Annotated in this window: 54 protein-coding genes, 1 tRNA gene, 2 rRNA genes and 3 riboswitches (1 of these 60 only partly in view); of the genes, 27 read left to right on the top strand and 30 right to left on the bottom strand. The window is 68.2% G+C overall.

Annotated elements, in window-relative coordinates; translation table 11 throughout:
* The 6 genes from mobA to AC5RW2_RS00260 form a co-directional block, all read right to left on the bottom strand.
* A protein-coding gene (gene mobA, locus AC5RW2_RS00285; protein WP_494073378.1) for a molybdenum cofactor guanylyltransferase crosses the window boundary here: on the bottom strand, positions 1–449 show its 5' portion. 292 nt of this gene lie to the left of the window's left edge; 449 of the gene's 741 nt are visible here — the first part of the coding sequence; it begins with the start codon at positions 447–449; its stop codon lies off the left edge, out of view.
* Positions 446–946 carry an HNH endonuclease gene (locus AC5RW2_RS00280; RefSeq protein WP_493979388.1) on the bottom strand — a complete coding sequence of 167 codons (501 nt, stop codon included), beginning with the start codon at positions 944–946 and terminating at the stop codon, positions 446–448. The genes mobA and AC5RW2_RS00280 overlap by 4 nt, the downstream gene beginning before the upstream one ends.
* A 338-nt stretch (positions 947–1,284) precedes the next feature.
* Complete coding sequence (locus AC5RW2_RS00275) at positions 1,285–2,079, bottom strand: NlpC/P60 family protein (RefSeq protein ID WP_494023406.1); 795 nt, start codon at positions 2,077–2,079, stop codon at positions 1,285–1,287.
* A gap of 4 nt (positions 2,080–2,083) precedes the next feature.
* Positions 2,084–2,252, bottom strand: a riboswitch (cyclic di-AMP (ydaO/yuaA leader).
* 484 nt (positions 2,253–2,736) lie between these two features.
* Positions 2,737–3,459 carry an NlpC/P60 family protein gene (locus AC5RW2_RS00270; protein ID WP_494073377.1) on the bottom strand — a complete coding sequence of 241 codons (723 nt, stop codon included), beginning with the start codon at positions 3,457–3,459 and terminating at the stop codon, positions 2,737–2,739.
* Between the two features lie 4 nt (positions 3,460–3,463).
* Positions 3,464–3,636: riboswitch (cyclic di-AMP (ydaO/yuaA leader) on the bottom strand.
* Positions 3,637–3,753: 117 nt separating this feature from the next.
* Entirely contained in the window at positions 3,754–4,521 is a 768-nt protein-coding gene (locus AC5RW2_RS00265) for a M23 family metallopeptidase (protein ID WP_494026291.1), read from the bottom strand.
* Between the two features lie 6 nt (positions 4,522–4,527).
* Positions 4,528–4,741, bottom strand: a riboswitch (cyclic di-AMP (ydaO/yuaA leader).
* A gap of 99 nt (positions 4,742–4,840) precedes the next feature.
* The gene (locus tag AC5RW2_RS00260) at positions 4,841–5,536 is read right to left on the bottom strand and encodes an iron-dependent transcriptional repressor DtxR (protein ID WP_494001767.1); all 696 of its coding nucleotides are present in this window, start codon (positions 5,534–5,536) and stop codon (positions 4,841–4,843) included.
* A 248-nt stretch (positions 5,537–5,784) separates the two neighbouring features.
* Between AC5RW2_RS00260 and serC the strand changes: the two genes are divergently transcribed.
* Complete coding sequence (gene serC / locus AC5RW2_RS00255) at positions 5,785–6,918, top strand: phosphoserine transaminase (protein WP_494073376.1); 1,134 nt, start codon at positions 5,785–5,787, stop codon at positions 6,916–6,918.
* A gap of 337 nt (positions 6,919–7,255) precedes the next feature.
* A complete protein-coding gene (locus AC5RW2_RS00250) occupies positions 7,256–9,163 on the top strand; it encodes an HNH endonuclease signature motif containing protein (protein ID WP_494073375.1) in 1,908 nt (635 codons plus the stop codon).
* A 104-nt stretch (positions 9,164–9,267) separates the two neighbouring features.
* Here the strand turns inward: AC5RW2_RS00250 and AC5RW2_RS00245 are convergent, their stop codons facing one another.
* From AC5RW2_RS00245 to AC5RW2_RS00235, 3 genes are read right to left on the bottom strand one after another with little or no spacing between them, the layout of a single operon-like run.
* On the bottom strand, positions 9,268–10,533 hold the full coding sequence (locus AC5RW2_RS00245; RefSeq protein WP_494073374.1) for an MFS transporter: 1,266 nt from the start codon (positions 10,531–10,533) through the stop codon (positions 9,268–9,270).
* Positions 10,534–10,581: 48 nt separating this feature from the next.
* Positions 10,582–11,370: a DUF3027 domain-containing protein gene (locus AC5RW2_RS00240; protein WP_494073373.1), complete on the bottom strand. Its 789-nt coding sequence runs from the start codon at positions 11,368–11,370 to the stop codon at positions 10,582–10,584.
* A gap of 10 nt (positions 11,371–11,380) precedes the next feature.
* Positions 11,381–11,764 (bottom strand): cold-shock protein, encoded by a 384-nt coding sequence (locus tag AC5RW2_RS00235; RefSeq protein ID WP_493979440.1) that lies wholly within the window; start codon positions 11,762–11,764, stop codon positions 11,381–11,383.
* 230 nt (positions 11,765–11,994) lie between these two features.
* Between AC5RW2_RS00235 and AC5RW2_RS00230 the strand changes: the two genes are divergently transcribed.
* The 3 genes from AC5RW2_RS00230 (at position 11,995) to AC5RW2_RS00220 (ending at position 16,595) form a co-directional block, all read left to right on the top strand.
* The gene (locus AC5RW2_RS00230; RefSeq protein ID WP_494073372.1) at positions 11,995–12,249 is read left to right on the top strand and encodes a hypothetical protein; all 255 of its coding nucleotides are present in this window, start codon (positions 11,995–11,997) and stop codon (positions 12,247–12,249) included.
* Between the two features lie 86 nt (positions 12,250–12,335).
* Positions 12,336–14,939 carry a helicase-associated domain-containing protein gene (locus AC5RW2_RS00225; protein ID WP_494073371.1) on the top strand — a complete coding sequence of 868 codons (2,604 nt, stop codon included), beginning with the start codon at positions 12,336–12,338 and terminating at the stop codon, positions 14,937–14,939.
* Entirely contained in the window at positions 14,940–16,595 is a 1,656-nt protein-coding gene (locus AC5RW2_RS00220) for a DNA repair helicase XPB (protein ID WP_494073370.1), read from the top strand. It begins immediately after the preceding gene.
* Between the two features lie 24 nt (positions 16,596–16,619).
* On the opposite strand, the gene AC5RW2_RS00215 is transcribed toward AC5RW2_RS00220, so the two are convergent.
* A complete protein-coding gene (locus AC5RW2_RS00215; protein WP_494001775.1) occupies positions 16,620–16,883 on the bottom strand; it encodes a hypothetical protein in 264 nt (87 codons plus the stop codon).
* 178 nt (positions 16,884–17,061) lie between these two features.
* Here AC5RW2_RS00215 and AC5RW2_RS00210 point away from each other — a divergent pair, with 178 nt between their 5' ends.
* The 3 genes from AC5RW2_RS00210 (at position 17,062) to AC5RW2_RS00200 (ending at position 19,643) form a co-directional block, all read left to right on the top strand.
* A complete protein-coding gene (locus tag AC5RW2_RS00210) occupies positions 17,062–17,772 on the top strand; it encodes a response regulator transcription factor (protein WP_494001776.1) in 711 nt (236 codons plus the stop codon).
* 3 nt (positions 17,773–17,775) lie between these two features.
* Entirely contained in the window at positions 17,776–19,233 is a 1,458-nt protein-coding gene (locus tag AC5RW2_RS00205; protein WP_494026299.1) for a sensor histidine kinase, read from the top strand.
* A gap of 119 nt (positions 19,234–19,352) precedes the next feature.
* The gene (locus AC5RW2_RS00200) at positions 19,353–19,643 is read left to right on the top strand and encodes a WXG100 family type VII secretion target (RefSeq protein ID WP_494001778.1); all 291 of its coding nucleotides are present in this window, start codon (positions 19,353–19,355) and stop codon (positions 19,641–19,643) included.
* Between the two features lie 73 nt (positions 19,644–19,716).
* On the opposite strand, the gene AC5RW2_RS00195 is transcribed toward AC5RW2_RS00200, so the two are convergent.
* Positions 19,717–20,712 (bottom strand): RNase H family protein, encoded by a 996-nt coding sequence (locus tag AC5RW2_RS00195; RefSeq protein ID WP_494073369.1) that lies wholly within the window; start codon positions 20,710–20,712, stop codon positions 19,717–19,719.
* 83 nt (positions 20,713–20,795) lie between these two features.
* On the opposite strand from AC5RW2_RS00195, the gene AC5RW2_RS00190 reads away from it, so the two are divergent.
* A complete protein-coding gene (locus AC5RW2_RS00190) occupies positions 20,796–21,716 on the top strand; it encodes a DUF4031 domain-containing protein (protein ID WP_494073368.1) in 921 nt (306 codons plus the stop codon).
* A gap of 86 nt (positions 21,717–21,802) precedes the next feature.
* On the opposite strand, the gene groL is transcribed toward AC5RW2_RS00190, so the two are convergent.
* Entirely contained in the window at positions 21,803–23,431 is a 1,629-nt protein-coding gene (groL, locus tag AC5RW2_RS00185) for a chaperonin GroEL (protein ID WP_494014691.1), read from the bottom strand.
* Between the two features lie 394 nt (positions 23,432–23,825).
* On the opposite strand from groL, the gene AC5RW2_RS00180 reads away from it, so the two are divergent.
* Complete coding sequence (locus AC5RW2_RS00180) at positions 23,826–24,374, top strand: TM2 domain-containing protein (protein ID WP_494073367.1); 549 nt, start codon at positions 23,826–23,828, stop codon at positions 24,372–24,374.
* A gap of 96 nt (positions 24,375–24,470) precedes the next feature.
* Here the strand turns inward: AC5RW2_RS00180 and AC5RW2_RS00175 are convergent, their stop codons facing one another.
* The 3 genes from AC5RW2_RS00175 to AC5RW2_RS00165 all read right to left on the bottom strand — a co-directional run bounded on the left by AC5RW2_RS00175 (position 24,471) and on the right by AC5RW2_RS00165 (position 25,967).
* Positions 24,471–24,677: a cold-shock protein gene (locus AC5RW2_RS00175; RefSeq protein WP_127515201.1), complete on the bottom strand. Its 207-nt coding sequence runs from the start codon at positions 24,675–24,677 to the stop codon at positions 24,471–24,473.
* Between the two features lie 273 nt (positions 24,678–24,950).
* The gene (locus tag AC5RW2_RS00170) at positions 24,951–25,598 is read right to left on the bottom strand and encodes a LytR C-terminal domain-containing protein (protein WP_494073366.1); all 648 of its coding nucleotides are present in this window, start codon (positions 25,596–25,598) and stop codon (positions 24,951–24,953) included.
* A 60-nt stretch (positions 25,599–25,658) separates the two neighbouring features.
* A complete protein-coding gene (locus AC5RW2_RS00165) occupies positions 25,659–25,967 on the bottom strand; it encodes a DUF3263 domain-containing protein (RefSeq protein ID WP_494073365.1) in 309 nt (102 codons plus the stop codon).
* Between the two features lie 165 nt (positions 25,968–26,132).
* Here AC5RW2_RS00165 and AC5RW2_RS00160 point away from each other — a divergent pair, with 165 nt between their 5' ends.
* Together AC5RW2_RS00160 and AC5RW2_RS00155 are read left to right on the top strand one after the other, a co-directional pair.
* Positions 26,133–26,888 carry a uracil-DNA glycosylase gene (locus tag AC5RW2_RS00160; protein WP_494073364.1) on the top strand — a complete coding sequence of 252 codons (756 nt, stop codon included), beginning with the start codon at positions 26,133–26,135 and terminating at the stop codon, positions 26,886–26,888.
* Positions 26,889–27,185: 297 nt separating this feature from the next.
* Positions 27,186–28,073: a siderophore-interacting protein gene (locus tag AC5RW2_RS00155; protein ID WP_494073363.1), complete on the top strand. Its 888-nt coding sequence runs from the start codon at positions 27,186–27,188 to the stop codon at positions 28,071–28,073.
* A gap of 86 nt (positions 28,074–28,159) precedes the next feature.
* On the opposite strand, the gene AC5RW2_RS00150 is transcribed toward AC5RW2_RS00155, so the two are convergent.
* Together AC5RW2_RS00150 and AC5RW2_RS00145 are read right to left on the bottom strand one after the other, a co-directional pair.
* Positions 28,160–29,791: a threonine/serine exporter family protein gene (locus AC5RW2_RS00150; RefSeq protein WP_494073362.1), complete on the bottom strand. Its 1,632-nt coding sequence runs from the start codon at positions 29,789–29,791 to the stop codon at positions 28,160–28,162.
* A 138-nt stretch (positions 29,792–29,929) separates the two neighbouring features.
* Positions 29,930–31,459, bottom strand: a complete 1,530-nt coding sequence (locus tag AC5RW2_RS00145; protein WP_494073361.1) for a sialidase family protein — start codon at positions 31,457–31,459, stop codon at positions 29,930–29,932.
* 151 nt (positions 31,460–31,610) lie between these two features.
* Here AC5RW2_RS00145 and AC5RW2_RS00140 point away from each other — a divergent pair, with 151 nt between their 5' ends.
* The 4 genes from AC5RW2_RS00140 to AC5RW2_RS00125 all read left to right on the top strand — a co-directional run bounded on the left by AC5RW2_RS00140 (position 31,611) and on the right by AC5RW2_RS00125 (position 35,799).
* Positions 31,611–33,011, top strand: coding sequence for an OFA family MFS transporter (locus AC5RW2_RS00140; protein WP_494023389.1), 1,401 nt, complete (start codon positions 31,611–31,613; stop codon positions 33,009–33,011).
* A 1-nt stretch (position 33,012) separates the two neighbouring features.
* Complete coding sequence (locus tag AC5RW2_RS00135; RefSeq protein ID WP_493968694.1) at positions 33,013–33,114, top strand: MFS transporter small subunit; 102 nt, start codon at positions 33,013–33,015, stop codon at positions 33,112–33,114.
* Between the two features lie 150 nt (positions 33,115–33,264).
* The gene (locus tag AC5RW2_RS00130) at positions 33,265–34,683 is read left to right on the top strand and encodes a lipase maturation factor family protein (protein WP_494073360.1); all 1,419 of its coding nucleotides are present in this window, start codon (positions 33,265–33,267) and stop codon (positions 34,681–34,683) included.
* 78 nt (positions 34,684–34,761) lie between these two features.
* Complete coding sequence (locus tag AC5RW2_RS00125) at positions 34,762–35,799, top strand: LLM class flavin-dependent oxidoreductase (RefSeq protein WP_494001790.1); 1,038 nt, start codon at positions 34,762–34,764, stop codon at positions 35,797–35,799.
* A 27-nt stretch (positions 35,800–35,826) separates the two neighbouring features.
* Here AC5RW2_RS00125 and AC5RW2_RS00120 read toward each other — a convergent pair whose 3' ends face one another.
* Positions 35,827–35,955 (bottom strand): hypothetical protein, encoded by a 129-nt coding sequence (locus AC5RW2_RS00120; protein WP_494023386.1) that lies wholly within the window; start codon positions 35,953–35,955, stop codon positions 35,827–35,829.
* Between the two features lie 35 nt (positions 35,956–35,990).
* On the opposite strand from AC5RW2_RS00120, the gene AC5RW2_RS00115 reads away from it, so the two are divergent.
* Entirely contained in the window at positions 35,991–37,268 is a 1,278-nt protein-coding gene (locus AC5RW2_RS00115; RefSeq protein WP_494073359.1) for a CAP domain-containing protein, read from the top strand.
* Between the two features lie 75 nt (positions 37,269–37,343).
* Here AC5RW2_RS00115 and AC5RW2_RS00110 read toward each other — a convergent pair whose 3' ends face one another.
* Both AC5RW2_RS00110 and AC5RW2_RS00105 read right to left on the bottom strand, forming a co-directional pair.
* Positions 37,344–37,508: a hypothetical protein gene (locus tag AC5RW2_RS00110; protein WP_494073358.1), complete on the bottom strand. Its 165-nt coding sequence runs from the start codon at positions 37,506–37,508 to the stop codon at positions 37,344–37,346.
* A gap of 56 nt (positions 37,509–37,564) precedes the next feature.
* Positions 37,565–38,083, bottom strand: a complete 519-nt coding sequence (locus AC5RW2_RS00105) for a hemerythrin domain-containing protein (protein ID WP_494023384.1) — start codon at positions 38,081–38,083, stop codon at positions 37,565–37,567.
* 310 nt (positions 38,084–38,393) lie between these two features.
* Here AC5RW2_RS00105 and AC5RW2_RS00100 point away from each other — a divergent pair, with 310 nt between their 5' ends.
* The gene (locus tag AC5RW2_RS00100) at positions 38,394–38,996 is read left to right on the top strand and encodes an NADPH-dependent FMN reductase (protein WP_494023383.1); all 603 of its coding nucleotides are present in this window, start codon (positions 38,394–38,396) and stop codon (positions 38,994–38,996) included.
* A 124-nt stretch (positions 38,997–39,120) separates the two neighbouring features.
* Here AC5RW2_RS00100 and AC5RW2_RS00095 read toward each other — a convergent pair whose 3' ends face one another.
* Positions 39,121–39,606, bottom strand: a complete 486-nt coding sequence (locus AC5RW2_RS00095; protein WP_494023382.1) for a general stress protein — start codon at positions 39,604–39,606, stop codon at positions 39,121–39,123.
* 96 nt (positions 39,607–39,702) lie between these two features.
* On the opposite strand from AC5RW2_RS00095, the gene AC5RW2_RS00090 reads away from it, so the two are divergent.
* From AC5RW2_RS00090 to AC5RW2_RS00080, 3 genes are all read left to right on the top strand, one after another.
* On the top strand, positions 39,703–39,930 hold the full coding sequence (locus AC5RW2_RS00090; protein WP_494023381.1) for a hypothetical protein: 228 nt from the start codon (positions 39,703–39,705) through the stop codon (positions 39,928–39,930).
* An 11-nt stretch (positions 39,931–39,941) separates the two neighbouring features.
* Positions 39,942–40,238: a MarR family winged helix-turn-helix transcriptional regulator gene (locus tag AC5RW2_RS00085; protein WP_494023380.1), complete on the top strand. Its 297-nt coding sequence runs from the start codon at positions 39,942–39,944 to the stop codon at positions 40,236–40,238.
* Positions 40,239–40,372: 134 nt separating this feature from the next.
* A complete protein-coding gene (locus tag AC5RW2_RS00080) occupies positions 40,373–41,977 on the top strand; it encodes a phospholipase D family protein (RefSeq protein ID WP_494073357.1) in 1,605 nt (534 codons plus the stop codon).
* 78 nt (positions 41,978–42,055) lie between these two features.
* Here AC5RW2_RS00080 and AC5RW2_RS00075 read toward each other — a convergent pair whose 3' ends face one another.
* The gene (locus tag AC5RW2_RS00075; protein ID WP_494073356.1) at positions 42,056–43,081 is read right to left on the bottom strand and encodes a GmrSD restriction endonuclease domain-containing protein; all 1,026 of its coding nucleotides are present in this window, start codon (positions 43,079–43,081) and stop codon (positions 42,056–42,058) included.
* A 913-nt stretch (positions 43,082–43,994) separates the two neighbouring features.
* Between AC5RW2_RS00075 and AC5RW2_RS00070 the strand changes: the two genes are divergently transcribed.
* Positions 43,995–44,183 (top strand): hypothetical protein, encoded by a 189-nt coding sequence (locus tag AC5RW2_RS00070; protein WP_494073355.1) that lies wholly within the window; start codon positions 43,995–43,997, stop codon positions 44,181–44,183.
* Between the two features lie 109 nt (positions 44,184–44,292).
* Here the strand turns inward: AC5RW2_RS00070 and AC5RW2_RS00065 are convergent, their stop codons facing one another.
* The gene (locus AC5RW2_RS00065; RefSeq protein ID WP_494073354.1) at positions 44,293–44,598 is read right to left on the bottom strand and encodes a hypothetical protein; all 306 of its coding nucleotides are present in this window, start codon (positions 44,596–44,598) and stop codon (positions 44,293–44,295) included.
* Positions 44,599–44,767: 169 nt separating this feature from the next.
* Between AC5RW2_RS00065 and AC5RW2_RS00060 the strand changes: the two genes are divergently transcribed.
* Complete coding sequence (locus AC5RW2_RS00060) at positions 44,768–44,974, top strand: DUF4177 domain-containing protein (protein WP_494014711.1); 207 nt, start codon at positions 44,768–44,770, stop codon at positions 44,972–44,974.
* A 185-nt stretch (positions 44,975–45,159) separates the two neighbouring features.
* On the opposite strand, the gene AC5RW2_RS00055 is transcribed toward AC5RW2_RS00060, so the two are convergent.
* A tRNA-Thr gene (locus AC5RW2_RS00055) sits at positions 45,160–45,236 on the bottom strand.
* A gap of 125 nt (positions 45,237–45,361) precedes the next feature.
* A complete protein-coding gene (locus AC5RW2_RS00050; RefSeq protein WP_494014712.1) occupies positions 45,362–46,234 on the bottom strand; it encodes a DsbA family protein in 873 nt (290 codons plus the stop codon).
* Between the two features lie 209 nt (positions 46,235–46,443).
* Here AC5RW2_RS00050 and otsA point away from each other — a divergent pair, with 209 nt between their 5' ends.
* From otsA to AC5RW2_RS00030, 4 genes are all read left to right on the top strand, one after another.
* Entirely contained in the window at positions 46,444–47,886 is a 1,443-nt protein-coding gene (gene otsA / locus AC5RW2_RS00045; protein ID WP_494073679.1) for an alpha,alpha-trehalose-phosphate synthase (UDP-forming), read from the top strand.
* Positions 47,879–48,781, top strand: coding sequence for a trehalose-phosphatase (otsB, locus tag AC5RW2_RS00040; RefSeq protein ID WP_494073353.1), 903 nt, complete (start codon positions 47,879–47,881; stop codon positions 48,779–48,781). The genes otsA and otsB overlap by 8 nt, the downstream gene beginning before the upstream one ends.
* A gap of 215 nt (positions 48,782–48,996) precedes the next feature.
* Positions 48,997–50,151 (top strand): ABC transporter ATP-binding protein, encoded by a 1,155-nt coding sequence (locus AC5RW2_RS00035; RefSeq protein ID WP_493979431.1) that lies wholly within the window; start codon positions 48,997–48,999, stop codon positions 50,149–50,151.
* 25 nt (positions 50,152–50,176) lie between these two features.
* Complete coding sequence (locus tag AC5RW2_RS00030) at positions 50,177–51,514, top strand: DUF4032 domain-containing protein (protein ID WP_494073352.1); 1,338 nt, start codon at positions 50,177–50,179, stop codon at positions 51,512–51,514.
* Positions 51,515–51,520: 6 nt separating this feature from the next.
* Here AC5RW2_RS00030 and AC5RW2_RS00025 read toward each other — a convergent pair whose 3' ends face one another.
* The 5 genes from AC5RW2_RS00025 to AC5RW2_RS00005 form a co-directional block, all read right to left on the bottom strand.
* Positions 51,521–52,141: a class I SAM-dependent methyltransferase gene (locus AC5RW2_RS00025; RefSeq protein ID WP_494050283.1), complete on the bottom strand. Its 621-nt coding sequence runs from the start codon at positions 52,139–52,141 to the stop codon at positions 51,521–51,523.
* Positions 52,142–52,197: 56 nt separating this feature from the next.
* Positions 52,198–53,634 (bottom strand): FAD-binding oxidoreductase, encoded by a 1,437-nt coding sequence (locus AC5RW2_RS00020; RefSeq protein WP_494073351.1) that lies wholly within the window; start codon positions 53,632–53,634, stop codon positions 52,198–52,200.
* Positions 53,631–54,116, bottom strand: a complete 486-nt coding sequence (locus tag AC5RW2_RS00015) for an SRPBCC domain-containing protein (protein WP_494073350.1) — start codon at positions 54,114–54,116, stop codon at positions 53,631–53,633. Before AC5RW2_RS00015 ends, AC5RW2_RS00020 begins: the two co-directional genes overlap by 4 nt.
* A 91-nt stretch (positions 54,117–54,207) precedes the next feature.
* Positions 54,208–54,324, bottom strand: a 5S ribosomal RNA gene (gene rrf, locus AC5RW2_RS00010).
* Between the two features lie 168 nt (positions 54,325–54,492).
* Positions 54,493–54,762, bottom strand: a 23S ribosomal RNA gene (locus AC5RW2_RS00005); the annotation flags it as partial.

The following is a 54,762-nucleotide window of genomic DNA, read 5'->3' as shown; positions in this document are numbered from 1 at the left end:
GGCAGCCCGGCCAGCATCGGCATGTCGCAGGCGAAGAGCAGCGTGAACGGCGCCCGCACGGAAGCACCGCCGTCGTCGTCCCGCGCCCGCGCGGAGCCCCCGCCGTCGTCGTCCCCTGACAGCGCTTGGACGGAGGCACCGCCGTCGTCGTCCCGTAACAGCGCCTGGATCCCCGCCGCGATGCCCGCTGCCGGGCCGGAGAACGGCGGGTCCTCCCGGGTGAGCGTCAGCCGCAGCGGCTGCGGGACCAGCGTGCGGCGGAAAGCTTCCACTTCCTCGGACAGGTCATCCGGGCCGACGACGGAGATCCGCCGGGCCCCGCAAACGGCCTCCAGCGTGCGGCGCAACAGGGTGGACCCCTCGAGCCGCAACAATGCCTTGGGGCTGCCGCCCAGACGCGAGGACCGGCCGCCGGCCAGCACGACGGCGTCGAAAAGTGGAGCGGTCACGCGGCGGTATGGGTGTCGAGGAACTGGCTCCAGGCCGGGGCGGGACGGTCCAGGTCGCGGATCCGCCAGCGGGCGCCGCTGGGCGGCCGGGGCGTGAAGCGCAGGCTCCAGCCCATTTGGGCCAGCGTGCGGTCGCCCTTGGCGTTGTTGCAGCGCAGGCAGCAGGCCACCAGATTCTCCCAACTGTCTTCTCCCCCGCGGGACCGGGGCTTGACGTGGTCCACCGTGGTTGCTGTCTTCCCGCAGTAGGCGCAGAGGTGGTTGTCGCGGCGCAGGACGCCGCGGCGGGTCACCGCGGTGTCCTTGTTGTACGGCATCTTAATGTAGCGGTTGAGCAGGATGACCGAGGGGCGGCCCAGTATGTCGTTGGGGCCGACGACGGGGTCCCCGTCTTCGGCAATCACGCTGGCTTTGCCGGTGAGCACAAGAAGCAGCGCCCGGCGGAAGGTGACAACCGCCAGGGGTTCGTAACCAGCATTCAGAACGAGTGTGCGCATGCACATTCCTCTAGGTCTGGCCAACCCGACCGGTGCTTCAGATCCCGGTCCGGGACTGGATTTTCTGCACTGACAGTCAAAGAGTATGACGGCGAGTGCGTTCCGCGCTAACTTTTTCGCCTCCCGTGGGCCGTCGGAATGACGCCGCGGGCGGTCCGGCGGCGTCGGGCGAGCGGTCCGGCGGCGCGGCGGCGGGCACCCGCGGGGCCCACCTTGGGCCGTGGCGAGGCCGGACCGCGCAGGCGTCTGGCCTCCCGACAACGCCGCCGGCCCCGGTGCGCGCGCTGGGCGTGCACCGGGGCCGGCGGGACGGTCGCTGTGGACCGGGAAGGCTGTTGCTAGTTGACGCGGATGGCTACGTAGCCGGATCCGACGTCCGCACTGGCCAGTGCGGTGGTGTAACCGGTCCAGCCGCCGTGGATGGCCTGGCCGTTGCCCACGTAGATGGCGATGTGCGCAACGCCTGCTCCGCCGTCGGAGTAGTAGAGCAGATCGCCCGGCTGCGGGGTGGACACCTGGGTGCCGTAGCTGAAGAACTGTGCGGGTGCGAGGTCGCCCACCGAGAAACCGGCGGCGCGCAGGGCCTTCTCCACCATGGCGGTGCAGTCCTGCGAGATGCCGATCTGGCCGTACGCGGAGGACACCAGCGTGGAGGCCACGCCGCTGGCGGACGCTTCGGCCTTCGCCGGCGCTGCCTTGGCTGCGGGAGCCGCGGCGGCTGCCTTGACCTCGACCGCGGGAGCGGCGGCGTGGACGGCGCCCTGTGCGGTGTCTGCGGCCTCCTCGACGACCGGGGCCACTTCCTCGGCCACGGCTTCGACGACAGGCTCGGGCTCCGGGGCCGGAGTGGACTTGATGGCGGGACGCGAGAAGGTCAGCTCGACGGCACTCGAAGCCTGGACGGTGTCCACCTGCACGCGGCTGGGTACGGACACCGTGGATGCGGTGCGTTCGATGGAGGTTGACTGCGCGGGGACCGCGGCGGTCAGGGCCAGTCCGGACGCGGCAGCGATTACGGCTGCCGAGCGACCCATGGATCCGGCATTGGACGAGACGGCTTTGGAAATCGTCTCCAGCGGGTTGGTGCGGACGGAAACGGCGCGGTGGCGCCCCGTAGCGGTGTCATTGAACACGTTAAAGGCCTCTCCCAATGCCTGCGAGGTGAGCTGTCGGATTCGGATGGGAGTGCATCCGGCCGCAGCCCTCCCCGGCAATGCCTGAGAGTGCTGTCGACTTAACCCCAAGGGTTCCTGTACGGAACCCGAAATTGGTTCCCCCGCCTCTGCCCGCGAAGTTTTTTGCGAACGGACTCCGGACGGTGGCAGAGCTCGGCAATCCACCCGGAGGTCCCAGCCGTTTGGCAACTGGCACGCGTTAGAGCGTATACGATCAATCACGCATTGTCACATTCTGATCACGGCGTGGTGATGTTTTGATTACGACAGCCCTCGGAGTCCTGCTGCCAGACGGTTCCGGGACGGGGCTGGTACGAAGGGTGCGCCTTCCGTCTCGGGGCTGCGCGCACGTTCCAAGCGCCGTTGTCGCGCGGGTCTTCCACGCGCGGCTCCGGGGCCCGGCTTCGCGCACGGGTCTTCCGCGCGCCGACCGGCCCCCTTCTTCGCGCCACTCCTGGGCAGGTCTGCCGCGCGCTGTTTCCGCGCCCCGTTTCCGTCCAGGTCCTCCGCGCGCCGTGTCCGCGCACCGATTCCACCCAGGCCCTCCGCGCGCCTTGTTAACGCTCGCAGCGCGCCCCGAAGGACGCGCCGCGAGAGGGCCGTGACAGGAAGTGCTTAGCCTGCCGGACGGATGAAGACCGGGCCGGAGCCGATGTAGGCGCTGCCCAGAACAGTACTGTAGCCCGCCCATCCGCCGTGGACCGCCTGGCCGTTGCCGACGTAGATGGCCACGTGGGCCACGCCGGCACCGCCGTTGGCGTAGTAGATGATGTCGCCGGGCTGCGGGGTGGCCACCTGCGTTCCGTAGGCAAAGAACTGCGCCGGGGCGAGGTCGCCCACCGCGAAGCCTGCCGCGCGCAGGGCGTTCTCGACCAGGGCCGTGCAGTCCTGGGCGACGCCGATCTGTCCGTAGGCGGCCGCGACGATGGCGCCGGCGGCTCCGCTGGCGGCAGCCTCGCCGGCCTTCTTGACAGTCTTGGTTTCGTTCGACCCGGCGTCGTTGCCGGTCGTGGGGTTGATTTCGTTGGAGACGGCCTGGACAACCGGCTCCGGCGCGGGGGTGGAGGTGATCCCCGCGCGTTCGAAGGTCAGCTTCACGGCTGCGGAGGCCTGCACGGCTTCCACCTGCACGCGGGCCGGGGCCTCGACCCCTCGGTCAGCGCTGACAGCCTGGGCCGGGATGGTACCGGTCAGAACCAAGCCGGTAGCGGCGGCGATCACGGCACCCTGACGTCCCATGGTTCCCGCATTCGCGGACACAGCCTTGGAAATCGTCTCAAGCGGGCTCGTGCGGACGGGGGTCGCACGATGGCGGCCCGCAGTAATGCTCTTGGACACGGTCTGTACCTCTCCCAAATGCCTGCGAAGTGAGCTGTCGGGTTCGGATGGGAGTTCATCCGGCCGGCAGGCTGCGGGCTGGTGGCCCGGGCCTGGTCGGCTTTACCCCAAGGACACCGTGCGATGTCCGGGAAGTGGTTCCCCCGCCTCTGCCATGCGATTCGGTGCGAACGAACTTCGGGCGACGGCAGAGTTCGGCATTCCGCCCGAAGGTGCCAGCCTGTTGACGACGGGCACGGGTGAAACCTTATAACAGTTTGCGGGATGTGTCACGTTCCGATTACGGCGTGTTCATCACAGCCAGCCGGTGGGGTCCACCAGCTTGTCGTTGACCATCACTTCGAAGTGGAGGTGGCAGCCGGTTGAGGCGCCGGTGGTGCCGCTTTGGCCCACCATCTCCCCGCGTTGCACGGTGGCACCGACGGACGTGTCAATGGTGCTCAGGTGGTTGTAGGTGGTCTTCAGGCCGTTGCCGTGGTCCACCACGATCCGGTTACCTCCGCCGCCGACTTGGAAGCCCGCCTCGACGACGGTTCCGCCGGCCGCTGCGTGGACGGGGGTGCCGCAGGCTGCTCCGTAGTCCTGGCCGGTGTGCAGCTCACCGGCGTAGCCGGTGATGGGGCTGACACGGTAGCCGAACGGCGACGTCATGGTCAGCTCGTCCATCGGCTGCGAGAGGGAGCCCTCGCTGCTGACGACCTTGGCATTGCTGCCCGAGGCGACCATGACCTGCTTCAGCTTGGTGTCCGGGTCGAATTTGCTGGTCAGGCCGGCACGCTCGAACGTCAGCCGGGCTTCGGTGGCGGCGGAGATGCTGCTGGCGGCCGGGGCATCCTGCGGGGCGTCGGCGGTGGCGCCGGCCGTCGTCGGCAGCATCACGGTCAGGGCCATCCCGGAGGCGGCTGCAACGATCGCTGTCTTATGCCCGACGTCGCGCGCGGCTGCTGCTACCGGAGACGGCGCCGGCTGGGCGCGGCGTCGGCCGGGCGTTGCGGCACGAGGGCGTGAGTGTTCGGCCGGGGCGGTTGAACGGCGCCGTCCCGAGGCTTTGTGTCCTGCCAAAATTCTGTTACCTCTCCCAAAGCGCCTGCGAAGTTAGCTGTCGGATTCGAGTCAAGAGAAAACTCGGCCACACCGCACAGAGCGCCGGTGGAACGATTCACCGAGGCTTTGCCCGCTGCGGCTTCACCCCAAGGCAGCGAACATACTGCCGCTTGGTGGGTCCTCCGCCCCTGTCTCACGGATACACGCCTCCGCCGACAGGGCTCGGCTTGCGGAGGGTGTGGGAATCGATGTCTCGATGCCCGGGTCAACTATACGTAAAACTCCCCGAAAGTAATAAATCCGTTATCCGGGGTGCGTGTTTTCAAGGGTCAACGTTTCATCGCATTGATACAAAGATGTGCGCGGCAACTTCCGGAGGCAGTTCCAAGGCCCCTTCGATCCCCGGCACGCGCACGGAGATGTACTCGCCGGCGGTCTCCAGCTGAAGGCTTGCGCCCGGCTTCAAACCGCCCTCTTCCAGCTGGAGCAACAGTTCCGGTTCCACCTGGATGGGCTCCGCCAGCCTGACGATGCTCACCTCTTTGTCGGACGTGTAGCTGCCCATGGCCTGCGCCAGATTGAGCACGCCGGTGGTGAACTCTTCGGCCGGCTGGCCCCCGAGCGCTTCCAGGCCGGGGATGGGGTTGCCGTACGGCGAAACCGTCGGCCTGCCCAACAGTTCGTAGAGCCGCTGCTCCACCCGCTCGCTCATAACGTGCTCCCAGCGGCAGGCCTCGTCATGCACGTAGGCCCAGTCCAGTCCGATGACGTCGGAGAGCAGCCGCTCGGCCAGTCGGTGCTTGCGCATCACTTCGGTGGCTTTACGCCGGCCCAGCTCGGTCAGTTCCAGATGCCTGTCGCCGGTGACGACCACGAGTCCGTCCCGCTCCATCCGCCCGATCGTCTGCGACACGGTTGGGCCCGAGTGGCGCAGCCGCTCGGCGATCCGGGCGCGCAGCGCGACGATGTTCTCTTCTTCGAGCTCGAGGATAGTGCGCAGGTACATCTCGGTAGTGTCGATGAGATCAGTCAATGGCTTCTTGCTCCTCGGCGCGGTGAAAAGGCTGCTCCAGCAGCATGCATGAGGGTGTTTTCCCCTCCCCAGCCTAGCCTGTTTTCCTTGCCGGACCGGCAGCTTCGCCGCGGGCTGACGCGCCGAGCGCCCAACGCAACAATGGCCACTGCAACTAACGGCGGCCCTCGGCGTTGAGGCAGAATGAAACGGGCGTTCAACGGCGAACCGCCATCGAGATCATTGCCACCACGCCAGGAAAGGTATTCATGAGCGATACCCAGTCCATCAGCATTCCCGCCGACCTGCTGCCGAAAGACGGGCGCTTTGGCGCCGGGCCGTCCAAGGTGCGCCCGGAACAGGTCGACGCCCTGGTCGCCGCCGGCAAGAACCTCCTGGGCACGTCGCACCGCCAGGCACCGGTGAAGAATCTGGTGGGCAGCGTCCGCGAAGGGCTCAAGGAGTTCTTCAAGGCGCCGGAGGGTTACGAGGTCATCCTGGGCGTTGGCGGCTCGACGGCGTTTTGGGACGTTGCAACCTTCGGACTGGTAGAGCAGAAGGCCCAGCACCTGTCCTTCGGGGAGTTCAGCTCCAAGTTCGCCGCGGCCACCAACAAAGCTCCGTTCCTGGCCGAGTCCAGCATCATCACCTCGGAACCCGGCTCCCGGCCGGAGCCGCGGGCTGAGGCCGGCGTGGATGTCTATGCGTGGGCGCAGAACGAAACCTCCACCGGCGTGGCGGCTCCGGTGCAGCGTGTGGAGGGTGCCGACGACGGCGCCTTGGTCCTCATCGACGCCACCTCCGCCGCGGGCGGGCTCGACGTCGACGTCGCCCAGAGCGACGTCTACTACTTCGCGCCCCAGAAAAACTTCGCGTCCGACGGCGGCCTGTGGCTGGGCGTCTTCTCCCCCGCAGCGCTGGAACGGGCCGCCCGGATCGGTGCCACCGATCGCTGGATTCCGGATTTCCTGAATCTTGAAACGGCCATCGACAATTCGCTGAAGAACCAGACCTACAACACGCCCGCGCTGGCAACCTTGGTTACGCTCAACGCCCAGATCGAGTGGCTGAACGGCAACGGCGGTTTGGACTTTGCTTCCGGCCGGACCGCCGATTCGGCAGGACGGGTGTACCAGTGGGCGGAGGCTTCTGCCGTGGCGACCCCGTACGTGGCGAACCCGCAGCATCGCTCCAACGTCATTGCGACGGTGGACTTCGACGAGTCTGTTGACGCCGCAGCGGTCGCCAAGGTGCTGCGCGCCAACGGAGTGGTGGACGTGGAGCCGTACCGCAAGCTCGGCCGCAACCAGCTGCGCATCGCCACCTTTGTCGCCGTGGAGCCGGAGGACGTCAGCGCGCTGCTGGCCTGCATCGACTACGTGGTGGACCGGTTCAAGGGCTGACTCCCCCGACCTCGCGTCGTTTCGCAAGGGTCCGGCTTCCGTTCGCGGCGGCCGGACCTTTTGCATTGGCAGCGTTGCCTAGGGCGTTGCGCCACCAGTGAGCGACAGCGCGTTAGCAGTGTGCGTCAGCGGCGCGCGTCAGCGACGTGCATCATTGGCGTGCGTCAGCGGCGTGCCTCAGCAGTGGGCGTCAGCAGTGTGCCTCATTGGCGTGCGTCAGCAGCTCGCCTGTGCACGATGGTGACGGCAGGCGTTGCGTCCCACCAGCCGTCCCGCCGTCCCGCGAGCTTGAATACTCGCCCCCTAAATTGTCGGAGGCGGCCGGTAGCGTGTGGATATGGAGGGCGAGGGCGACGAGCTTCGGTTCCCGGTTCCCGGACAGGAACTGGTGATGGACCTTGGCGTGCCTTCGCGTCCGGACAGTTCCCTGCTGGAAGCGCTGCTGCAGCACGTGGTGGCAGAGGCACTGCTCCGGCGTTATGGTATCGAACCTGATCGCGCCGGCTTCTTTCCCGCGGCCGCTGAATCTGGTGCGTCTGCCGCCGCCGAGGCGGCCGACACTGCAGAGACTCCTTCGCCGACCGAAGCCAACGGCGGCGGGCAGCCAGCCATGCCCGAGGATCCCGATGCATCCCAGGGATCTGGCACCGGACAGCCGACGGCCGGGACCACCGAGGAGGGGGTAGGCCTGCCCGTGGTGCCGGATGGCGCCGATGATCAGCCTGTGATGCCCGAGGGTGGGGTGGGGGCGCCTGCCGTGCTGGCCGGTTTGTTGGCGGTGGTGGAGCCGGCGGAACTGGATGACGTGCAGACCATGGATTATCTTTTGGCTGCGGGCCGGGTGGAGGCGTGGGTGCAGTCGTGCCGGGTGAAGGCGTTGGACCGCTTCGCCCGGCTGCGTCCGGGTGTGGGCGGGGACCGGGACCCGGAAGGCTTTTCCCGCTTTGCGCACCAGGAGATCTCGGCGCATCTGTGCACCGGTGACGCGGCGGCGCGGGCCATGCTGGCCGATGCCCGGCAGATCTGCACGCACCTGCCGGGCACTCTCGAGGCGATGGGCCGCGGCGACTTGGACTTGCCGCGGGCGAAGGCGCTGGCCCGCGGCTGCGCGGACCTGCCGGCGGATTGCCTGCAGGATTTTGAGGACGCGGTGCTGCCCGGCGCCGGGGACGTCACACTGGATACGGTGCGGTCCCGGGCCCGGCGGATGCGGGACCGCCTGCACCCGGAATCCTTGGCGCAGCGGCACCGGCGGGCAAACGAGTCCCGGGACGTGCAGCTGACCGACCAGGACGACGGGATGGCCGAGTTGTGGATCCGCACCGGCGCGGACAAGGCGCATCTGGTCTTCGACCGGATCCAGGCCACAGCCCGCTCCCTCCAAGGCCCTGACGAGGCCAGGACCCTGCCCCAGCTGCGCGCCGACGTGTTCTCTGACCTCATACTGGCCGACCGCACCTGCCCGGCCGGCACCCCGAACATGGATGCAGCGGAAGACACGGTGCCGGCGGCCCCGGCCGCGGCACCGGCAACCGCCGGCGGCGGCGGTGACGGCGGCAGCGGCAACTGTGGTGGTGCGGGGCCGGGGATGTTGGTCACGGTGCCCCTGGCTACGCTGCTGGGACTGGGCGAGGAGCCCGGGGACTTGGCCGGGCACGGCCCGATTCCGGCGGACATGGGACGGGAACTGGCGCAGCTGGCCAGGTCCTGGCTGCCGGTGCTCACCGACGACCACGGCCAGGCAATCGCGGCCGCCCGGAAACTGCGGACTCCGCCCGAATGGCTCAAACGCCTGGTCCGCGTCCGGGACCGGCACTGCCGCTTCCCCGGCTGCCGCCGCGCGGCCAGATACTGCGAGATCGACCATGTCAGAGGCTGGGACGACGGCGGGCCGACCGTGCCGGACAACCTGCAGTGCCTGTGCAGCGCCCACCACGCGGCGAAGACCGGCGGGCACATCCAAGCCCAGGCCGGGCCACACGGTCAGATCACATGGACCACGCGCACCGGCCACCGCAAGACCACTAACCCGGACGAGGGCTGGGACACCCTCCTGCCCCGCACAAAGGACACGGAAACGGCAGCCAACGGCGAAAACGAAGACAACACCGACGGCGCCCCACATACCGCCGGAGGCACCGCCCGCGACACCATCGACCGCGGTGACCAACCACCAAAACGCACGCTCGGCGGCATCGAACTGCCCGAGGACAACACCGACCCCAACGCACCACCCCCATTCTGAGCTTCCCGCGGCACGAGCAGAAAATGTCGGCGGCGCCTGCGGAGAATGCTGTAACGCCAGCAGAAAATGCCGGGTGCGTGGGGCGCCTGCGGTCTCGGAATCTCTTAGCCGCGACGGTCCGGCACACCGTAGGTAATGGTTAGTTTCCGGGCCGCAGAGCGGTCGAAGCGCAGGCGCATGTGGTGGGCACGCCAGGCCCATACGATCCCGATCGCGGCGGCGGCCACGCCGGACAGCGCGGCCACCCCCAGCCCCCAGCGCGGGCCGAAGCTGTTGGCCACCAAACCGACCAGAGGCGCACCGATCGGGGTCCCGCCCATCAGGATGGCCATGTACAAAGACATGACACGCCCGCGCATCATGGGGGCAGTCGTGGTCTGGACGTACGCATTGGCGCTGGTCATGATCGTGATGGCGGCAGCGCCGACCGGCACGAGCGCCAGCCCGAAGAGCCAAACCGTGGGGGCGAGCCCTGCCACAGTGCAGGCGATGCCGAAGGCCACCGACGCGCCAAAGATATAGCGCAACCGCGGCCGGTCACGCCGTGCGCTAAGCAGCGACCCGGTGACCGAACCCGCGGCCATGACCGAGGAGAGCAAGCCGAAATCTCCGGCATGTCCGCCGAATTCGGTGCGCGCCATCGAGGCGACAAAGACGGAAAAGTTCAGGCCGAAAGTACCGATGATAAAGATGGCGGCGAGCACCACCACCAGGTCGGGCCGCTGCTTCACATACCGGAAGCCTTCGAGGATCTGCCCGCGTCCCTTGGCGGCCTTCTCCCGCAGGTGAAGCTCCTGCCGTCGGATGGCGAGCAGCGCCGCGATCATTGCCGCGAAGGTGGCGGTGTTGATCAGGAATACCGGTCCGGGACCAATGGCGACGGTGAGCACACCGGCAATGGCCGGCCCGACCATTCTGGCCAGGTTAAAGGACGTGCTGTTCAGCGCCACCGCGTTGGGCAGGTAATCATCGCGCACCACGTCCGAGACGAACGTCTGCCGTGCCGGCGCGTCCACCGCCGTCACCATGCCGAGTGCCAGGGCAAAGGCGTAGACATGCCACAACTGGGCGACGTCGGCGATCACCATCAACCCCAACGCCAATCCCAGCACGGCCATCGAAATCTGGGTGGCCATCAGCAGCTTTTGCCGGTCAAAGCGGTCGGCTACCAGCCCGGCCCAGGGAGCCATGACCAGTTGTGGTCCCATCTGCAGGGCCATCACGATGCCCATGGCAGCGGCGTCCTGCTCGGTCAGGATGTCGTAGACCAGCCAGTCCTGCGCCGTGCGCTGCATCCACGTACCGATATTGGAGACCAAGGCTCCAATGAACCAGATCCGGTAGTTGAACAACCTCAGTGAACGAAACACGCTTTACCGCCCTTTCCGGCTGCACACCTGCCTCGTCGATGGGTCGCGTCAGGACGTAGTTTCGGCGCCGTCCTCGGTCGCGGTGACGTCGGATGTCTCGGTCGCGGTGACGTCGGATGTCTCGGTGCCGTTCCCGTGGGCTGAGTCCTCCGTGGCCGGGCGCAGATCCTCGGCTGCAGCCACGCCGTCCGCGGCTACATCGGAATCGTCTGCCTCGGTGCCGTCCGCCGCCTCCACATCATCGCCAGCAGCGGCCTCGGTGCCGTCCGCTGCCTCCGCCACGCCGTCCGCGGCTGCCTCGGCCCGGTCCGTAGCCGTCGCATCATCGGCGGCAGCAGGCTCGGAGCGTTCCGCCGCCTCTGCCCCATCGTTTGCAGCAGCAGCCTCGGAGCGCTCCGCCGCCTCTGCTTCGGCCGCAGCCGCGGCTTCTTCGGGCCGAACCCGATCGGCCCACGGCACCCACTCGGGTGCCAGCAGCGACTTCTCGGAGGGAAGCAGGCCCACTTCGCAAACAGTGGCTTCCTTGCCCCGCGGCACCCGGGCCAGCGTGGCGAACCACTGCCAGCCCGCGTAGCCCGCCAGTTGGGCCTCGAACCGATGGGTGACCAGGCGGTCGCCGTCGGCAAACGTGCCTACGTGTGCACCGATCTGCTCCGACGCGGCGATCTCCAGTACCCCGTCGCGCGCACGGTCCACCGCGGCGGCCAACACAGGGTCCAATTTGGGGGCGCGTCTGGCGGGACGACGCCGGGGCGCCGCCTCGGCCTGCGGCTCGTCGGCGACGGCCTGCCCCGCGTCAACCGTTTCAGCGCCGGCGTCGGTCATGTTTTCAGTCATCGAGGCCGCTCTACGCGTCCAGGTCGTCGGCCACGCGGCGGAGCACCGCTGCAACCTTAGACGCGTGGGAGCGCTCCGGGTAGCGGCCCCTGCGCAGGCCGTTGGAGATTTCGTCCAGCAGCTTGATCAGGTCTTCGGTAATCACGGCCATGTCCTCGGCCGGCTTCCGCGTCGCCCGGACCACCGAGGGAGCGGCGTCGAGGATGCGCGCCGAGAGCGCGGAGGGGCCGCGCCGACCATCGGCTATGCCGAATTCCATTCGCGTGCCTGGCTTGACGTCTTTAACGCCGGCCGGCAGCGCCGAGGCGTGCAGAAACACTTCCTGTCCGTCCTCGCTGGCCAGGAATCCAAACCCTTTATCCGTGTCAAACCACTTGACTTTGCCGATGGGCACTTTGCTTACCTCGTTCTGCTTCATGATGCAGCGGTACCGCACGCTGCTGCGTTCTTACCATGGGCCCCGCCGGTAGCACAGCGGTCGCGCATGCGACCGCGCCGAATCGGGGAAAGTCTGTCTCTAGGTTATCGCGTTCCGCTGACCGCCGAGCCCGTTGCCCGCCGCTTTCCGCTCGTGGCGTGAGCGCCCGGAATGAGGCCCCGGAATGGCGGCTGTAATCTGGTGTCATGCCCGCAACCGTCCCCGCCCACAATGCGTCCCGCCCCGCCGAGTCCGGTGCTTTGCACCGAGTGCTGGTCCTTGCCGCCGTCGTCGCGCTGTTGACCGGTCTGGGCAGCCTGGGCGTGATTTTGGCCGGTGCCATGGCCGGAACCGAGGTGTGGGCCGGCTTTCTGGGACTGGCCTGGTTCTGCTTTCCGATCGCCTTCGTGCTGATGGTGCTGCTGGTGGCCGGCAGCGTCCGCCGCCGCCGCCGCAGCTAGCGGGCAGCCAGCGCGCAGCCGCCGCTCCCGAGACAGTCCCGCCTCGGCACCGTCGCGCCGCAGAGGCCCGGGGTAACGTTAATCCGGTGTCCTCCATCCGCGCCTTGGCCGGCCAGTTGGCCGCCCGCAGCGACACCGAGCTGCGGCAACTGTTCGGCGCCCGTCCGGATCTCTGCCTGCCGGCCGTCCCGGACTTTTCCGCGCTGGCTGCGCGCGCGTGCACGCGGATCAGCCTGCAGCGGGTGCTGGAGCAGCTGTCCCGGCCGGAGCTGGAGGTGCTCGAAGCCGTAGTGCTCAGCACCGACGTGGATGCCGGACGCGCCGCCGACGCGCGCTCCCTGCGGCCGTTGCTTGTGCCGCCGGACGGCACGGCGACGCTTCACGAACTGGACTCGTGCCTGGCGCGGCTGCACGGGCTGGCCCTGCTGCTCGCCGAACCGCCCTCCGACGACGACGACGGCGGTGCCGCCCCTCCTTCCCCGGCCTACCTGCCGGTGGCGAGCCTGGCCGAAGCACTGGGTCCGTACCCGTCCGGTCTCGGCCGCAGCTACGCAGCCCTGGCCGCCGCCAGCCCCGCCGCCGCCGACCATTTGGTCCGTACGGCGCGGCTGCTGCGGGAGGCCGGCCATGCCCTCCCCGCCGACGTTGCCGAGCCGGACCCGGACGAAAGCGCCGGCGCCCCGTCCCCCGGTGTCCGGGCAGCCGCCGCCCTCGAGAGCTGGCTCGCCGACCCGCGGACCTGGCCGGCGCTGATGGCCCAGGCGCCGGAGCATACGGAGGAGCTGCTCGGGAAATTCCACCGCTCCCCGCTCGGGGCGCTGCCTCACCCGCTCGCCGATACCGGCCCGCGCGACGCCGCCTCGCCCATCGACTGGCTGGCCGCCCACGCGCTGCTGGTGCCCATCGACGCATCGCATGTGGAACTCCCCCGGCCGGTGGGTCTGGCGGTGCGCGGCGGCGCCGTGGCTGACCCCTGGCACACGCGGCCGCCGGAGGTTGCAGCCCGGCGGGTTCGGAATTCGCTGCGCGACAACGCCGCTTTCTCCGCCGCGGCCGAGACGCTGCGGCTGGTGGCCGAACTGTTGGAACAGATACGCCGGGGCCCGGTGGCCACGCTGCGGGCCGGCGGCGTGGGGGTCCGCGAAGTCCGGCGGCTGGCCGAGGCGTTGCGGATCGAACCGGACATGGCCAGCTGGTTGCTGGAGCTGTCCGCCGCCGCCGGCCTGGTCGTCCTGGACGTAGACACCTCCCGTTGGGTGGTCCCTGCGGGCGCCACATTCGGCTCCCTGGAGCGCCGGGACCAATGGCAGCTGCTGGTCGCGTCCTGGCTCCAGCTCGACCGGGCGCCGTCGTTGGTGGGCGGGCGGACGCCGTCGGACACCGCCATTAATGCGCTGGCAGCCGAAGCGTCGCGGCCCGACGCACCGGCAGTCCGGCGCCATGTGCTCGAGGCACTGGACGAACTCTGCGGCGCGGCCGATTCCGCCACAGGTCGGGCGAGACAGGGCGCGCCGGAACAGGGTGGAGCGACCAGCGGCAGCACACCGGCGCCCTCGCCGGAAGCGGTCACCGCCTACCTGGTTTGGCGGCGGCCCCGGCAGCAGCGCCGGTACAAGCGGCTGGTCGCGGGCATCCTGACCGAGGCCGCGCGGCTGGGTCTCACAGGCTCCGGCGCGCTGACCGATCTGGGGCGGGCCACGGCGCAGGACCGGCTGGCCGAGGCCGCCGCGCTGCTGGCGGAGCAGCTGCCGGCACCGCTGGACCAATTCATGCTGCAGGCGGACCTGACGGCCGTTGCTCCCGGGTATCTGGCCCCGAACATCGCCGCCGAGCTGTCCCTGCTGTCCGATGCCGAAGGCCAGGGCCCGGCTGCCATCTACCGGTTCTCGGCCGACAGCATCCGGCGCGCCCTTGACACCGGCCGGGACGCGGCCGGAATCCTCGGCTTCCTGGCCCGGCATTCGGCCACCGGCGTGCCGCAGCCGTTGGGGTACCTGGTGGAGGACACCGCTTCCCGGCACGGTTCGCTGCGGGTGGGATCGGCCGCGAGTTTCCTGCGCAGCGACGACGAAGATGCCCTGACGGACCTGCTCGCCGACCCGCGCACCGCCCGCCTGGGCCTGCGCCGGCTGGCCCCTACGGTGCTGGTGTCGCGGGCCGGTTCCCGCGACCTGCTCGCCTCCCTGCGCCAGCTCGGTTATGCGCCGGCTCCGGAGGCCGACGACGGCGTGACCCTGGGCGCCGGGGCAGGCACCGGCGGGGCGGGCACCGGCGCCGGGGCGGGCACCGGCGGCGGCCGCACTTCCGCCGACAGCACCCCGGCCGATGGTTCCGGCGCGGCGCAGGCCGGCCGGGCGCCGTCGTCGTTCCCAGTGAGGACGAACCCCTGGGAACTCAGCGCCGAAGACACCGCTGCGCAGTTGGCGATGCTGCGGAGCAGCGGCGTTCCCGCCCGCCCGGCCGCCGAGGCCGGGCCGCTGCTGGCACTGGAAACGCTGCGCACCGCGGTCCGGTTGAAACAGAAGGTGCGGATCGGCATCGTGGACCCGGACGGCAACCACCGGCGCCAGGTGATGTTCCCGCTGTCCGTCAGCGGCGGGCGCGTGCGCGTCTTCGACCCAGACCGTGACAGCGAGCGCACCGTCTCCATCCACCGCGTGATGGACATTGAACTAGTGGAGGGCAGCTGAATGGCCAACGGACCCCTGATCGTCCAGAGCGACAAGACCATCCTGCTGGAAGTGGACCACGAACAGGCCACCGAGGCCCGGCACGCCATCGCCGCGTTCGCCGAACTGGAGCGCGCACCCGAGCACATGCATTCCTACCGGATCACTCCGCTGGGGCTGTGGAACGCGCGCGCGGCCGGGCTGGACGCCGAACAGGTGCTGGACACGCTGCTGAACTACTCCCGCTTCCCGGTGCCGCACGCGTTGCTCGTGGACATCGAGGACACCATGTCCCGCTACGGGCGGCTGCGGCTGGAGAAGGACCCGCAGCATGGCCTCGTGCTGCGCACCACCGACTACCCCGTGCTCGAAGAGGTCATGCATGCCAAGAAGATCCAGCCGCTGTTGGGTCCGCGGATCGATGCCGAGACCACCGTGGTGCACTCCTCCCAGCGCGGCCAGCTCAAGCAACTGCTGCTCAAGCTGGGCTGGCCCGCGGAGGACCTGGCCGGCTACGTCGACGGCACGCCGCATCCGATCGCGCTGGCCGAATCCGCGGAACCCGGCGGCTGGCAGCTGCGGCCGTACCAGCGCCTGGCCGTGGAGAATTTCTGGGCCGGCGGTTCCGGCGTCGTCGTCCTGCCCTGCGGAGCCGGCAAGACGCTGGTCGGCGCGGCCGCGATGGCCACCAGCTCCACCACCACCCTGGTGCTGGTGACCAACACCGTCTCCGCGCGGCAGTGGAAGGACGAACTGGTCCGCCGGACCTCCCTGACCGCGGAGGAGGTGGGCGAATACTCCGGCTCGGTCAAGGAGGTCCGGCCCGTCACCATCGCCACCTACCAGGTGCTGACCATGCGCCGCGGCGGGCTGCACCCGCACCTGGAGCTCCTGGATGCCAACGACTGGGGTCTGATCATCTACGACGAGGTGCACCTGCTCCCGGCCCCGATGTTCCGGATGACCGCTGACCTGCAGGCGCGGCGGCGGCTGGGGCTGACCGCGACGCTGGTGCGCGAGGACGGCCGCGAGGGCGAGGTGTTCTCGCTGATCGGCCCGAAGCGCTACGACGCGCCGTGGAAGGACATCGAGGCACAGGGCTACATCGCCCCCGCCGACTGCGTCGAAGTCCGGGTGGACCTGCCGCGGGACGAGCGGGTGGCCTACGCCATGGCCGACGACGGCGACAAGTACCGGCTGTGCGCAACGTCGCCGACCAAGACCCCGGTGGTCGATGCCCTGCTGCGGGCGCACCGGGGCGAGCAGCTGCTGGTGATCGGACAGTACATCGACCAACTGGATGAGATTGCCGCGCACCTGGACGCGCCCCTGATCAAGGGCGAGACGTCGGTGAAGGAACGGCAGCGCCTGTTCGACGCGTTCCGCCGCGGCGAACTGCAGACGCTGGTCGTCTCCAAGGTCGCCAACTTCTCCATCGACCTGCCCGAAGCCACCGTGGCCATCCAGGTGTCCGGTTCGTTCGGCTCGCGGCAGGAAGAAGCCCAGCGCCTGGGCCGGCTCCTGCGCCCGAAGTCGGACGGCCGGGCTGCCCGGTTCTACACGGTGGTGTCGCGGGACACGCTGGACCAGGACTTCGCGGCCAAACGCCAGCGCTTCCTGGCCGAGCAGGGCTACGCCTACACCATCAAGGATGCCAACGACGTGCTGCAGCCGTAGGCCGCTTTGGGGCTGCCGCCGGCCTCAGCGCAGGCCGCCGTTTCGGTACAACTGGAGGAAGGCCTCTTCGCGGACTTCCTCCAGCCGCTGGTAATCAACCGCCCAGCGGCGCCGGTCCATGCGGCGACGGGCAAGGCTTCGGCGTGCGGTGCCCGCCGCCGCGCTCAGCGCCCTCGCCGTGTCGCGGAGCAACTGCCGGAGTTTCAAGGTTTGGGAACCGTCGAACTCCTCAACCGCCTCATAAAGATCCGTTGCTTCAGATTCGCGGGCCAATACTGCTGACTGCATGATTTCCCTTTCGGCTTGTGCCGGACTGTCGCCGACGAATCAAGAATCCGCCGCCGACAGGTGTGGCAGCATCGGGCAAACGACCCATTTGCCCCGGCCGGGCATGGGGCATCCGGGCCGCCCTACACGCGCAGCATTCACTCAGCAAACTCCCAGAAACCGGGAGCACACTGAAAGGGTGAAAAAGCCTGAGCCCGAAGCCAAACTGCTGGTCGTCGACGACGAGCCGAACATCCGGGAACTGCTGTCCACCTCGCTGCGGTTCGCAGGATTCGAGGTAGTGGCTGCGGCCAACGGCCGCGAGGCCCTGGACGCCGCCGAAGAGCATTTACCGGATCTGGCCGTGCTGGACGTAATGCTGCCGGACATGGACGGGTTCACCGTCACCCGCAAGCTGCGGGCCTCCGGCAGGCATTTCCCCGTGGTCTTCCTCACCGCCCGCGACGAAACCGAAGACAAGGTCACCGGCCTGACGGTCGGCGGCGACGACTACGTGACCAAGCCGTTCAGCCTGGACGAAGTGGTGGCCCGGATCCGCGCCGTGCTCCGCCGCACCCGGCCGCTGCTGGAAGACGACGCGATCATCCAGGTGGACGACCTGGAGCTCGACGACGACGCGCACGAGGTGCGCCGGGGCGGCGACGTCATCGACCTCTCCCCCACCGAGTTCAAGCTGCTGCGCTACCTGATGCTGAACCCCAACCGCGTGCTCTCCAAGGCGCAGATCCTGGACCATGTCTGGGAGTACGACTTCAACGGCGACGCCTCGATTGTCGAGTCCTACATCTCCTACCTGCGCCGGAAAATCGACACGAATCCGGATACTCCGCCGCTGATCCAGACCAAGCGCGGCGTGGGGTACCTGCTGCGCACGGCCGACCGCCGCTGATCCATGCTGGATCGATGGAAGTCAGCATCCCTGCGGTCGCAGCTGGTGCTGATCATGGGCGTGCTCATGGTCGCCACCCTGTCCCTGACCTCGGCGCTGATCCTGACCCAGCTTCACGACACGCTGGTGAGGCAGCTCGACGAGGACCTGCTCAAGAACCGCCAGTCCATCTCGTCCTTCCTGGTCCGTGAGGCGACGGCCCCCACCGGAATGTCCTACTCGTCGAGGTATTACGGCGCCTTGTTCACCCGCAGCGGCGAGCTCACGCTTGACACCAACCCAACGGGTGACCGCCCGGACCTGCGGGACATTACCCCCGACCGGGCCCAGGCACTCGAAGGCCGGGGGTTCCACGTTGCCGGCACCGAACGGGACAGCCAGGGCTGGCGGGTGTGGGTCACGCCCCTCCAGAACGATTCCGGCTCCGTCGCGGTGGCGGTGAGCTACAGCGAGGTGAACAGCACCTTCGACAAGGTTGCGGCTAGCACGCTTCTGATCGCCGTCTCGGCCACGGTGGCCGCCATCGGCATCGTGTGGCTGGCCGTCACCCGTTCCTTCCGGCCCTTGGCGCGGGTGGAGAAAACGGCAGCGGCCATTGCCGCCGGGGACCTCTCCCGCCGCGTCGACGTGCTGAACCCGGCGACCGAAGTGGGCCGGCTGTCCAGTTCCCTGAACGCCATGCTCGCGCACATCGAAACCGCCTTCGCGTCCCGGACCGCGTCCGAACAGCGAATGCGGCGTTTCGTCCAGGATGCCTCGCACGAGCTGCGCACCCCGCTGGTCACCATCCGCGGCTTCTCCGAGCTGTACCGGCACGGCGCGCTGCAGACGCCCGACGACGTCGGTGCGGCCATGGGCCGGATCGAGAGCGAAGCCAAGCGCATGGGCCAGCTCGTGGAAGACCTGCTGACCCTGGCACGGGTGGACGAACAGCGTCCGCTCGAAACCAGGCCGCTGGATCTCCTCATGCTCGGCAATGATGCGGCGTTGGATGCACGGGCCAGCGCCCCCAACCGCGCCATTACGGTCGTGGGGCTCGACGGCGGGGCGCCGCGGCCCGCCCCGATCGTGGGCGACGAGGCCCGGCTGCGCCAGGTGGTCGCCAACCTGGTCACGAACGCCCTGCGCTACACACCCGACGGCTCACCGCTGGAGATCGCCGTCGGCGTCCAGCCGGGAAGCGACGACCGCCTGGATTCCGTCCTGGAGATCCGCGACCACGGACCGGGCATCTCCGAAGACGAGGCCGCGCGGGTGTTCGAACGTTTCTACCGGGCGGACACCTCCCGCGATCGCGAAACCGGAGGCACCGGGCTCGGCCTGGCCATCGTCGCGGCCCTGGTGGCCCAGCACGACGGAAGCGTCAGGCTGGCTGAAACCCCGGGCGGCGGGGCAACCATGTCCATCCGGATCCCGTATCACCCGCCGGCGGACGAGGACGGCGCCTTCGACCTCGGGTGACCGCGGGCCCGTCCCTCGCTTGGGGGTTTTCCACATCCGTCGGTTCGGGTCTCGCGGCATCTTCCGCCGCTGCTTAGCCTGAACGTGTCGGACAGATTCATCCACGAGCGGAGGACACCATGGCCGTATTCCAGGTAGACAGCGAGGCTCTGGCCGCCAAGAGCCTCGCTGTCCAGGGCACCATCGGACGGCTGCAGGCGGAGGTGAACACCATGCAGTCCGGGCTGCGCGAGTTGGAGTCGCTGTGGACCGGTTCGGCGGCGACGAACTTCCAGCAGCTGATCACGGACTGGCGGGCCACCCAGCTGAAGGTGGAGGAATCCTTGGCCAGCATCAACGCGGCGTTGTCCCACGCCTCCCAGCAGTACTCGCAGGCCGAGGAGGCCAACGCCCGGATGTTCCTGGCCTGACCTTCGTCCGGGCGGGTGCCGGTGCGAGGCCGCAGGGTTTGGCCGCGGCGCCGCCGGGCGTGCGGCCGGGCGTTCAGTCCTGCTCGGGTGTGCCCTGGTGGAACCGCAGGCGCCACCGCCCGCCTTCGCGCAGCCAGAGCGAACTGCGCAGGGCCGAACTGTCGCGGCGGACGCTCCGGTAGGTCAGCAGGATGCTGTCTTCTCCCAGCCGTTCGACGGCGAAGACCTCCATGGACGCGTCGAGCTCCGGGCTTTCCTGAAGTTCGCTGATCATCGCGTCCCGCGTCCACATCCGGCCTGCTTCGCCAATCTCGGCGAAGTCGGGGTGCAGCAGCACGGCCAAGCGCCCGTAGTCTGCCCGGACGACGGGGTTGAGCAGCTCCTTCTCGAGCCGCACCACCAGCTCTTCCGCGGCGTCCCCGACAGCGGCCGGGTCGGCGAAGTCTTCCAACTCGGAAAAAAGATCGGGTTCCGGCACGACTGCGGCCGCCGGCCGGGCAGCCGGGGTGGTTCCCGGGCGGGCGGCGGCAGCCGGGGTGGTTCCCGGGCGGGCGGCGGCAGCCCGCGCAGATCCGATGACGGCACTGCCGGAGGTTCCCGGTCCACCGGGAAAGCCCGGGCCGGCCGGTGCGCCGGTGCCGTTCTGGAAGGCCAGGGCCACCGCTCGGGCGCGTTCGTCGGCGGCTTCGTTCAGCCTGTGTCCGGCGTGGCCCTTCACCCACTCGAACTCGTAGCTGCGGCCCTTGATCGCGGCGTCGATGTCTTTGAGCAGGTCGACGTTCAGCACCGGCTTGCCGTCGGCCTTCTTCCAGCCCCGCCGCTTCCAACCCGGCATCCACTTGGTCACGCAGTTGATCACGTACTGGCTGTCACACAACACGCGCAGGTGTTCCTGCGGCAGGTGCGCAGTGGCCCGGAACAGGTCCAGCACAGCCATCAGCTCGCCCTGGTTGTTGGTGCCGTGTGGCCAGCCCCCGGCAGCCCACGCGGTGTCGTCGATGTACCAGGCCCAGCCAGCGGGTCCGGGGTTGCCGAGCGCGGAGCCATCGGCGGCAGCAGTGATAGTCATGATCTCCATCTTTTCAGATCCGGCCACCGTTCCTGTCCGTGCGCGGGGCACGTGGCCTACATTCCTGGCCCTAGGCTGGGCACGTGGCAATACTCATCGATCCTCCGCTCTGGCCCGCGCATGGCACCCACTTTTCCCACCTGGTCTCCGACACGTCGCTGGCCGAGCTGCACCGCTTCGCCGCGGCAGCCGAGATCCGCGAGCGGGCCTTCGACCGGGACCACTACGATGTGCCGGCCAGCCGCTACGCCGAGCTGGTCAGGCTGGGTGCCGTCGAAGTCAGCGCCGGTGACCTGACCCGCCGGTTGCAGGCGAGCGGGTTGCGGGTACCGGCCCGTCAGCGCCCGGAGAGGCTGCGCAGGGTGCTGCTCCGCCGGTGGAACGAGCTGCTGCCCGGGCAGGAGAACCTCGGCCGCGACCTGCTGGACCGTTGGGGAGAACCGCACCGCCACTACCACGGCCCCGGCCACCTGCTGGCTGTCCTGGAGGCGCTGGAACAGCTCACTGCCCCGGCCGGGTCCGTTCCCCGGCCGCGGGCAGTATGGTTGGCGGCCTGGTTCCACGACGCCGTCTACAACGGCCGGCCCGGCGTCGACGAACAGGAATCGGCTGATCTCGCGGCTGCCTGCCTGCCGGCCGCGGGCTGCAGCGGCGAGGAGACGGCCGAAGTGGTCCGGCTGGTTCTGCTCACGGCCACCCATTCGCCCGGCCCGCAGGATCGGACCGGTGCCCTGCTGTGCGACGCCGACCTGTCCGTCCTCGGCGGAACGCCGGCGGAGTACCGCAGCTATGTCCGGGACGTCCGCAAAGACTATGCGCACGTGCCCGACGCCGACTTCGCCGCCGGGCGCACCGCCGTCGTCCGTGGTCTGTTGGCGCTGGATCCGCTCTACCGGACCCCGTCCGCCCGGGAGAAGTGGCTGGAGCGTGCCCGGCACAACCTCGCCGCCGAGCTGGAAGCCTGGCACGAGAGGCCCGACTGGCTCGCTGCGGAAAGGGGTTAAAGGCCGCGAGGCGCGGCTCCCGTGACGGGAACCGCGCCTCGCTGACACCGTGGCCTGCTGTCAGGCCGAGGTGGTGGCGGGGAAGCTTAGAAGCCGCCCATGCCGCCCATCTCGTCGCCGCCCGGCATGGCCGGAGCGGCCTTCTCCGGCTTGTCGGCGACAACGGCTTCGGTGGTCAGGAACAGGCCGGCGATGGAGGCCGCGTTCTGCAGGGCAGAGCGGGTCACCTTGACCGGATCGTTCACGCCCGCAGCCAGCAGGTCCTCGTAGACGCCGGTGGCGGCGTTCAGGCCGTGGCCGTCGGCCAGGCCGCGGACCTTGTCGGCCACGACGCCCGGCTCCAGGCCGGCGTTGAGGGCGATCTGCTTCAGCGGAGCGTCGATGGCAACCTTGACGATGTTGGCGCCGGTTGCTTCGTCGCCTTCGAGGTTGAGGTTGGCGAACGCCTTGGCGCCGGCCTGGATCAGGGCCACGCCGCCACCGGCGACGATGCCTTCCTCAACGGCAGCCTTCGCGTTGCGGACAGCGTCCTCGATGCGGTGCTTGCGCTCCTTGAGCTCGACCTCGGTTGCGGCACCGGCCTTGATGACTGCAACGCCGCCGGCCAGCTTGGCCAGGCGCTCCTGCAGCTTCTCGCGGTCGTAGTCGGAATCGGAGTTCTCGATCTCGGCACGGATCTGGTTGACGCGCCCGGCGATGGCGTCGGCTTCGCCGGCACCTTCGACGATGGTGGTCTCGTCCTTGGTGACAACCACCTTGCGGGCCTGGCCCAGCAGGTCCAGGGTGGCGTTCTCCAGCTTGAGGCCGACCTCTTCGGCGATGACCTGGCCGCCGGTCAGGATGGCGATGTCGGCCAGCATGGCCTTGCGGCGGTCACCGAAGCCAGGAGCCTTGACGGCCACGGACTTGAAGGTGCCGCGCATCTTGTTCACGATCAGGGTGGCCAGGGCCTCGGCCTCGACGTCCTCGGCGATGATCAGCAGCGGCTTGCCCGACTGCATGACCTTCTCCAGGATGCCAACCAGGTCCTTCACGTTGGAGATCTTGGAGTTGACGATCAGGATGTACGGATCCTCGAGGACCGTCTCCTGGCGCTCTGCGTCGGTGACGAAGTATGCGGACAGGTAGCCCTTGTCGAAGCGCATGCCTTCGGTGAGTTCGAGCTCCAGGCCGAAGGTGTTGGACTCCTCGACGGTGACAACGCCTTCCTTGCCGACCTTGTCCAGAGCCTCGGCGATCAGCTCGCCGATCTGCGGATCCCCGGCGGAGATGGACGCGGTGGCGGCGATCTGCTCCTTGGTCTCGATCTCCTTGGCGGAGGCGATGAGCTCGGCGGTGACGGCGTCAACAGCCTTCTCGATGCCGCGCTTCAGGCTCAGCGGGTCGGCGCCGGCAGCAACGTTGCGCAGGCCTTCCTTGACCAGGGCCTGGGCCAGGACGGTGGCGGTGGTGGTGCCGTCGCCGGCGACGTCGTCGGTCTTCTTGGCGACTTCCTTGACCAGCTCGGCGCCGATCTTCTCGTACGGGTCGTCCAGCTCGATCTCCTTGGCGATGGAAACACCATCGTTGGTGATCGTGGGGGCGCCCCACTTCTTCTCGAGCACGACGTTGCGGCCACGCGGGCCGAGGGTTACCTTAACGGCGTCAGCGAGGGTGTTGAGTCCGCGCTCGAGGCCGCGGCGGGCCTCTTCGTCAAATGCAATGATCTTTGCCATAGCGGCTTACGTCCCTTCTGGACAATAGACACTGGACGCAGCTTTTGACGGCTGCTGGCCACCTGCGGTGCCCGCGACGGACGGCTCACGACGACGGCGGATTCGGTACGCCGCGCCGCTCACCTCACCGAGGTGGCGGGTTTCACTCCCTACGGGCTTTCTTAGCAGTCAGCCCGCGAGAGTGCTAACTCAATAATTAGCACTCGCAGGTGTCGAGTGCAAGCTGTTGGGCCTGCCGGATGACGCGCTTCTCCGGCCGAGATCCCCCTGAGCACCCCCGGGCCAACAATCAGGGTGGACCCCCATGGAAACGACAGGGCCCTCCCGCGTAGATTGGCAGGCAAGACAGCACACGCGAACAATCGGCCCGGCATCGGGCAAAGGTCGGAGAACCATGTCTGAATCACCGGACGAGAAGAACATTAGCAACCCCACCGAGCCGCTGGCGCCGGGCACCAACCCGACGAGGCCGCTCGGCGGACAGTCACCGTACGGCGCAGCGGGACAGCAATACCCGCAGCCCGGCCAGCCGGGTTACGGGGCTCCGGGGCAACAGCAGCCGGCCCCGGGCCAGCAGCCCTTCGGCCAGCAACCGTACGGCGCCCCGGGACAGCCATACGCGCAGCCCGGCCAGCCGGGCCAGGGCCAGCCGGGCCAGCCGGGCCAGCCCTACGGGCAGCAGCAGTACTACGGGGCTCCCCCGGGCTACTACTATCCGGAACAGAAGTCCCGGCTGATCGGCGGGCTGCTCGGCATCCTGCTGGGCGGCCTGGGCGTCCACCGGTTCTATCTGGGCCACGTCGCCATCGGCGTGGTGCAGATTGTCGTCACGTTCCTGACGTTTGGTTTCGGCGCCGTCTGGGGGTTCGTCGAGGGCATCATGATCCTGGTCGGGGCAGAGCCGTTCAAGCGCGACGCCCGCGGGATCCCGCTCAAGGAATAACCCGACCGGCGCGACGGAACGGGCGCGAGAAACCGGCGCGACGAAACCGGCGGCGGAGGCACCCCAGCCTCCGCCGCCGTCGTCACTGCGGGTCCGCTACGGGGCGACCCGGACCTCTTCTGCCTGCGGACCCTTCTGGCCCTGGCCGATCTGGAACTCTACGCGCTGCCCCTCATCGAGGGAACGGTAACCATCCATTTGAATAGCGGACCAGTGGACAAAAACATCGGAATTTTCTTCGTCCACGGTGATGAAGCCGTAGCCCTTTTCCGCGTTGAACCATTTGACGGTTCCCAGCGCCATAGCGTTCTCCATACTCAGTAGTTCCAGCCTGCCGTGTACGGTTCAGCGGCAGGATGGTTTCACCTTAACCGCGCAGCGAGGAGAAGTGAGCTACCGCACACCTAAATGTTATTGAGGCGTAACCGAAATTCCGCTTGGAGGCCGCTCCGCATGGGTAATAGGGCTACGGCGCTGCGGGCAGTTGGCGGCCCGGCCGGCGCGCAATCCAGGCGCATGGCCTACTTGGGCCCGGCCTGGCGAATGCCACAGTGGCGGTCCGGCGAGGAGAATGCCTTACTGGTAGCCGGGCCCCAGTGCCACGGTGACGTACTGCGAGACGTTGCCGTTTTCCTGCATCGCACTGATGCCCAGCAATTGTCCGAGGGCCCGCGCGTTGGCTTCCTGGCCCGGGTTGTAGAAGATCACCGAGCCGGCGAGCGGGGCGCCACCCCAGTTGTCCACGACCGCGATCGACCAACCGTCCGCCTGCACCCGCTGCGACACGGTTCCGGCCAGCCCGGTCACGCCGGTGCCGTTGAGGATCATCACCGGGTCCTGCTTGTTGACCGCCGCGGCCTCTTCCGTGGGTTCCTCGGTCGCCTCCTCGGTCGGCTCCTCGGTGGGCTCTTCCGTTGCCTCCTCGGTCGGCTTCGCGGTGGCGGTGGCTTCCGGCTCGGCGGTTTCGGTTTCCTGCGTCGTTGGCGTGGCGGAAACGCTGGCCGCAGGGGTGGCTTGGCCGGCGGCCGGGGTCGAAGATGCCCCGCCTCCCAGCAGCGGGAGCACGAAGAACGAGAGGGCGCCAACCGCCAGCGCCAGTACCGCGGCCAGGACGATCAGGCCCAGGCCGTTGGACTTCGGCGTCGCCATCCGGGCGCGGTGCACACCGTGGCGGTCTGAAGTTTCAGGGACCTGGTCGAACTCATCCCGGGGGTACTTGCTCATCGCTTTCAGTGCATCCTTGTGGTGGCGAAACGGAAACCGGCCTACCAGGCCGTCCCGGATCTAGGCGTCGGTGCCCAGCCGGCGGGCAGTGCGCGCGCGCTGGCGGGACGTACGTAGTCTACGCAATCTCTTCACCAGCATCGGATCGTGCGCCAACGCGTTCTCGGTGTCGATCAACGCATTCAGGATCTGGTAGTAGTGCGTGGCGGACATGTCGAACAGTTCGCGGATGGCCTGCTCCTTGGCTCCGGCGTACTTCCACCACTGCCGCTCCAGGGCCAGCATGCGCTGGTCGCGTTCGCTCAGCGGGCTGGCGTCGTCAACCTCGGCCTCGAGTGAAAAGGCACTGGCCTCGGCCGAACCCGCCACAACACACCTGCGCTTCCTAGTACTTGCTGACAGCAATCAATACCTCCCCCATGATAAAGGCGAATCACAGGCATGTCATTCACCGCCCCGGGCCGGTCCCGGCCCGGCGGGCGGCGCGCGCGACCGGATTGCCTGCCGGCGGGTGGTTTCCGCAAAGATGGAACTGTGAACTACGACGACGGTGCCCTCTTTCCGCTGCCAGCCCACCCGCCCGCCGCGGACCTTGGCGCCCCGTACCCGTTTGCCTCCCCCCGGGAGCTCTCCGCCGTGATTCATCCCGAGTGGGCCGAGGTGCTCGCCCCCGCCGAACCCCTGCTCTGGGATCTGGCCTCCTACCTCGACGGCGAGCGCGCCGCCGGAAAGACCTTGCTGCCCGCGCCGGCCAACGTGTTGCGGGCGTTCCAGCGCCCGCTGTCCAAGGTCAAGGTCCTGATCGTCGGCCAGGACCCCTATCCCACGCCGGGACACTCGATCGGACTGGCCTTCGCCGTCGAACGGCACGTGCGCCCGCTGCCGCGCAGCCTGGCGAACATCTACCGGGAACTGCAGATGGATCTGGGCATCCGGCCGCCCCAGCACGGCGACCTGAGCGCCTGGAGCGACCAAGGCGTGCTGTTGCTTAACCGCGCACTGACCGTGGAGGCGGGCAAGGCCGGCTCCCACCGCAACAAGGGGTGGGAGCAGGTCACCGAACTCGCGGTCCGGGCGCTGGCCCAGCGCGGCGGCCCGCTGGTGGCACTGCTCTGGGGCCGCGAAGCCCAGCAGTTGGCTCCGGTACTGGAGCAGGTGCCGCGGATCGAGACGGTCCACCCCAGCCCCCTGTCGGCCTCCCGCGGATTCTTTGGGTCGCGGCCCTTCAGCCGGGTTAACGAACTGCTGGCCGCCCAGGGCGCCGAACCCGTGCACTGGGAGCTGCGCTGAGCCGGGCCTGGGCGACGTGGACGGCCGACTGGCAGACGCCGGAACGTTTTGTCCATGTTTTGCGCGCGGCTCCGGCGTCGCCGCAGGTCAAGGCCTTAACGGTTTCCAAGACATGGACAGTTTCGGCCAAACGTGGACAGCCGGGACCTTGCCTGGACCGCTGAGGCCAAGCGGTTCGCGGTGAGGTCCGCGTGTTCCTGGGCGCGCGTGACCTTTAACATCCGCAAATTGGGATTACCCGACCGGTGGATTAGGTTCTCCTCAGTAGCAGTTTCCCTTCGTCAGGAGTAGTGCAGGATGCAGACACAACCGGCAGCAGCCCCCGCCCGTGCGGGACGGAGCGCTCGGCCGCCGCGGGTGCAGACGAATCTCCAGGTGACGCGCACCGAGTGGATTTCACAGCACATGGTCCGGGTCTACGCCGGCGGCGAGGCGTTCGATTCGTTCGCCGAACGGTTTGCCGCCAAGGACGCCACCGACCAATACATCAAGATCATCTTCCTGGACCCCGCGCTCGATGTGGAACTGCCGGTCAACGTCGCGGAGCTGAAGGAAACCCTCCCGGCCGACAAGCTGCCCGTCACCCGCACCTACACCGTGCGCCGGCTGGACCGCGACACCCGCGAGGTAGTGGTCGACTTTGTGGTCCACGGCGACGAAGGCCTCGCCGGACCCTGGGCCGCGCGGGCCAAGCCGGGCGACTGGATGATGTTCAACGGACCCGGTGGCGCGTACCGGCCCGATCCCGACGCAGACTGGTACCTTTTGGCCGGCGACGACGCGGCGCTGCCGGCAGTTGCCGCCGCCATTGAGGCACTGGCTCCGGACGCGCGCGGCCATGCCTTCCTGGAAGTGGATTCCGAGGCGGACGTGCAGGAGCTGGGCGCTCCGGCCAACCTGGAAGTCCACTGGCTGTTCCGGCGCGGCCAAACGCCCGGGACCGCTACCCTGCTGCGCGACGCCATAGCCGGCCTGGACTGGCCCGACGGCCGCGTGGATGCATTCGTCCACGGCGAGCGCGACGAGGTGAAGTCCCTGCGCGATGTCCTGTTCAAGGACCACGGGTTGTCCCGCGATCAGGTCTCCATCTCGGGTTACTGGGCCTACGGCCGGGCCGAAGACGCCTTCCAGGCGGAGAAGCGCACGCCGGCGGGCCAGATCTTCCCGGAGAACTACCCGGCCTGAGCCCGCATCATCCGGGGCTCCCTGCGACGATCCGGCGCCCACCCCGGCGCCGGGCGACCCATCCCGCACCGGCGGATCCTGCGTCCTTAGCGGCGCCGGGCCCGCCGGTTTTCGTTCGAGCCCAGCCCCTTGGTGAACGGCCGGGCCAGGTTGTCGCCGAGCACGGTACCGCCGGCGATGGCCAGGATCACCGTCAGCGCACCGAACAGCCCCAGGATGCCGTTGAACGGCGCCTCCGAGTTGACGGTCAGCTCGAAGATCGACCGGAACACGGACAGCCCGGGCAGCAGGAACAGCACGGCCGGCACCGCCACCACCAGCTGCGGCGAGCCCATCCGCAGGCCCACGATGCGCCCGAGGAACCCGATCACCACCGCCCCGACGGCGGGGCCGATCCGGTCGCCGATCCCCGCCCACACCGCGAGATCGTAGATCAACAGCCCGACCAGCCCGACGGCGGCCGTGGGCAGCAGCATGTTCAGCTTGGTCTGCTCGGTCATGCTGAGGGCAATGGTTGACACGACGAGCAGCAGCGCCCGCACCACGTAGGGGTACTGGCCCTGGCCCTCCACAAAGACTTCGGGCAGGCTGACGCCGAGCATCGAGCCGCCCACCAGCCCCACGGCGACGCCGGCGGCAATCGCAGCGAAGGTAAAGAAGGCCGAGAGATAACGCCCCGACGCGGTGACCGGGAAGCCGTTGATCGCATCCTGGGTGGCGGAGACCAGCCGACCGGTCGGCAGGAGGAACAGGATGCCGCCGGCGATCACCAGCGACGGGCTCATCGGCACGTGCAGCGTCCAGAACAGCAGCGCCATGACGGTGGCCAGGCAGGCGCCGATGCCGGTGATGAAGAAGTCCGGCATCCGCCATTTGCTCAGCTTCCGCCCGACCAAACCCATCAGCACGGTGGAGATGCCGCCCACCAGGGCCGCGAAGACGCTGCCGCCGAGGAAGGCAATGATGAAGCCGGAGAACACGCCGCCGGCCGCGATGGCCATCCACCGGGCGAAGGGCTTGGGGCGCGAGGTAATCTCCTGCAGCCGTTCCTTCGCCTCGCTGCGCCCCACCCCGCCGTTGACGATGTCGGTGACCAGTTCGTGGACCAGGGACAGGCCGGCGTAGTTGTTGGTCCAGGACCGCACCACCCGCATCACGGTAATGGGAATCGTGTCCGGTTTGGCGTAGTTGATCACCACGGACTGGTTGGTGATGTCCACGTCGATGTCGCTGAGCCCGAAGGCCGCGGTCACGGCGATGATGCTGGTTTCCACCTCCAGCGCGCCGGCCCCATAGCGGAACATGGTTTCCGCCACGTCCAGGGCAAAGTCCAGCGTGATGCGGGCGGAGGCATCGACCCCGGCCGTCTGGATCATCGGGTTCGCGTAGGGGCTGCCGGCCAGCCTCTCGACGATGCTCATTGGCGCGGTGGGCGGCGCCTCGCCCTGCACGAGCTTGCGCAGCATCCGTCGGGCCGCCGCGTTGGAGCGCGAGGCTGCCGCGGAGGCGGGCAGCGGCGCGGTGCCGCTGGGGACGGGCTTGACCTGCTTGGCTACCGGCCGGTCCGTCGGTCGCGGCACCGGAGGGTGGGTGCCCTGGGGCCCAGCGGCCGAACCGGCGCGTCCGGTGCCGCCCGAGCCGCGGCCGGCGTCGTTGGCCGGGATGTTTTTAGGCTTGATGATCGGCAGCATTCCCGCCTGCGGAGTCATGGGTGACATGGATTCCTGGTCTGGGTCCTTGTCCTGCAATCCCTCTCCGTTCTGCGTCTCCGCCACCGCCGGGCGGCGCTCGTTGATCCCGGGTTAAATCCTTGCACACCTCGCCGGGAGGGCGCCGGGATGGTGCCGAGGCGCGCGTCACGTCTCGCGGATTTCACCGCTGACGACGTCGATGCTGAACTCCCGCGTGCGGCTCGCCACCGGGGCACCGCCGGAAGGTTCGTCCGCCGGGACCGCGGTGCAGGAGAAGGAAACGGTCAGGCCTCCGGCCGCGACGTCGGCGCGCGTCACCGTGCGGACAGGATGGAGGTAGCTGGCTTCTCCGCCGGGGCCCAGGTCCTGGGGCGGGAAGTCCGCGGCGTTGTCGAACCCGCCGGCCAGCCGCACCCTCAGGTGCTGCGGTCCCAGCATCTTTGCCCGCCCGGCAAAGACCAGCACATCCCCGGCGCGGTGGCCGGGCTCCGGTCCGCCCCCGGCCGGGCTGCGGACCTCCTCCAGCACCATGTCGAAGCGCAGCGGGTAGTCCTTGGGCACCGGCAGCGGCCCGGTCACGGGGCCCGGCCCCGCCGCGTCGTCGTCGTCCCGGGCCGTGACGGCCCCGCGCGGCCAGGCCGCCAGCAGCCGCCCCGGATCTGCGGTGGCATAGACGATCTCGCGTCCGCCCTGCCGCTGGTACAGCACCCCGATGCGGCCGTCCGGCAGCCGCACCGCGGCCGGCCGGCTGGCACCGCTCCCGTAAACGGTGAGCTTGTGCGGCCACGAGTGCCCGTTGTCCCGAGAGAGGCTGAGTACCACGTTGCGGGGCAGCAGCGGGTCCTGGCAGTTAGCGGCCAGCAGCCAGCGGTCGCTGGCCGGTGCGGCCAGCCCGCCCACGGCCGGCAGCCCGTCGAAGCGGACCAGGGAGCCGCTGCTCCCGGGATCGGACAATTCGTCGACCGGCTGCAGCGGCCCGTAGCTATGCCCGCCGTCGTCAGAGACCGCGGCCAACCGCCGGGGAGCAGCCCAGGTATGCAGCAGTACCCGGCCGTCGGTCAGGCAGACGGCGGCACCCCCGCCGTCCTCCGCGGCCGGGCCGGAGTCCTGCGCCGGCAGCGGCTTTCCCAAGGTCCAGGTGTCCCCGTGGTCGTCGCTGTAGCAGGAGGCGGCCCCCGTGCCCGCGCCTTCGGCCATCACCGCGAACTGCACCAGCAACCGCCCGGCGTAGCGGCCGGCGTGCACGCCGGTGCCCGGCCCGGCAGCGGCGAGCCGCGTGATCGCGTCCGAGGCAGGCCGCGGGGCGACCGACCGGTGCTGCCAGGTGGCGCCGTCGTCGTCGGAAGACAGCAGTTCGAAGCGCCGTGCCGTGGCCGCCGGGTCCGGCCCCGCTTCGCCGCCTCCGGCCGCCGCGACGAAGGCCAGGAAAATCCGCCCGGTTGCGGCGTCGGAAAACAGTCCCGGCCGGCCCGCCGCGTGTCCGGACGTGTCCGCCCACGCCACCTGCTGCGGTTCCCAGGTCGCGCCGCCGTCGAAACTGCGGCGCAGCAGCAGGTCGCCGGTCGCAGGCGACCGGCCCTGCCTTCCCATCCCTGCATAGGCGACGACGGCGCTGCCCGCCGGGGTCACGGCGAGCGCCGGAGCCCGGTACTGCCGGTAGCCCTCCACGCCCCGAACGGCGAGGACCTGTTCCATTCCTCCACCGTACCGGCCGCGGCGCCCCGAGGGCAGTGCCGGACGACACGCCGGATCAATCCGGTTGCCTGGCCCAACCATCGGCGACTATGTGAACTGAAGCACACGTTGCAGTTCTGCTCGCACCCCTCTCCTGAAAGGACGCCCGACGATGAGTTGGTTGGACCGATCGCATACGATCGCCCCTCCGGGCTTTAACCGCTGGCTGATTCCGCCGGCTGCGCTGGCCGTGCATTTGTGTATCGGCCAGGCCTACGCGACCAGTGTGTACAAGAACGCCCTGGTCGCCCACTTCGACGTCAGCCTGACCGAGATCGGCATCATCTTCTCCATCGCCATGGTGATGCTCGGGCTCTCCGCCGCCGTCATGGGCACCTGGGTGGACCGCAACGGTCCGCGCATGGCGATGTTCACCTCCGCGGTGTTCTGGAGCTCCGGCTTCCTGGTCGGCTCGATGGGCATCTTCACCGAACAACTCTGGCTGGTCTACCTGGGCTATGGCGTGATCGGCGGCATCGGCCTGGGCATCGGCTACATCTCCCCCGTATCCACCCTGATCAAGTGGTTCCCGGACCGCCCCGGACTGGCCACCGGCATGGCGATCATGGGCTTTGGCGGCGGCGCGCTGATCGCCAGCCCGGTCTCCACCGCACTGCTGCAGTTCTACGACCCCAGTTTCGACGGGACCCCGGGCTGGGTGGCCAGCGGCGACGCCGTCGGCAAGCTGTTCCTGACCCTGGCCGTGGTGTACCTGGCCTACATGCTGTTCGGTGCCTTCACGATCAAGGTTCCGGCGGACGGCTGGAAGCCCGAAGGCTTCGACGCCTCGAAGGTCAAGGCCAAGGCCCTGGTCACCACGGCGAACGTCTCGGCGAAGAATGCCATCAAGACCCGCCAGTTCTGGCTGGTCTGGGTCGCCCTGTTCTGCAATGTCACGGCAGGCATCGGCATCCTGGAGCAGGCCTCCCCGATGATCCAGGACTTCTTCCGCCAGCCCGACGGCGTTTCGCTGGTGTCCGCGGGCGTTGCGGCCGGATTCGTGGGGCTGCTCTCGATTGCGAACATGGGCGGCCGGTTTGTCTGGTCCACCACCTCCGACTACCTGGGCCGCAAGAACAACTACATGCTGTACCTGGGCGTGGGCGCCGCCCTGTACGTGGTGCTCGCCCTGTTCGGCTACACCTCCACCGGGCTGTACGTGCTGCTGGCGGCCGTCATCATCAGCTTCTACGGCGGCGGCTTCGCCACCGTGCCGGCCTACCTGCGCGACCTGTTCGGCACCTTCCAGGTGGGCGCCATCCACGGCCGCCTGCTCACGGCCTGGTCCGCCGCCGGCATCGCCGGGCCGTTGATCGTCAACGCCTTCCTGGATGCCCAGGGCAAGCCGGGCGAGCTGACGGCGCAGGCCTACCAGCCGGCCCTGCTCACCATGGTGGGCCTGCTGGTCATCGGCTTCATTGCCAACCTGATGGTCAAGCCGGTGGACAGCAAGTACCACGAGGCACCGGCCAGGGATGCCGGCGAAGCCGCGATGGCCGGAAAGGAGGCCTGAGATGAAGAAAGCCCAAGTAGCCCTCGGCTGGGTGCTGGTCGGCGTGCCGCTGCTCTACGGCGTCAGCCAGACGCTGCTGAAGGTCTCCGCGCTCTTCGGCTGACCCAACTGCGCACCTACCCCACTACACACTCACCCCGCATCACCGCTTCGCCGGCCCACCTGGTGAAGCTCAACCCCCGGCAGGCCCGGCTCCTTCGAGCCGGGCCTGTTGCTTGACAGCGGACCGGCCGGTCGTAGCGTTGGACATGCCATGGAATGGTTCAGTGCCGAGGGGTTCGAGTTGGCGCGGCAGGTGCTGCAGCGGGGCATCGCCGCGGTGTTCCTGATCGCCTTCGCCTCGGCTCTGGCCCAGTTCCCGGCCCTGCTGGGCGAACACGGGCTGCTGCCCGTGCCCCGGTTGCTGGAGCGAAGAACCCCGCGCGGCTTCACCCTCTTCCGCTGGGGATACACGGACCGCCGGCTGCGGGCGGCGGCCTGGGCCGGCGTCGTCATCGCAGCCCTGGTGGTGGCCGGGCTGCCGCAGCTGGGGCCGCCGTGGCTGCCGATGATCGCGTTCCTGGCCCTGTGGTTCCTGTACATGTCCATCGTGAACGTGGGCCAGACGTTCTACGGCTTCGGCTGGGAGACGCTGCTGCTCGAGGCCGGCTTCCTTGCCGCCTTCCTGGGCTCGGACCGGGTGGCGCCGCCGGCCCCGGTGCTGTGGCTGTTCATCTGGCTGGTGTTCCGGCTGGAGTTCGGCGCCGGCATGATCAAGATGCGCGGCGACCCGGTCTGGCGCGACCTGACCGCCCTGTACTACCACCACGAGACCCAGCCGATGCCCAATCCGGCCAGCTGGTTTTTCCACCACCTGCCCAAGCCGCTGCACAAGGTGGAGGTGGCCGGCAACCACTTTGCCCAGCTGGTGGTGCCGTTCTTCCTGTTCTTTCCGCAGCCGGTGGGCAGCATGGCGGCCGCGGTCGTGATCGTCACGCAGCTGTGGCTGGTGGTGTCGGGCAACTTCGCGTGGCTGAACACCCTGACCATCCTGCTCGCCTTCGCGGCGGTGTCCGACGACGCGGTGCAGGCCATCCTGCCGGTGGGTGACTTCACGCCGGAGTACCGGCAGGAACCGGTGTGGTTCACCGTTGTGGTGCTCGCGGTGTGCGCCCTGCTGGTGTACCTGAGCTATTGGCCGTTGAAAAACCTGTTCAGCCGGCACCAGCTGATGAACGCCAGTTTCAACAGCTGGCACCTAGCCAATGCCTACGGCGCCTTCGGCTCCATCACGCGGGAACGTTACGAAGTGGCCGTGGAAGGGTCCGCCGACGGCGTCCACTGGCGCGAGTACGGGTTCAGGGGCAAGCCCGGAGACCCGCAGCGGATGCCGCGGCAGTACGCGCCCTACCACTTGAGGCTCGACTGGCTGATGTGGTTCCTGGCGCTGGGCTCCCGCGGCGAAAACTGGTTCATCCCGCTGCTGGTGCGGCTGCTGGAAGCCGACAAGGCCACGCTGAAGCTGCTCAGGCACGATCCATTCGACGGTGTACGGCCGCTCTACGTGCGCGCGACGCTCTACCACTACCGGTTTTCCACGTGGGCAGAAAAACGAAGCACCGGCCAATGGTGGATCCGCCGGGAGTCCGGCCAGCTGGTCCCCCCGCTCTCCCGCCCGGGCGCCGCGGAATAACCCGGGCCGGCCCGCGGTTGCCGCCAGTAGACACCATGCATATGCATATATGCCTGACCCATGAAAGGCGGCCACCGCGTGGCACAGACAATCGAGCTCGGGCTGGACACCTTCGGAGACGTCACCACCGGAGCCGACGGCAAGCTCCTGCCGCACGATGAGGTCATTCGGAACGTGATCGCCGAAGCCAAGCTGGCCGACGAGGTCGGCCTGGACTTCATCGGCATCGGCGAACACCACCGCGAGGACTTCGCGGTGTCCGCCCCCGATGTGGTGCTGGCCGCGATCGCCGGCCAGACCAGCCGCATCCGCCTGGGCTCGGCCGTGACCGTGCTCAGCTCCGACGACCCGGTCCGGGTGTTCCAGCGCTTCTCCACCCTGGACGCCGCCTCGAACGGCCGCGCCGAAGTCATCCTGGGCCGCGGCTCGTTCACGGAGTCCTTCCCACTGTTCGGCCTGGACCTGGCCGACTACGACGTCCTCTTCGACGAGAAGCTCCACCTCTTCACCGAACTGCTCAAGGAAGAGCCCGTCACCTGGGCCGGCCGCACCCGGCCGCGGCTGGACAACAAGCGGGTTTACCCGCCCACGGCCTCCGGCAGCCTGAAAACCTGGATCGCCGTCGGCGGCACCCCGCAGTCGGTGGTCCGCGCGGCCCACTACGGCCTGCCGCTGATGCTGGCCATCATCGGCGGGGCACCGATGAACTTCGCCCCCTTCACCGAGCTCTACCAGCGTGCGCTGGACCAGTTCGAAAAGCCGGCGCTGCCCGTCGGAGCGCACTCCCCCGGCTACATCGCGGACACGGACGAGCAGGCCCGCGAGGAGATGTGGCTGCCGTATGCGGACATGCAGGAGCGGATCGGCCGCGAGCGCGGCTGGAGCCGGATGACCCGCGGCCAGTTCGAGGCCGAGGCGGGCCCGGACGGCGCCCTGTTCGTCGGCTCCCCGGAGACCGTGGCCACCAAGATCGTGAAGGTCGCCAAGGGCCTGGGCCTGTCCCGCTGGGACATGAAGTACAGCCTGGGCACCCTCCCGCACGGGAAGCTGATGAACTCCATCGAGCTCTACGGCACCAAGGTGGCGCCGCTGGTGCGGGAGCAGCTGGCGGAGTAGTCGCCGAACGGGCGGGGCTGGCGCGCGTCAGCGTTCGACGGCGGCGGGAGGCTTCGCGGGGAAGCCTCCCGCCGTCGTCGTGCTCGCCTTGGTGGTGATTTTTCGGGCGGGCGTCATTTCTTTGCGCGCGGGGACGTCCGCCAGGGGTCTCACCATCGTGGTTTTATCGTTCAACCCGTACCCTGAATGATGTGCGCGTTCTTGTGAAACCTTTTATTGCCCTCATCCTGCTGCTCGCCCTCGCTTTCGCGGGGGTGGCCCCGGCCTCGGCGGTCACCAGGAACGCGCAGGATCCGTTCGTCGCCGAGGTGCTGCGGCTGACCAACCTTTACCGCGCGCAGAACGGCCTCTCGCCCGTGGTCTGGAACCAGAACGTAGGCAATGTTGCCCAGCAGTGGTCCGAGGAGCTGAACACGCGGATCAACAAGAACACGCTGGACATGAACAAGATCCATCGCCCGGGCTACGGCAGCAACGAAATCCCGCGCGGTTTCGACTGGTACACCGAGAACATCGCCATCAACAACTCCGCCCGCGAGGTGGTGGACTGGTGGATGAACTCCCCCGCGCACCGCGCCGGCCTGCTCAGCCCCAACGCCACGGACATCGGCGTGGGGTATATGAAGACCACGCACAAGGACTGGTACGGGATGTACGTGGCGGTGGCGAACATGGCCGGCTACGCAACCACCCGGGCAACGCTGCCCCCGCATCCGGGCATGGTGCGCGCCAGCTTCCAGCACGGCGACGTCGCGGCCATCGACTCCGCGGGGAACCTCTACGCCTACGACTCGGCCAAGGGCCACGACCTTTACAAGCGCCGGCTTGTAGCGAGCGGGTTCAAGGGAGTGTCACAGGTTCAGGTGGCCGACTGGAACGCCGACGGCGTGCTCGATGTGGTGGTGCGCTGGAAGTCCGGCAAACTGACGGCTCACTTCGGCAAGCCGGACGGCGGACTGGAAAGTGCCGCCACCATCGGATCCAGCGGGTGGGGAAACTACGACGTCACCGTTACCGCGTGGAAACAGGCCGACCCCTACCCTGCGCTGCTGGCCCGCAACACCGACACCGGCCGGCTCTACTACTATCCGAACCCGGCCGGACTCAATCACGGCAGCCGCACGCTGCTGGGCACCGGCTGGAAGTCCCTGCCGATCTTCACGGCCGACATCGACGGCGACGCCAAGATGGACGTCGTGGCCAAGACACCCCAGGGCCAGCTCAAGCTGTACCGGTCCAACGGCGCCGGCAAGTTCATTTCCGAGACCAGACGGATCATCGGCTCCTCGGGCTGGAACGCGATGACGCATCTGTCCCTGATCCGGGACCATCTGGGCGACGGAAAGCAAGGCGTACTGGCCCGCGACTCCCGCGGCAATCTGTACCACTACCCGGTGCTGATCAACAAGCTTGGCTCGCGGGCCGTCATCGGCGTCGGCGGCTGGCAAACCCTGATCATCGGCAGCTGACGCCGAGCGCCCGAGGACTGAGGACCGGCTGCGCCCAGCCGTGCTCCTGACCGGCGGGCGCCGGGGCGGCCCGGGCTACTCTTCCCCGCCCAGGAGCTGCTCCCCTTCCGGCCCGGCACCGTCGTTGTCAGCCGGCAGGTTTTCTTCGAGGTCCCGGTCGATCTCCGATCCGGGTTCGATGACGATGCCGTCTTCGTTCTGCGGGATGTCCGGATCCAGTTCCGGGCGGTCTTCGCTCACAGCATTGCTCCCTTCACCGTCGCTTACGTGTTGGCTCCTCAGCCGCCGGCATGCCCTCACCCGTGGGCGCGCTTGTTCTCGTCCGGCGCGTGCACGTGCGTGCCGCCGACGAGTTCCACCAGGCCCTCCACCGCCGAGGACAAGGACAGATCCGGAGTCCGGGCAATGAAAGGCACCAGCAGCCTGTTCTCCTTCTCGATGTGCAGTGCGAACACGCTGCACATCGAGGCGGCCACCGTGGCCGTCTCCATTCCTTCGGCGCCCCTGAGTTCGTCCAGCAGCGAGGCCAGCGCGGTATGGTCGGCCAGCAGCGACTCCACCAGGAGCCGGGCTTCCCCGGTCGCCCCGGCCGGCCCGTACAGTTGGGCTTCTTCCAACTCGACGTGCGGCAACATCTCCCGTTCGCCCCACTCCAGCAGTATGCCGTGCGCGTTGTAGACGGTGTCTTCGTCTCCGGTGTCGAGGGCCCGGGTGAGCTCCGCCGTCGTCGCCTGCAGCCGGGCCAGCATCTCCCTGTGGTGGCGAACGACGGCGGCCGCGGCCGCGTTCTCTGCCTCGACATTGCTGTCGGTCACCGCATGCTCCTCGGGTCGAGGTGGGGCCGCCTGCAGGCGGACCGGGTCTGTCCATTGTCGACGCGGGCAGGCGGGCTGTCGAGGGTCAGGCCGCCCCAGCCACCCGGTGCCCAAGGGCTGCCCATCATCCGGGCTCCGCCGGGAAAGGTGCGGAGGATCCTGCCGATCATAGTGCCGCTCCGTCCGCTGCTCTGGCGGCGTGCGGCACGTCGTGCTAGTACGGGAGTGGCCTGACATTCGCCGGGCCGGGTCACGTCCGGGCCTCAGGAAGAATGCCGGCTCCGGCCGGCTGACTGGAAGGAAAACCGTCATGCCCAACTATCGGATCGGATATTTCGTCGGGAGCCTGGCCAGCGGCTCCATCAACCGGACCCTCTCGAAGGCGCTGATTAAGCTCGCCCCGGAGGGTATGGAGTTCAACGAGATCCCCATCCGGGACCTCCCCCTCTACAACTCGGATTACGACGCCGACTACCCGGCCGAGGGCCGGGCACTGAAGGAAGCGGTGGAGGGCTCCGACGGCATCCTTTTCATCTCGCCCGAATACAACCGGTCCATCCCCGGAGCCTTGAAGAACGCCATCGACTGGGGGTCCCGCCCATGGGGGACCAACTCCTTCGCCCGCAAGCCCACCGGCATCATCGGCGCTTCCCCGGGAGGCATCGGCACCGCCGTCATGCAGTCGAGCATGCGCAGCGTTCTCAGCTTCCTGGACGCCCCGCAGCTCAACGCCCCCGAGGCCTACATCAGCTTCAAGCCGGACATCTACGGCGACGACGGCGAGGTCAGGGACGAGTCCACGCAGGCCTTCCTGCGCCACTACATGGAGGAGTACTCCGCCTTCGTCCAGCGTGTCCTTGACGCGAACGCCGCCGGACACATTGGAGACGAGGACCCTGAATCCCGCAAGTGACGCCACAACGGTGGTGGATGCGGTCGTTCCGCTAGCCACGGGTCAGAGGTGGGTTCGACGAGGGTGAACCGCTCCCGGGGCCCTCCCTCGGTTTACCGGAAGGGACGCCCGCCCCTCGGGCAGGCTACCGGTTGGCGATGGCAGCCGCCGTGGCGAAGTAGTCGGCGTCGACCATGACGGCGTAGCGCTCAGCTTCGAGGGACTTGACCGACTTGAAGTCCCGGCGTCCGCCGGTGCCCCAATGCCCGATAAAACCGAAAACGGCCCCCCATACGGCTGCGATGACGACGCTTCCCAGCAGTACGCTCAGCCAGACAATGCCGGGGACGAAGAGCCCGAACAGAAGTCCGATGAGCAGGCCGAACCAGGCGCCGCCCGCAGCTCCGGCCAGCGCGGCCTTGCCCTTGGTCATCCGGCCCGTAACCTGCTCCACGCTGCTGATGCCGAGGCCGACAATGCGCACGTGCTCCACCGGGAACTTCTCATCCGAGAGGCGGTCCACCAGGCGCTGCGCCTGCAGGTAGTCCTTGAACTCGGCGAGCACGGCTGAGGTTCCCTGAGCCGCCGGACCGGAAACAGTCGACTGATGCTGGAATGATGTGGTGGTCATGTTCCTACCTCCAATGGTGTTGTCTTTGTGGACACAGCAAGTTTAGCAAATTTAGTTAGGTTAGCCGAACCGAATCTTTCTCCGTAGGCTTCCGCCATGACCGATACAGCGACACAAGCGGGCGACGGCGACAGGCCGACATCAGGAGTGCAGGTCCGTCACGGCTTCGCCCTGACGCTCCAGTGGGCCAGCAGGAAAAAAATCCGACACTTCGTCTTCGGCCCCGCAGCCGCTGACCTCTCACCAACCGATACGGCGCTGCTGGAATACCTCACCGGGAACGGCCCAATGCGCCTTTCGGACCTGGCCGCACAGTGGGGGTGAATAAATCGACCATGAACCCGCAAGTCCGCCGGCTTGAAGGCAGAGGACTGATCGATCGCCAACCTGACCCCGCGGATCGCCGCGCCACCCTTCTTGGCACATCAGCCAGGGGAATCGAACTGCAAAGGCAAATCGGCGAGGCCGGCGCGGCGGCCTTCGACGAAATCCTTTCCACGTGGTCGCCTGAAGACCGGGAAATCCTCGGCGCAATGCTGGTCCGCTTTGCCAAAGAACTTTCCGCAGCCACGCCCCGGCTTTTTCAATACGGCTCACCCGGGGCTTCCCTGCCCGAGTCCACCCGGGAATGACCCGGGAAGCACTCCCGCTGAGAGTACCCGTCGCAAGTCATTGCAGCTGCTAGGCCGAGCCCGGTGTGGCATCCCGGACCCGGTCCGGGGGACTGTGCATTGCCGGTGCCGGGGCGGGCGGGCATGATGCTGAGATGAGGCTGGCGGGAGAAGCGACCGGCTCTTCTCTCGAACACTGGCTGTTGTCGGGGGCCGAGCGGGGCAACGACGCTACACAGCTGCTCCCATGGACGGCCGGCAACGAGGTGCGCGTGCTTGTGCACGGCCGGGAGTATTTCCCGCTCCTGGCCGCTGAGCTGCATGCCACGGGGCCGGGGGACCTGGTCCTCATTACCGGGTGGCGGATGGACGCCGACGAGCTGCTCACCGCCGGCCTAACCGTGGCGGAAGCGCTGAGCCGCAGCGCGCGGCGCGGAGCCACGGTCAAGGGGCTCCTGTGGCGATCCCATCCCTCCTGGATAGTGGGCACGCTGGGACAGAACCGGGAGTTGGCCGCCGCCATCAACGCCTCGGGTGCCGAGATGCTGCTCGACCACCGCGTTCGCAGATTCGGCAGTCACCACCAGAAATTCGTGGTCATCCGGCGCGCGGCCCATCCTTCCACCGACGTCGCCTTCGTGGGCGGGATGGATTTGGCCCGGTCCCGCGGCGACGACGAGACCCATCGAGGGGACCCGCAGCCCCGCAGGTTTGCCCGCGCCTACGGACCGACTCCGGCATGGCACGACGTGCAGCTGCTGCTGCGCGGACCGGTCGTCCTTGAGGTGGAAAAGGTGTTTCGCGAGCGCTGGGACGACCCCGCACCAATGACACGCTTGCCAAGGCACCGGCTGCCAGACATGATCCGCGGCCTCCTGCAGCAGGCCTCCCCCTTGCCTCCCCCGCGGCCGGCACCGCCTGCCGCGGGTGACTGCGAGGTGCAGTTGCTGCGCACCTACCCCAAACGCTCTCCGGGCTACCCGTTCGCACCCGGCGGCGAGCGCAGCGTGGCCCGCGATTACGCCAAGGCGCTGCGGCGAGCACGACAGTTGGTGTACGTGGAGGACCAATATCTGTGGTCAGCCGACGTCGGCCGGGTCTTCGCGGAAGCCCTGCACCGCCATCCCGGCCTCCATGTCATCGCAGTCTGCCCCCGCTTCCCTGACCAGGAGGGCAGGCTCAAGGTTCCACCGGCGCTGTTCGGTCAGGGTTTGTCCTGGCGCATGGTGCACGACGCCGGAGGCGACCGGCTGCTGATGCTGGACATCGAAAACGGGCGGGGCTGGCCAATCTACGTCCACTCGAAAGTCTGCGTGGTCGACGACGTCTGGGCCGCCGTGGGCAGCGCCAACCTGAACCGGCGATCCTGGAGCCACGATTCCGAACTCACGGCCGCCGTGCTCGACGAACAGCGCGACCCGAGGCCACCGGCAGACCCGGCAAAACTCGGTGACGGCGCCCGCCCGTTCGCCCGTGACCTGCGCCTGCGGCTACTCTGCGAACATCTGGGACGCGTCCCCGGCGATAATGCTGACCTCCTCGATCCCCGCGAGGCTGTACGCGCCGTCCGCTCAAGCGCCGACGAGCTCGATGCCTGGCATCGTGCAGGTCGTTTGCTGCCGCGGCCGCAAGGACGGCTGCGCTCCCATAGCCCGGCGGAGGGATCCCCTTGGCAGCGCCGGTTGGCAGCCCCGGCCTACCGGCTCCTCTTCGACCCGGACGGCCGCCCCCTCCGGATGAGACTGCGGCGCCGTTACTGACCGTCATGCCACCGCTGCGGCGCCGGCCCCTCGTGGAAACCATGTCTCGGGGGATTCAACCGCGCTCGTTAGCTCTCGTCAGCTCTCGCAGCCGACGCCGTCGCCGTCCCGGTCGAATTTGGTGTCCCAGCCGGGGTCGCCCGCCCGGATCGGGGCCGCGCCGGCTTCCTTCACGGCGGTGCAGTTCTTGTAGAACACGTTCCCGCCGGCTGGCGCCTCCTGGACAGGCGCCGGTGCAGGCTGTTGGTTTGGGGCTGGAGCGGGCTTGGGTGCCGCCGGCGCGGCTGCCACTGGCTCGTCCACTCCCCCGTCGGCCGGGACCGGTTGGTCCGGGCAGGACGTGGAGAGGATGTTCTTGATGGCGTCGTGCTCGGCCTGGGTCATCCAGAGTCCGTACTTGGCTTTAACGGCGGTCTGCAGGGCCACGTACTCGCAGCGGAACGCCTTGTTCGGCGGCAGCCAGGTCGCAGCATCGCCGTCGGACTTGGAGCCGTTGGCGGGTCCGTCGACCGCCAGCAGGTTCAGCGGATCGTTGGCGAAGACTTCGCGCTGATTCTGGGCCAGCTGCTGGGCACCCTTCTGCCAGGCGTCCGAGAGGGCGACGACGTGGTCGATCTGGACGGCGGTGCTGGTCTTGTTGCCGCGGACGAAGTCGATGGTCGTGGCGGTGAAGGGATCGGCCAGCACCCCTGAGGTGACCACACAGCCGCCGGCCTTGAGAACCGTGTAGTCCAGATCGCGCTGGAGGATGTCATTGCGCGCGTCGCAGCCGTTACGGTCCGGATCCAGCCAGCCGTCACCGAACTGGTCGCGCGAGTATCCGGTCTTCGGGGCGCGGCCCTTGATCGCGATGCTTTCCAGTTGTTCCAGGGCGGTGCCGGCGCCGGCAGGCTCTTCCCCCGGTTCCTGCGCCGGCGGGGCCTTGGGCTCCTCCGTCTTCTCGGCGGGTTCCGGGGTTTCGGGAACCCGGGTCGGTTCGGGGCTGTCGGTCACCTCGATGGTCGGGGCGACCAGGGGCTGGTCCGCTTCGGCGGGCGAGGCGCAGCCGGACAGCAGGATGGCCAGCGCCAAGCCGGCAAGTGCGAGGGGTTTCTTCTTCTCCATGTCCATTCATGTCTACGGCAGACGCCTCATCCCGTCCGGATGGACACGCCGTAGCGGCAGGCATATGAAGGTGGAGCAGAGCGGGGGAAATCACTGGTCGATCAATATTTCGCGGTGGGGAACAAGCCGCAGACAAGGATCGGTTCCGCGGTTCAGAGGCTCCGGAGCGGGCAGGGGGCAAACAACCGTGAGCACCATGGAAGCTGCTTCAACCCGCCGGTTCCATGCTCCCGTTTATCGCGGTCCCCTGGTGTGACGTCCTGGGCCGCGACGGAACCTCGGCCGGGTCAGCCGCCGGGCGGGCCGCAGCCGCACTGTCGCCGCGGTTACTCCACCGACACCCGCCGGCGCTGGCAGGAGAGGATTCCCGGCCCCTTCCGGGACTACCTTCTTCCTGGCCCGGCGGGCAGCTGCCAGGCCGGATGGGGAGCGGCGGTGCGGCGCAACGGGTCGGCCTTCCCGTCGATTCGGCACAAGCACCAGCACCATAAAAGGGGCAAAGGCGAGCACGAGGTCGATAACGAAAAGGGTGACTTCCATGGCCAACTCCTACCCTTGGCTCTTAGGGTAGGCGCCGATTGGCGGGCACACAATGGGTTGAGGTGCTGGCCCGGGGATCGGTGACGGCAGAGCCTCGCGCCGCCCCAATTTAGAGCCAATCCTGCGACGGCGGATGGTCACAGTGACGCCTTTCCTGACCCCTCACATCCTTCGCCCCTCGCCCCTCAGTTCTCAGCTCCCAGCCCTCAGCCCTCAGCCCTCAGCCCTCAGCCCGTGCCATATGATGATCCGCTCCTTGCCTCCTGTGGACCCGAATCCGTGCCGGTCCCGGCAACGCCGCTGGAAATCTCCGATCCTGTCAGAGGCCGGTGTTAGGTTGGCAGCAACCTCAGATGGAGAGAAGGAGGACGAGATGGCCACGACACATTCCCGCGGCATCGGAATCGACTTCATGGATCCCAACTCGTGCGGCCGCTGCGACGCCTGCGACGTACTGCCCGCACCGGTGATCTGCGAGGACTGCTGCTATGACGAGGAGGGCAACTTCGTCCGGCTCGTTGAATGGCCCTGCCCCGAGGTGAAAGCCGTCAAGGCAGCCTAGGGACAGCCCCGTTGGCAGGGCTCGTGACCCGCTGGAGCCTGTGAGCGTTACCGGCCGATTTCTTCTGCTGCATAGAGAAGCCCCGCACTCGGTGTGCGGGGCTTCTCTGCTAAAGGAAGGAAACGCTGTGGAGCGCCATCCACACCAGCGCACCAAAGACGGCTGCGGCGAGGATGGGCAGCATGGCGATGACGATTGCCCAGACTCCGGGCTTCCTGCCCGCATTCTTCGAGAGCGCCACGAGGCCGACGATGAGGCCTGCCAGCAACGGCAACAATGACGCCCACAGGAGCGCCCAGAGTGTCGGCAGCAGCAGGCCGGCCAGGAATAGTGCCAGGCCAAGGAGAGATAGTCCTAGGGCGAGCCTGCCCGTCCTCTGATCAGCGGCTTGTGCGTGAAGTCCTTCAATCTGCACGACTGGTCCAATCTGTCCGGAGGGATCAAGCTGAGAAGAAGGCTATACCAATCTGCTGACTGGCCGGCAGCGGCACGACGCCAAGCATTGTAGGAGAGCCTTTAGAGGGCCGTCCCCGACGCATCGAGTAGCATTGCTCCCAATTGCCCCGCAGTGGAAGGAACGTTTCATGAAATATGTCGTTTTGCAGGTAATCCTCAAAGAGAAGCTGCTCGGAACCGGCTCGGGCAACTTGGAATCCCTCGAGCAAGCCATCAACGAGCAGGCCGCGAAGGGCTACCGGCTCCACACCATCACTACTGCGAGCAGCGGCAGCAAGGGTTTCGGCGGCGGTGACCGCATCCAGGCAACGATGGTGTTCGAAAGCCTCACATAAACGCCAAACGGGCCGAGCGGCCCGAACACCGAAAGGCGCCCCTCCTCCGGTGAAGGAGCGGGGCGCCGCTGTATTGCACGCCCCTCAGTGCCTTCGGACGGCGCGTGCGCAGGCTGGTTGTGGCTGCCGCAGCAACACGAGAAACCTCTCTCGACTGGCGTTTTGCACAGTCAGAGAGGGGTTCGTGGAGCCCCCTGCCGGATTCGAACCGGCGACCCCCTGTTTACAAGACAGGTGCTCTGGCCAACTGAGCTAAGGAGGCGTGCTGGCCGAAGGGCCAGCGTGCCGGACAAAACCGGCTAGATAAGGGTAGCCCAGGCGGCGGCCCTGCGTGAAACCGCAGCAGCCGCCGCCCGGATGCCGGCCAGGACCAGCCCGGCGGACTGCTTAGGCGCGGGCGTCGATGATGCCTTGGGCGAACTCCTGGAAGTTGCCGGAGTTCGTCCATTTCTGGCCGTCAACGAAGACCGCCGGGGTGCCGCCGACCTGGTATTCGTTGAACGTCTGGTTGACGAACGCGGTCCAGGGGCGGAATTCGCCGTCGTCAATGCAGGAGGCGACGTCGGTGGCTCCCGCGCTTTCCGCGATGCTCGTCAGGGTGGCGTTGTCCAGTCCGGCCCCGCCTTCCGTCGGCTGCTGCGCGAAGAGCTGGGTCAGGTAGCCGTTAAAGGCCTCGGGGTGGGAGTCGGCCACGCAGGCCACGGCGTTGGCTGCCCGGGACGAGTAGTTGGTGGTGGACACGCGGTCGAGGAAGGTCGCCACCCGGTACTCCACGGTCGCCTCGCCGGAGGAGGTGAGGTCGGTCAGGTACCCGCCGTACTGTCCTTCGAAGTCCTTGCAGACCGGGCAACCCATGTCCACGTAAACCACGATGTTCGCCGGTTCGCCCTCGGGCGCGGCAGCAACGCCCGCCGGCACGATGGTGTCGCCCTCGGTGGAGGCCGGCTCCGGGATGTTGTTCACGTCGACCTGGATGGGCTCGGTGGCCGCCAGTCCGTCCTGCGTGACGGTGTACCCGCCGAACTCGTTGCCGTGGGCCGGCGCGGCACCGACGTCGGCGACCTGTCCGCGCTGGTTGGAGATGACAACCCCGGCGATCACCGCGATGATCACCAGGACAGCGACGACCACCCCGCCCTTGACCAGCAGCGAGTTCCGCTTTTCGCGCTTCTGCTGCTCTTCGCGTATCTGGCGGGCCTTCTCGCGGGCCGCGGCAGTGCGCTCGGCCTTGGTCGACTTAGGGCTGTTTTGGGTAGCCATGGATCCTCGCGTCTTGTTGGTCTGCTTCGCCCAGGCAGGGCACTACAGGTCTAGTTTAGTTGCAACTTCAATGTTCAGGCGGAACGAGTGGCCGCGTTCACGTTTGATGCCTCAGCGCGCTCCGGGGAAGCCTCGGGTTGCCATTCCTTATAAAGTCATGAACAGGACGGTATACACAAAGGAGAGGTCAGTTGGCGAATTCCGCAGAGATGAACGGCGAGGAAGCAGAAGGATCTCAGTTCGGGGAGTACGACCTGATCGTCGTCTCCAACCGCCTGCCGGTGGACCGAGCGCCCGAGGACGACGGTCAGGGTCCCTGGCGGCGCTCGCCCGGCGGGCTGGTCACGGCGCTGGCCCCGGTGATGGCGAAGACCGACGGCGCCTGGGTGGGCTGGCCGGGGGTACCGGACGAGAAAGTGGACCCGTTCGACCACGACAACATGCATCTGGTCCCGGTGACCTTGAGCGCCGACGACGTCGAGTTGTATTACGAAGGCTTCTCCAACGCCACGCTCTGGCCGCTCTACCATGACGTGATCGCCCCGCCGGAGTTCCACCGCGCCTGGTGGGAATGCTACAAAACGGTCAACCGGCGCTTCGCCGAAGCAACTGCGGAGATCGCGGCCGAGAGTGCCACCATCTGGGTGCAGGACTACCAGCTGCAGCTTGTTCCCAAGCTGTTGCGGGAGATGCGCCCGGACCTGAAGATCGGTTTCTTCAACCACATCCCGTTCCCCCCGCTGGAGATCTTCGCCCAGCTGCCGTGGCGCCGGCAGGTGATCGAGGGCCTGCTCGGGGCCGACCTGGTCGGCTTCCAGCGCCCCAGCGACACCAGCAACTTCCTGCGCTGCGTGCGCCGCTTCAGCGGCCTGAATGTGCGCCAGCAGCAGGTGCAGGTGGTCAACAACGACGGCGGCGCCCGCCTTTGCAAGGCCGGCGCCTTCCCGATCTCCATCGATGTGGCCCACATCAGCGAGCTGGCCAACCGGCCGGACGTGATCGCCCGCTCCGAGCAGATCCGGCAGGAGCTGGGCAACCCCGACACCGTCTTGCTGGGCGTGGACCGGCTGGACTACACCAAGGGCATCCGGCACCGGGTCAAGGCCTACGGCGAACTCCTGGAAGACGGCAAGTTGAACGTGGAGAACGCCGTGCTGATCCAGGTGGCCTCGCCCAGCCGCGAGCGCGTCGAGTCCTACCGGCTGCTGCGCGAGGAAATCGAAGGTTCTGTGGGCCGGATCAACGGCACGTTCGACACCCTGGAAAACACCGCCATCCGCTACCTCCACCACAGCTACCCGGTGGAGGAAATGGTGGCGCTCTACCTGGCCGCGGACGTGATGCTGGTGACGGCGCTTCGCGACGGCATGAACCTGGTGGCCAAGGAGTACGTAGCCTCCCGCAAGGGGGTGGACGGGGCGCTGGTGCTCAGCGAATTCGCCGGCGCCGCGGACCAGCTCAAGCAGGCCATCCTGGTCAACCCGCACGACATCGACGGGCTCAAGGATGCCATCATCCGGGCGGTCAACATCCCGCCGGCCGAGGCCACCCGCCGGATGAGGGCCATGCGCCGGCAGATCCTGCAGAACGACGTCGAACACTGGTCGCGCGCGTTCCTGAAGGCCCTGCAACAGCCGCAGGCCGATGACTGAGCGCCGCGACGACGGGCAGCCGCTCCTGCCCGTGAGCCCGGGCGCCGGTAGGGCTGACGCCGGTGCCCCCGGCGTCGGCGCCCCTGACGCCGCCGCGCCTGACCCCGGCGCCCGCGACCTGGTGCCGCTGGAGCTACGGGAGGCGCTGGAGCGGCTCGCCCGCACCGAGACGCTGCTGGTGGCGCTGGACTTCGACGGCGTGCTGGCGCCGATCGTGCCGCGGGCCGAGGACGCCTGCCCCCTGCCGGCCTCGGCAGCCGCCGTGGCCGCACTGGCGGCGCTGCCGGGGACGTCCACCGCCTTCATCTCCGGCCGGGCCCTGGCCAGCCTGCGCGCCGTCGCCTCCCCGGACGACCGGACCCTGCTCATCGGCTCGCACGGCGGCGAGGTCTTCACCGGCCCGGACAGCCCTCCCCTGGTGCTGGACGGCGCGCAGCAGCAGGCGCTGGCGGCGGCCACCGCCGTCGTCGAAAAAGTAGTGGCCGCCCATCCGGGCACCCGGCTGGAAGCCAAGCCGGCCGGCGTCGTGCTCCACACCCGCACCGCCGACGACGCCGTGGCGGCGGCGGCCACCGAGCGCGCCCGCGCCGAGCTCCAGGAGGTCCCCGGGCTCTATCTCAGCGACGGCAAGCGCGTGCTCGAGACGTCGGTGCTCAGCGCCGACAAGGGCCAGGGCCTCGGGCTGCTGCGCTCGTTCACCGGCGCGACCGCCGTGTTCTTCGCCGGCGACGACGTCACCGACGAACACGCCTTCGCCGTGTTGCGGGGCTCCGACGTCGGGGTCAAGGTGGGGCCGGGAGACACCGCCGCGGCCTACCGGGTGGACTCTCCGCAGACGTTCGCGGCCGCGCTGGCGCTGCTGGCCGAACTGCGGGCCGCCGCCCTGCCGGCCTAGCGCGGCAAGGCGGCGACCGGCTGCCGGCTGCCGGCTGCCGGGCAGCTTTCCTGGAGCGCGTGTCCCCGGTCGCCGCACCCCAGGGGCTCGTTGACAGCCGTGGCATACTGAGGGCGTGAGCCGCCTCACACCGCCGTGCGGCCGCTCGAAAACTGAACACGCACCCATCACTACGGATCGTCGGGCACGTACCTGCCCGTGAAGGGAAAACAACCATGGCAACGGTAACGTTCGACAATGCCACGCGCTTATATCCAGGCACCGAAAAGCCCGCGGTGGACAGCCTCAAGCTGGAGATCGCCGACGGCGAGTTCCTGGTCCTCGTCGGCCCCTCGGGCTGCGGCAAGTCCACCTCGCTGCGGATGCTGGCCGGTCTCGAAGACGTGAACTCGGGACGGATCCTGATCGGCGACCGCGACGTCACCGACATACCGCCGAAAGACCGTGACATCGCCATGGTGTTCCAGAACTACGCGCTGTACCCGCACATGTCCGTTGCCGACAACATGGGTTTCGCCCTGAAGATCGCCGGCGTGTCCAAGGAAGAACGCGTCGAGCGGGTCCGCGAGGCGGCCAAGCTGCTGGACCTGGAGGAGTACCTGGACCGCAAGCCCAAGGCGCTCTCCGGCGGCCAGCGCCAGCGCGTGGCGATGGGCCGGGCAATCGTGCGGAACCCGCAGGTTTTCCTGATGGATGAACCGCTGTCCAACCTGGACGCCAAGCTGCGCGTGCAGACCCGCACGCAGATCGCCTCCCTGACCCGCCGGCTGGGCGTCACCACCGTCTATGTCACCCACGACCAGGTGGAAGCCATGACCATGGGCGACCGCGTGGCGGTGCTCAAGGACGGCATCCTGCAGCAGGTGGACACCCCGCGCGCCCTCTACGACCGGCCGGCCAACGTCTTCGTGGCCGGTTTCATCGGTTCGCCGGCCATGAACCTGCTGGAACTGCCGGTGACCGACGGCGGTGTCCAGTTCGGCGGCCTGACATACCCGGTGCCGCGCAACCTGTTGGACGCCGCGCACGGAAACACCGTCACGCTGGGGGTCCGGCCGGAGGACCTGGAGCGCGCCGAGGACGGCCAGGGGCTCGCGGTGTTCGTGGACGTCGTCGAGGAACTGGGCGCCGACGCGTACGTCTACGGGCACACCGAGTTGGACGGCAAACGCTACGACATCACCGGCCGCGTCGACGGACGCACCCCGCCTCCGGCCGGCAGCACCACCTACGTGCGGCCCAAGGAGGGCCACGTGCACCTATTCGACACCGAGAACGGGCTGCGGCTGGGCGAACATGCCCCCGGCACGCCGCCCGCCTCGGTGGAGGACCTCAATACTCCGATCGAAGCCGGCAAGACAGCCGACTAGGCCCCGCGCCTAGGATGTAGTCATCATGGCTGACCAACATCCCGGCATCGGCGGTCCCGTCCAAGGGACCGCCGGCGCGGCCCTGTCCGGCGGGGCCGCGTCGATAGCGTCGCTGAGCATCACCGCGGCCACCACCGACGAGCGGCTGCTGGACCTGCCCTGGCATCTTGCGCTGGAAGACTGGCCGCCGGAAAACCTGGCCGCGCTGCCCCGCGGGCTGTCCCGGCACGTGGTGCGGTTCGCCCCGCTGGGCGCGGGCGTGGTGGCGATCAAGGAGACCGGCGAAGAAGCTGCCCGGCACGAATACCAGATGCTGCGCAAGCTGCAGCGGCTGGCCATCCCCTGCGTGGAACCGGTGGCCGTGATGACCGGGCGGCTACGCACCGATGGCACTCCCCTGCAACCGGTGCTGGTCACCCGGCATCTTCGTTTCTCACTGCCGTACCGCGCCCTGTTTTCCCAGACGCTGCGGCGGGAGACGCTGACCCGCCTGATCGACGCGCAGGCGCTGCTCCTGGTGCGCCTGCACCTGGTGGGGTTTTTCTGGGGCGATGTCTCGCTCTCCAACACGCTCTTCCGCCGGGACGCCGGAGCATTCGCGGCCTACCTGGTGGACGCCGAAACCGGCGAGCTGCACCAGCGGCTCTCCGACGGCCAGCGCGAGCATGACCTCGAGATCGCGCGGGTGAATATCGCCGGCGAGATGATGGACCTCGTCGAGGGCGGCCTGCTCGAGGAAAGAGTGGATCCGGTGGCCACCAGCGAGCGGATTATGGACAGCTACCGCAAGCTGTGGGTGGAGCTGACGGCGGAGGAATCGTTCGACCTGGGTGAGCGGTGGCGGGTCAACGCCCGCATCCGCCGCCTGAACGACTTGGGGTTCGACGTGGAGGAGTTCTCCATCAACACCACCGCAGACGGGGCCACCATCCAGCTCCAACCCAAGGTGGTGGACGCCGGGCACCACCAGCGCCGGCTGCTGCGGCTCACGGGCCTCGACGTGCAGGCGAACCAGGCACGCCGGCTGCTCAATGACCTGGATGCCTACCGGGCGGACAACCAGCCGGAGCAGAGCGAGGAGATCAGCGCCCACAGCTGGGTCCGTCATGTCTTCGAACCGATTGTCCGGGCCATACCGCGCGAACTGGCGGGCAAGCTGGAACCGGCCGAAGTGGTCCATCAGGTGCTCGAGCACCGCTGGTATATCTCCGAAGCGCAGGACCGCAACGTGCCGCTGGCGGAAGCCGTGCAGTCCTACGTCGACACCGTGCTGCGGCACCGCCGCGACGAGGCCGCCATCATGCTCGATCCGGATGCGCGGACCGCCGCCGCCCTGGACGCGGCCGCGACGGACGAAGGCTGACAGCGCTCAGGCAGGCTGCCCTCCGCTCTTGCTGAAGATCGCCACGAGGAAGTCCGACGACGGGGTGAACGGGCGCAGGTCCCAGGTGGCCAACCGCAGGTCGGGGGTCAGGCCCGCCGCTGCGGCGTCGGAGAAGAACTCGTCGAAGTCGTAGCCGCGGCCGGCGCCGAACCCGGTCACGAGCCGGCCGGCGGGAGCCAGGTGGCCGGCCAGGTTGCGCAGCACCTCGCCCGACGTGCCCGGGGCGAGGAAGGTCAGCACGTTGCCGGCGCTGACGATCACGTCGAACGGCTCGGCGACGCCCTGCGCGGGCAGGTCCAGCTCCGCCAGGTCGCCGACCAGCCAGGTACAGTCCGGATGGTCCCTGCGGGCCGCTTCGATCAGCTCGGGATCGATGTCGACGCCGACCACCGAGTGTCCGCGGCGCGCCAGTTCGCCGCCCAGCCGGCCCGGCCCGCAGCCGGCGTCGAGGACCCTGCTGCCGCGCGGCACCATGGCGTCCACCAGCCGGGCCTCACCGTGCAGGTCGGCGCCTTCGGCGCGCATCTGCTCGAAGCGCTGGATGTACCACGCCGAATGGCCCGGGTTCCGGCGCTTCATCTCTTCCCACAGCGTCTCTTTCCTCATGCCACCAGCCTACTGGCGGGCGCGTGGACGGCCGGCATGCGTTCCCTCGCCGCGGCTCACGCCGACGTGGCCTCGGAGATCCGCGCCGGCAACGCTTTGCCGGGATTCAGCAACCCCCGAGGGTCGAACACATCCTTCAGCCGGCGCTGCAGTTCCAGCACCTCGTGGCTCTGTTCGCGCCCCAGCCACCGCACCTTGAACTGGCCGATACCGTGTTCGCCGGTGATCGTGCCGCCCAGCGCCAGCCCGACGTCGATGGACTCGTCCAGCGCCTCGTTGAGCGCCGCCACCTTGGCCACGTCCCCGGGCCCGACCCAGAACGTCGGATGCAGGTTGCCGTCGCCCGCGTGCGCGACCACTTTCAGTCCGACGCCGTGGCGCTCGGCGATTTTCTGCAGTTCGTTGATGTAGTGCACCAGCTGGGACCGGGGAACCGCGACGTCCTCCCCCACCCGGTAGTCATCGTCCACCTCGGCGCCGCGGCTGTGCCGGCGCAGATCCATCAGCCGGATTGCTTCGGCGGTGTCCGCCGCCTTGATCTCGGCGCCGAGCCCGGTGAGGACCTCGCGGATGATGCCGGCTTCCACCTCTGCCGCATGGCCGTCGGTCTGGATCAGCAGCAGCGCGGCGCCGCGGCTGCGCAGGTTGGACCCCTGTTCCCGGTCCAGCTGCGCCATGGTGTTTGCGTCCAGCAGTTCCATGATCGCCGGCTGCACGCGCGCCCGTCCCACCGCCAGCACCCCGGCGGCGGCAGTTGCCACATCGGGGAAGAACGCCGCCACCGTTTCCAGGGCGGCCGGCAGGTAGCGCAGCCGCAGCGTCGCGCCGACAACCACGCCCAGGGTCCCCTCGGAGCCTACGAACAGTCCGGTCAGGTCGTAACCCGCCACGCCCTTGAACGTCCTGTGGCCGGTGCGGATCAGCGTCCCGTCGGCGAGCACCACGTCAAGGGCCAGCACGGATTCGCGGGTCACCCCGTACTTGGCGCAGCGCAACCCGCCGGCGTTCGTCGCAATGTTCCCGCCGATTGTCGAGCTGCGGTAGCTGGCCGGGTCCGGCGCGTACATCAGCCCGTACTCGGCGACGGCGGCATTCAGGTCGGCGTTGATCACGCCCGGTTCCACGCGCGCGATCTCGTCTTCCGGATGGATCTCCAGGATCCGGTCCATGGCCGCGAGGCTCAGCACCAGGCAGCCCCTAGACGCGTGCGCGCCGCCGGAGACCCCCGTGCCCGCCCCGCGGCACACCACGGGCACTCCCGCAGCGTGCGCGGACCGCATCACTGCCTGCACGTCCTCCACACTCTGCGCGCGGACGACGGCGATGGGCAGCTGGTGGTCGAGGACCGGGCCTTGGTCGGTGGCGCAGGCAGCCAAGTCCGTGGGGTCGGTGCTGACCGATCCCGCAGGCAGGGCACGCTGAAGTTCCTTCAGAAAAGAATCCGTCACGCTTTCGGGGCCTCCGGTGGTCGTTCCGTTGCTGTTGCTGGTCACGCAGTCCCTCCCATGAACCGGACGTAGCGGCCGAGCACCTGCGGCCATCCGTCGACATAGGCGGCCCGCTCTCGCCCGCCCTCGGGCACGTTCTCCCAGCCGGAGTGGGTCAGGCGCAGTTCCGTGCGGCCATCGCCAACGTCCACGAAGTCGACGTCGACTTCCCCCGACGCCGCGGGGCTCGTGCCCGGATGCCAGGTGCAGCGCAAATGGCTGCCGGGAGTCCATTCCAGGATCTCGCCCCAGACATGAACCTCATCATCCAGCGTCGTTTCTGTCAGGACATGGTCCTCGAACTCCACGTGGCTGCCCTCGCCCGCCACACTTTGGCGGTCCACCGGCCACCAGAGATGGATGAGATCGGTGAAGCCGCTGAAAGCCTCCTGGCTTTCCCGCGGCACGGTGACGCGGCAGTGGATTGGATCACCGCTCTTGAAGGGTTCAGGCTCTTGCTGCGCGTGGGAGAACAGGGACGAATTCATAGCCCCAGCCTAGTCGGGGCGTGGGGTGGTTGGCGGTTAAACGCGGGAAGGCCCCGCCATCGTTGGCGGGGCCTTCCCGTGTTCAAAGAATGTCCGGCGGCGACCTACTCTCCCACACCCTCCCGAGTGCAGTACCATCGGCGCTGTGGGCCTTAGCTTCCGGGTTCGGAATGGGACCGGGCGTTTCCCCCACGCTATGACCGCCGTAACCCTTCGTGCACGCCAAACCCCTGGGGGTGGCGGCAAACCTGTTGGTTACAAGCTTGTGCTTGGAACTGTATTCAATTGTTTGTTCCCTTATGGGACAACGGTTGTTGTCTGGGAACCACATAGCGGACGCGTAGCATGTTTTGATCACCCACCCCCAGGGGGTGGTGTGGTGTAAGTTGTCGGACTATTAGTACCGGTCAGCTTCACGAGTCTTTCGTCCTCGCTTCCACATCCGGCCTATCAACCCAGTGGTCTGGCTGGGGTCCTCTCCCCCACGAAGGGGATGGAAATCTCATCTTGAAGCCGGCTTCCCGCTTAGATGCTTTCAGCGGTTATCCAATCCGAACGTAGCTAATCAGCGGTGCACTTGGCAGTACAACTGACACACCAGAGGTTCGTCCGTCCCGGTCCTCTCGTACTAAGGACAGACCTTCTC

This window comes from Arthrobacter sp. B0316-1-20, from assembly GCF_059091865.1.
Note: the sequence above shows the minus strand (reverse complement) of the source record. Positions and strands in the feature narration are given on the sequence as shown.

Coding starts and splice junctions, on each gene's coding strand:
- AC5RW2_RS00280 (WP_493979388.1), bottom strand. CDS start 946: ATGCGCACACTCGTTCTGAATGCTGGTTACGAACCCCTGGCGGTTGTC.
- serC (WP_494073376.1), top strand. CDS start 5,785: ATGAGCGATACCCAGTCCATCAGCATTCCCGCCGACCTGCTGCCGAAA.
- AC5RW2_RS00250 (WP_494073375.1), top strand. CDS start 7,256: ATGGAGGGCGAGGGCGACGAGCTTCGGTTCCCGGTTCCCGGACAGGAA.
- AC5RW2_RS00240 (WP_494073373.1), bottom strand. CDS start 11,370: ATGACTGAAAACATGACCGACGCCGGCGCTGAAACGGTTGACGCGGGG.
- AC5RW2_RS00230 (WP_494073372.1), top strand. CDS start 11,995: ATGCCCGCAACCGTCCCCGCCCACAATGCGTCCCGCCCCGCCGAGTCC.
- AC5RW2_RS00220 (WP_494073370.1), top strand. CDS start 14,940: ATGGCCAACGGACCCCTGATCGTCCAGAGCGACAAGACCATCCTGCTG.
- AC5RW2_RS00215 (WP_494001775.1), bottom strand. CDS start 16,883: ATGCAGTCAGCAGTATTGGCCCGCGAATCTGAAGCAACGGATCTTTAT.
- AC5RW2_RS00205 (WP_494026299.1), top strand. CDS start 17,776: ATGCTGGATCGATGGAAGTCAGCATCCCTGCGGTCGCAGCTGGTGCTG.
- AC5RW2_RS00200 (WP_494001778.1), top strand. CDS start 19,353: ATGGCCGTATTCCAGGTAGACAGCGAGGCTCTGGCCGCCAAGAGCCTC.
- AC5RW2_RS00195 (WP_494073369.1), bottom strand. CDS start 20,712: ATGACTATCACTGCTGCCGCCGATGGCTCCGCGCTCGGCAACCCCGGA.
- groL (WP_494014691.1), bottom strand. CDS start 23,431: ATGGCAAAGATCATTGCATTTGACGAAGAGGCCCGCCGCGGCCTCGAG.
- AC5RW2_RS00180 (WP_494073367.1), top strand. CDS start 23,826: ATGTCTGAATCACCGGACGAGAAGAACATTAGCAACCCCACCGAGCCG.
- AC5RW2_RS00175 (WP_127515201.1), bottom strand. CDS start 24,677: ATGGCGCTGGGAACCGTCAAATGGTTCAACGCGGAAAAGGGCTACGGC.
- AC5RW2_RS00170 (WP_494073366.1), bottom strand. CDS start 25,598: ATGAGCAAGTACCCCCGGGATGAGTTCGACCAGGTCCCTGAAACTTCA.
- AC5RW2_RS00155 (WP_494073363.1), top strand. CDS start 27,186: ATGCAGACACAACCGGCAGCAGCCCCCGCCCGTGCGGGACGGAGCGCT.
- AC5RW2_RS00150 (WP_494073362.1), bottom strand. CDS start 29,791: ATGTCACCCATGACTCCGCAGGCGGGAATGCTGCCGATCATCAAGCCT.
- AC5RW2_RS00145 (WP_494073361.1), bottom strand. CDS start 31,459: ATGGAACAGGTCCTCGCCGTTCGGGGCGTGGAGGGCTACCGGCAGTAC.
- AC5RW2_RS00140 (WP_494023389.1), top strand. CDS start 31,611: ATGAGTTGGTTGGACCGATCGCATACGATCGCCCCTCCGGGCTTTAAC.
- AC5RW2_RS00135 (WP_493968694.1), top strand. CDS start 33,013: ATGAAGAAAGCCCAAGTAGCCCTCGGCTGGGTGCTGGTCGGCGTGCCG.
- AC5RW2_RS00130 (WP_494073360.1), top strand. CDS start 33,265: ATGGAATGGTTCAGTGCCGAGGGGTTCGAGTTGGCGCGGCAGGTGCTG.
- AC5RW2_RS00120 (WP_494023386.1), bottom strand. CDS start 35,955: ATGGTGAGACCCCTGGCGGACGTCCCCGCGCGCAAAGAAATGACGCCC.
- AC5RW2_RS00100 (WP_494023383.1), top strand. CDS start 38,394: ATGCCCAACTATCGGATCGGATATTTCGTCGGGAGCCTGGCCAGCGGC.
- AC5RW2_RS00095 (WP_494023382.1), bottom strand. CDS start 39,606: ATGACCACCACATCATTCCAGCATCAGTCGACTGTTTCCGGTCCGGCG.
- AC5RW2_RS00090 (WP_494023381.1), top strand. CDS start 39,703: ATGACCGATACAGCGACACAAGCGGGCGACGGCGACAGGCCGACATCA.
- AC5RW2_RS00085 (WP_494023380.1), top strand. CDS start 39,942: ATGAACCCGCAAGTCCGCCGGCTTGAAGGCAGAGGACTGATCGATCGC.
- AC5RW2_RS00080 (WP_494073357.1), top strand. CDS start 40,373: ATGAGGCTGGCGGGAGAAGCGACCGGCTCTTCTCTCGAACACTGGCTG.
- AC5RW2_RS00075 (WP_494073356.1), bottom strand. CDS start 43,081: ATGGAGAAGAAGAAACCCCTCGCACTTGCCGGCTTGGCGCTGGCCATC.
- AC5RW2_RS00070 (WP_494073355.1), top strand. CDS start 43,995: ATGGCCACGACACATTCCCGCGGCATCGGAATCGACTTCATGGATCCC.
- AC5RW2_RS00060 (WP_494014711.1), top strand. CDS start 44,768: ATGAAATATGTCGTTTTGCAGGTAATCCTCAAAGAGAAGCTGCTCGGA.
- AC5RW2_RS00050 (WP_494014712.1), bottom strand. CDS start 46,234: ATGGCTACCCAAAACAGCCCTAAGTCGACCAAGGCCGAGCGCACTGCC.
- otsA (WP_494073679.1), top strand. CDS start 46,444: ATGAACGGCGAGGAAGCAGAAGGATCTCAGTTCGGGGAGTACGACCTG.
- otsB (WP_494073353.1), top strand. CDS start 47,879: ATGACTGAGCGCCGCGACGACGGGCAGCCGCTCCTGCCCGTGAGCCCG.
- AC5RW2_RS00035 (WP_493979431.1), top strand. CDS start 48,997: ATGGCAACGGTAACGTTCGACAATGCCACGCGCTTATATCCAGGCACC.
- AC5RW2_RS00030 (WP_494073352.1), top strand. CDS start 50,177: ATGGCTGACCAACATCCCGGCATCGGCGGTCCCGTCCAAGGGACCGCC.
- AC5RW2_RS00025 (WP_494050283.1), bottom strand. CDS start 52,141: ATGAGGAAAGAGACGCTGTGGGAAGAGATGAAGCGCCGGAACCCGGGC.
- AC5RW2_RS00015 (WP_494073350.1), bottom strand. CDS start 54,116: ATGAATTCGTCCCTGTTCTCCCACGCGCAGCAAGAGCCTGAACCCTTC.